The organism is Novosphingobium sp. PhB57, assembly GCF_004342985.1.
Classification (GTDB): Bacteria; Pseudomonadota; Alphaproteobacteria; order Sphingomonadales; family Sphingomonadaceae; genus Novosphingobium.
The window spans coordinates 1-57,671 of the sequence record NZ_SMBO01000004.1; the positions used below are offsets into that span (position 1 = coordinate 1).

General features: G+C 62.1%; 46 protein-coding genes (1 of these 46 running past the window's edge). 16 read left to right on the forward strand and 30 right to left on the reverse strand.

Going from position 1 to position 57,671, the window contains the following annotated elements; genetic code table 11:
- Positions 1 to 389 precede the first annotated feature (389 nt).
- From EDF58_RS13355 to EDF58_RS13360, 3 genes are all read right to left on the reverse strand, one after another.
- Positions 390 to 2,600 carry a P-loop NTPase fold protein gene (locus EDF58_RS13355; protein ID WP_243654282.1) on the reverse strand — a complete coding sequence of 737 codons (2,211 nt, stop codon included), beginning with the start codon at positions 2,598 to 2,600 and terminating at the stop codon, positions 390 to 392.
- Positions 2,488 to 3,858: a hypothetical protein gene (locus EDF58_RS26350; protein ID WP_243654245.1), complete on the reverse strand. Its 1,371-nt coding sequence runs from the start codon at positions 3,856 to 3,858 to the stop codon at positions 2,488 to 2,490. Before EDF58_RS26350 ends, EDF58_RS13355 begins: the two co-directional genes overlap by 113 nt.
- A gap of 392 nt (positions 3,859 to 4,250) precedes the next feature.
- Entirely contained in the window at positions 4,251 to 6,449 is a 2,199-nt protein-coding gene (locus EDF58_RS13360; protein ID WP_207912970.1) for a TonB-dependent siderophore receptor, read from the reverse strand.
- Between the two features lie 241 nt (positions 6,450 to 6,690).
- On the opposite strand from EDF58_RS13360, the gene EDF58_RS13365 reads away from it, so the two are divergent.
- Positions 6,691 to 7,527: a helix-turn-helix transcriptional regulator gene (locus tag EDF58_RS13365; protein WP_132266333.1), complete on the forward strand. Its 837-nt coding sequence runs from the start codon at positions 6,691 to 6,693 to the stop codon at positions 7,525 to 7,527.
- Between the two features lie 59 nt (positions 7,528 to 7,586).
- Here EDF58_RS13365 and asd read toward each other — a convergent pair whose 3' ends face one another.
- The 7 genes from asd to EDF58_RS13400 all read right to left on the reverse strand — a co-directional run bounded on the left by asd (position 7,587) and on the right by EDF58_RS13400 (position 15,365).
- Positions 7,587 to 8,294: an archaetidylserine decarboxylase gene (asd, locus tag EDF58_RS13370; protein ID WP_243654246.1), complete on the reverse strand. Its 708-nt coding sequence runs from the start codon at positions 8,292 to 8,294 to the stop codon at positions 7,587 to 7,589.
- Positions 8,295 to 8,947: 653 nt separating this feature from the next.
- The gene (locus tag EDF58_RS13375) at positions 8,948 to 10,525 is read right to left on the reverse strand and encodes a PepSY-associated TM helix domain-containing protein (protein ID WP_132266339.1); all 1,578 of its coding nucleotides are present in this window, start codon (positions 10,523 to 10,525) and stop codon (positions 8,948 to 8,950) included.
- Entirely contained in the window at positions 10,522 to 10,815 is a 294-nt protein-coding gene (locus tag EDF58_RS13380) for a hypothetical protein (protein ID WP_132266341.1), read from the reverse strand. The genes EDF58_RS13375 and EDF58_RS13380 overlap by 4 nt, the downstream gene beginning before the upstream one ends.
- A complete protein-coding gene (locus EDF58_RS13385) occupies positions 10,812 to 11,087 on the reverse strand; it encodes a hypothetical protein (protein ID WP_165921408.1) in 276 nt (91 codons plus the stop codon). The genes EDF58_RS13380 and EDF58_RS13385 overlap by 4 nt, the downstream gene beginning before the upstream one ends.
- Positions 11,081 to 13,291, reverse strand: coding sequence for a TonB-dependent siderophore receptor (locus tag EDF58_RS13390; RefSeq protein WP_132266347.1), 2,211 nt, complete (start codon positions 13,289 to 13,291; stop codon positions 11,081 to 11,083). Before EDF58_RS13390 ends, EDF58_RS13385 begins: the two co-directional genes overlap by 7 nt.
- A gap of 185 nt (positions 13,292 to 13,476) precedes the next feature.
- Positions 13,477 to 14,463: an AraC family transcriptional regulator gene (locus tag EDF58_RS13395; protein ID WP_132266350.1), complete on the reverse strand. Its 987-nt coding sequence runs from the start codon at positions 14,461 to 14,463 to the stop codon at positions 13,477 to 13,479.
- Between the two features lie 74 nt (positions 14,464 to 14,537).
- The gene (locus EDF58_RS13400) at positions 14,538 to 15,365 is read right to left on the reverse strand and encodes a siderophore-interacting protein (protein WP_132266354.1); all 828 of its coding nucleotides are present in this window, start codon (positions 15,363 to 15,365) and stop codon (positions 14,538 to 14,540) included.
- 113 nt (positions 15,366 to 15,478) lie between these two features.
- Here EDF58_RS13400 and EDF58_RS13405 point away from each other — a divergent pair, with 113 nt between their 5' ends.
- On the forward strand, positions 15,479 to 16,072 hold the full coding sequence (locus EDF58_RS13405; RefSeq protein ID WP_132266357.1) for a TetR/AcrR family transcriptional regulator: 594 nt from the start codon (positions 15,479 to 15,481) through the stop codon (positions 16,070 to 16,072).
- Positions 16,073 to 16,320: 248 nt separating this feature from the next.
- On the opposite strand, the gene EDF58_RS13410 is transcribed toward EDF58_RS13405, so the two are convergent.
- The 10 genes from EDF58_RS13410 to EDF58_RS13455 all read right to left on the reverse strand — a co-directional run bounded on the left by EDF58_RS13410 (position 16,321) and on the right by EDF58_RS13455 (position 29,746).
- Positions 16,321 to 16,686, reverse strand: a complete 366-nt coding sequence (locus EDF58_RS13410; protein WP_132266360.1) for a hypothetical protein — start codon at positions 16,684 to 16,686, stop codon at positions 16,321 to 16,323.
- Positions 16,687 to 16,691: 5 nt separating this feature from the next.
- A complete protein-coding gene (locus tag EDF58_RS13415) occupies positions 16,692 to 17,465 on the reverse strand; it encodes an energy transducer TonB (protein ID WP_243654247.1) in 774 nt (257 codons plus the stop codon).
- Positions 17,466 to 17,654: 189 nt separating this feature from the next.
- Complete coding sequence (locus EDF58_RS13420; RefSeq protein ID WP_165921409.1) at positions 17,655 to 20,087, reverse strand: TonB-dependent receptor; 2,433 nt, start codon at positions 20,085 to 20,087, stop codon at positions 17,655 to 17,657.
- 167 nt (positions 20,088 to 20,254) lie between these two features.
- Positions 20,255 to 21,286: a FecR domain-containing protein gene (locus EDF58_RS13425; protein ID WP_132266366.1), complete on the reverse strand. Its 1,032-nt coding sequence runs from the start codon at positions 21,284 to 21,286 to the stop codon at positions 20,255 to 20,257.
- Between the two features lie 78 nt (positions 21,287 to 21,364).
- On the reverse strand, positions 21,365 to 21,901 hold the full coding sequence (locus EDF58_RS13430) for a sigma-70 family RNA polymerase sigma factor (RefSeq protein WP_132266369.1): 537 nt from the start codon (positions 21,899 to 21,901) through the stop codon (positions 21,365 to 21,367).
- A 278-nt stretch (positions 21,902 to 22,179) separates the two neighbouring features.
- On the reverse strand, positions 22,180 to 23,469 hold the full coding sequence (locus EDF58_RS13435) for a hypothetical protein (protein ID WP_132266372.1): 1,290 nt from the start codon (positions 23,467 to 23,469) through the stop codon (positions 22,180 to 22,182).
- 40 nt (positions 23,470 to 23,509) lie between these two features.
- Positions 23,510 to 24,712 (reverse strand): mandelate racemase/muconate lactonizing enzyme family protein, encoded by a 1,203-nt coding sequence (locus EDF58_RS13440; RefSeq protein WP_132266375.1) that lies wholly within the window; start codon positions 24,710 to 24,712, stop codon positions 23,510 to 23,512.
- On the reverse strand, positions 24,712 to 25,638 hold the full coding sequence (locus EDF58_RS13445) for an alpha/beta hydrolase (RefSeq protein ID WP_132266378.1): 927 nt from the start codon (positions 25,636 to 25,638) through the stop codon (positions 24,712 to 24,714). The genes EDF58_RS13440 and EDF58_RS13445 overlap by 1 nt, the downstream gene beginning before the upstream one ends.
- Positions 25,639 to 25,656: 18 nt before the next feature.
- Positions 25,657 to 28,032, reverse strand: coding sequence for a TonB-dependent receptor (locus EDF58_RS13450; protein WP_132266380.1), 2,376 nt, complete (start codon positions 28,030 to 28,032; stop codon positions 25,657 to 25,659).
- A gap of 466 nt (positions 28,033 to 28,498) precedes the next feature.
- Entirely contained in the window at positions 28,499 to 29,746 is a 1,248-nt protein-coding gene (locus tag EDF58_RS13455) for a LysR family transcriptional regulator (protein WP_132266383.1), read from the reverse strand.
- Positions 29,747 to 29,874: 128 nt separating this feature from the next.
- Here EDF58_RS13455 and dctA point away from each other — a divergent pair, with 128 nt between their 5' ends.
- Together dctA and EDF58_RS13465 are read left to right on the forward strand one after the other, a co-directional pair.
- Positions 29,875 to 31,356 carry a C4-dicarboxylate transporter DctA gene (gene dctA / locus EDF58_RS13460; protein ID WP_243654248.1) on the forward strand — a complete coding sequence of 494 codons (1,482 nt, stop codon included), beginning with the start codon at positions 29,875 to 29,877 and terminating at the stop codon, positions 31,354 to 31,356.
- Between the two features lie 74 nt (positions 31,357 to 31,430).
- A complete protein-coding gene (locus tag EDF58_RS13465; RefSeq protein ID WP_132266385.1) occupies positions 31,431 to 32,846 on the forward strand; it encodes a carbohydrate porin in 1,416 nt (471 codons plus the stop codon).
- Between the two features lie 117 nt (positions 32,847 to 32,963).
- Here the strand turns inward: EDF58_RS13465 and EDF58_RS13470 are convergent, their stop codons facing one another.
- The 4 genes from EDF58_RS13470 to soxR all read right to left on the reverse strand — a co-directional run bounded on the left by EDF58_RS13470 (position 32,964) and on the right by soxR (position 35,966).
- Positions 32,964 to 33,770 carry a helix-turn-helix transcriptional regulator gene (locus EDF58_RS13470; protein ID WP_132266387.1) on the reverse strand — a complete coding sequence of 269 codons (807 nt, stop codon included), beginning with the start codon at positions 33,768 to 33,770 and terminating at the stop codon, positions 32,964 to 32,966.
- Positions 33,767 to 34,168, reverse strand: coding sequence for a hypothetical protein (locus tag EDF58_RS13475; protein ID WP_132266389.1), 402 nt, complete (start codon positions 34,166 to 34,168; stop codon positions 33,767 to 33,769). Before EDF58_RS13475 ends, EDF58_RS13470 begins: the two co-directional genes overlap by 4 nt.
- A gap of 30 nt (positions 34,169 to 34,198) precedes the next feature.
- On the reverse strand, positions 34,199 to 35,419 hold the full coding sequence (locus EDF58_RS13480; RefSeq protein ID WP_132266391.1) for an FAD-dependent monooxygenase: 1,221 nt from the start codon (positions 35,417 to 35,419) through the stop codon (positions 34,199 to 34,201).
- Positions 35,420 to 35,513: 94 nt separating this feature from the next.
- Complete coding sequence (gene soxR, locus EDF58_RS13485; RefSeq protein WP_132266394.1) at positions 35,514 to 35,966, reverse strand: redox-sensitive transcriptional activator SoxR; 453 nt, start codon at positions 35,964 to 35,966, stop codon at positions 35,514 to 35,516.
- Positions 35,967 to 36,158: 192 nt separating this feature from the next.
- On the opposite strand from soxR, the gene EDF58_RS25870 reads away from it, so the two are divergent.
- From EDF58_RS25870 to EDF58_RS13520, 9 genes are all read left to right on the forward strand, one after another.
- The gene (locus EDF58_RS25870) at positions 36,159 to 36,314 is read left to right on the forward strand and encodes a hypothetical protein (protein ID WP_165921410.1); all 156 of its coding nucleotides are present in this window, start codon (positions 36,159 to 36,161) and stop codon (positions 36,312 to 36,314) included.
- Positions 36,314 to 37,438: an efflux RND transporter periplasmic adaptor subunit gene (locus tag EDF58_RS13490; RefSeq protein ID WP_132266398.1), complete on the forward strand. Its 1,125-nt coding sequence runs from the start codon at positions 36,314 to 36,316 to the stop codon at positions 37,436 to 37,438. The genes EDF58_RS25870 and EDF58_RS13490 overlap by 1 nt, the downstream gene beginning before the upstream one ends.
- Before the next feature lies 1 nt (position 37,439).
- Positions 37,440 to 37,754, forward strand: a complete 315-nt coding sequence (locus EDF58_RS26695) for an efflux RND transporter permease subunit (RefSeq protein WP_347812892.1) — start codon at positions 37,440 to 37,442, stop codon at positions 37,752 to 37,754.
- A complete protein-coding gene (locus EDF58_RS26700; protein WP_347812893.1) occupies positions 37,751 to 37,909 on the forward strand; it encodes a hypothetical protein in 159 nt (52 codons plus the stop codon). Before EDF58_RS26695 ends, EDF58_RS26700 begins: the two co-directional genes overlap by 4 nt.
- The gene (locus EDF58_RS13495) at positions 37,906 to 40,521 is read left to right on the forward strand and encodes an efflux RND transporter permease subunit (RefSeq protein ID WP_347812894.1); all 2,616 of its coding nucleotides are present in this window, start codon (positions 37,906 to 37,908) and stop codon (positions 40,519 to 40,521) included. Before EDF58_RS26700 ends, EDF58_RS13495 begins: the two co-directional genes overlap by 4 nt.
- Positions 40,514 to 41,950, forward strand: a complete 1,437-nt coding sequence (locus EDF58_RS13500; RefSeq protein ID WP_132266401.1) for an efflux transporter outer membrane subunit — start codon at positions 40,514 to 40,516, stop codon at positions 41,948 to 41,950. The genes EDF58_RS13495 and EDF58_RS13500 overlap by 8 nt, the downstream gene beginning before the upstream one ends.
- Positions 41,951 to 42,007: 57 nt before the next feature.
- On the forward strand, positions 42,008 to 42,424 hold the full coding sequence (locus tag EDF58_RS13505) for a DoxX family protein (protein ID WP_132266404.1): 417 nt from the start codon (positions 42,008 to 42,010) through the stop codon (positions 42,422 to 42,424).
- A gap of 242 nt (positions 42,425 to 42,666) precedes the next feature.
- The gene (locus EDF58_RS26635; RefSeq protein ID WP_132266407.1) at positions 42,667 to 43,086 is read left to right on the forward strand and encodes a sigma factor-like helix-turn-helix DNA-binding protein; all 420 of its coding nucleotides are present in this window, start codon (positions 42,667 to 42,669) and stop codon (positions 43,084 to 43,086) included.
- An 8-nt stretch (positions 43,087 to 43,094) separates the two neighbouring features.
- Positions 43,095 to 43,967, forward strand: coding sequence for a DUF4880 domain-containing protein (locus EDF58_RS13520; protein WP_132266410.1), 873 nt, complete (start codon positions 43,095 to 43,097; stop codon positions 43,965 to 43,967).
- Here EDF58_RS13520 and EDF58_RS26115 read toward each other — a convergent pair.
- The 6 genes from EDF58_RS26115 to EDF58_RS13550 form a co-directional block, all read right to left on the reverse strand.
- Positions 43,933 to 47,007: a peptidoglycan-binding protein gene (locus EDF58_RS26115; RefSeq protein ID WP_132266412.1), complete on the reverse strand. Its 3,075-nt coding sequence runs from the start codon at positions 47,005 to 47,007 to the stop codon at positions 43,933 to 43,935. The two genes, EDF58_RS13520 and EDF58_RS26115, sit on opposite strands and share 35 nt — an antisense overlap.
- A gap of 28 nt (positions 47,008 to 47,035) precedes the next feature.
- Positions 47,036 to 48,175, reverse strand: coding sequence for a hypothetical protein (locus EDF58_RS13530; RefSeq protein WP_132266415.1), 1,140 nt, complete (start codon positions 48,173 to 48,175; stop codon positions 47,036 to 47,038).
- Positions 48,172 to 48,573, reverse strand: a complete 402-nt coding sequence (locus EDF58_RS13535; RefSeq protein ID WP_132266418.1) for a hypothetical protein — start codon at positions 48,571 to 48,573, stop codon at positions 48,172 to 48,174. The genes EDF58_RS13530 and EDF58_RS13535 overlap by 4 nt, the downstream gene beginning before the upstream one ends.
- 3 nt (positions 48,574 to 48,576) lie before the next feature.
- On the reverse strand, positions 48,577 to 49,860 hold the full coding sequence (locus EDF58_RS13540) for a hypothetical protein (RefSeq protein ID WP_132266421.1): 1,284 nt from the start codon (positions 49,858 to 49,860) through the stop codon (positions 48,577 to 48,579).
- Positions 49,857 to 52,190, reverse strand: a complete 2,334-nt coding sequence (locus EDF58_RS13545) for a hypothetical protein (protein WP_132266424.1) — start codon at positions 52,188 to 52,190, stop codon at positions 49,857 to 49,859. Before EDF58_RS13545 ends, EDF58_RS13540 begins: the two co-directional genes overlap by 4 nt.
- A 229-nt stretch (positions 52,191 to 52,419) precedes the next feature.
- On the reverse strand, positions 52,420 to 53,103 hold the full coding sequence (locus EDF58_RS13550; RefSeq protein WP_132266427.1) for a BTAD domain-containing putative transcriptional regulator: 684 nt from the start codon (positions 53,101 to 53,103) through the stop codon (positions 52,420 to 52,422).
- Positions 53,104 to 53,710: 607 nt separating this feature from the next.
- Between EDF58_RS13550 and EDF58_RS13555 the strand changes: the two genes are divergently transcribed.
- The 3 genes from EDF58_RS13555 to EDF58_RS13565 all read left to right on the forward strand — a co-directional run.
- The gene (locus tag EDF58_RS13555; protein ID WP_132266429.1) at positions 53,711 to 54,214 is read left to right on the forward strand and encodes an RNA polymerase sigma factor; all 504 of its coding nucleotides are present in this window, start codon (positions 53,711 to 53,713) and stop codon (positions 54,212 to 54,214) included.
- Complete coding sequence (locus EDF58_RS13560; protein WP_132266432.1) at positions 54,204 to 55,133, forward strand: FecR domain-containing protein; 930 nt, start codon at positions 54,204 to 54,206, stop codon at positions 55,131 to 55,133. Before EDF58_RS13555 ends, EDF58_RS13560 begins: the two co-directional genes overlap by 11 nt.
- Before the next feature lie 127 nt (positions 55,134 to 55,260).
- Positions 55,261 to 57,671 carry the 5' portion of a TonB-dependent receptor gene (locus EDF58_RS13565; RefSeq protein WP_207912971.1) on the forward strand. The gene runs 625 nt beyond the window's last position, so the window shows 2,411 of its 3,036 coding nt (coding positions 1-2,411); its start codon is at positions 55,261 to 55,263; the stop codon falls past the right edge of the window.

The following is a 57,671-nucleotide window of genomic DNA, read 5'->3' on the forward strand; positions in this document are numbered from 1 at the left end:
GGCTGGCCGTGTAATAGATCCGACGACGCTGCTTCATCGCGACACTCCATCTTCCTCAAAAGATTAAAGTGTTGCCGCCACCCGTTGAACCCACCGGACATTGCAGTCATTCCTGGTCCCGGCTCGGAAGGGCGACTTTCGGCTGTTCACCGGACGTTCCGAAGGTCGCGATGCGGTGGCACCGAACGGGAAAGGTTGGCTGTTTGTCGACAGGCCACTTCCAGGCAGGCAAACGCTGCAAGCCACCCCCCATGAGCTAGCCTGAGATGCGCCGATTTAGCTGCGGCGTGGGAGTTTGCCAGCGTAGAGCCGCCGGGCCGATCCCCCCTCGGGCGCCCCCTGATCTGAAGGATTATATGCTCTGCGGAAGTGGCGGCGCAACCGACACCTCAATCATAATCAGGATCCGCAGAATCGAACGCGGCAACGAGGGCATGCGCGCGCACCGCCAGCGGGCCTCCGCCAGCGCCGAGCGCCGCAGTCCGCTCGCGAGCCTTGTCAAAGTCCAGGAAACTTTCAAGGTGGTTACGCTTCAGGACCGAGTACCTTCCCCGATCGCTGCTCGTGACATAGGTGGTCAGCTTTTCCAGCGTATCGATCAGCCCTTCATCATCTGCAATGCAGCCTGAGATGAGTTTTTTCGGGCCGTTTGCATCACCGCCCTGTGACCATGCAAACAGGACGTTGAGCGGATCAATCAACGCAAACAGGTCATCTTTCTTGAGAGCTTGATAGCGACGGAGCATAATGGCCGTGACCTGATCCAATTCCGCGTCACTCAAAATCCAATCTTGTTCCGGTTTCCTGCGGTCGCCAAAGCGTCCGTGTCCGAAGGTCTCCCTGCGGAACAGCTTGGACAGCCAACTGATGGCCTTTCCTTGCTCGAACATCCCGGCGATCGTCGCCTGGCGTTGCTCGGGACTGAGCTTTCCGAAAAGTGTCGGAATTAGACGCTCTGCTCGATCCCATAGTGAACTCATCCACACGATGTCGAACGGACGGGCGCGATAGGCATCATCGAGAACGTTGGAAAATGCCAGTAGCAAGTGCTGGCTCTGGTTGGACGACAGCCCTTCATGTGCGGTTTTAAAGCGCTCAAGCAGAACGTCGGCCTGTCCCATGGCGCTCGTGCCGATGCGCTGCTTGTGCAGCTCGACAAGAATACGACCGATCTCGGCGCTACTCGCTTCGGCCGCCGCAGCAATTTCATCTGCACTGAAGCCGGTTACGGTATGGGCTGGGGCCGACAAAGCAAAATAGAGTCGGTAATAATCGGGGCTGGCGAGACGGCGGTGCCGGATGGCCGCTGCCCGGGCGTCCTCGCCGTCCCGCTGAAAAAGCTCGAACGTGCCATTCTCGTCAATGTCAGCCTCCATTCCCGGGAGATGCTCCGCGAAGTAGAAACGATAGGTGGAATCCGCGAAGAAACCGTCGTCAACCGAACCCAGCAACTTGGTGAGTTGCTGGGTCTTCTCACCATCGCTTATGGTCCCCGTACCAAGCGCAAGAGTGGTCGCCTCAGCCGAATAGTTTTCGATCCAGCGATAAAGCGCAGGCTTTCCGTCTTTGATGAGTTGCAGCCAAACCAGATCAGCAAGGTCGCCGCCCGCTTCGCGTAGGGGCGGCCAAAAGAAACGAATGGAATCAAGTACGCGCACCACGGCGCGGGGCGTCTTGAGCAGACGACCGCCTTCGTAGTCGATCACGGACCTCAGCCGTGAGAGCTCATCCTCGCTCTTAGGTGTTGCAATCGCATGCAGGTCATCCGTGAACCACTGGCGCAACTCGAACGCTTCGGGTGTCGGCACCATGACGGTGAGCTGGACGATCTTCTCCAGATAGGCCTGTCCGCGCTTAACTTTGGCCGCCTTCTTGATACTATGAGCGAGAATCCCGCTGTCATAGCAGAGCAGATAGATGACGTTCGGGAAGTCTGCGACGGAGCGGACGAGGCGCAACACCTCGATCACTTCAGACGGCTCAAGGCGATCCACGTCGTCAATCGTGATGATGAAGCGGTGACCGAGATCCTCTAGCGCCCGAACGAGTTTGTCCTTCAATTCCGACAACGGTCGAGCTTCGGATTTTTTGCCTATTCCTTTGACGGCTTTTAGCCCTTTGCCAGCCCACGTTGCCCAAACAAACCCACTTGCGTCACCGGCAAACTCGACAAAGGAGCCGACCCTGCTCAGCCCCTCAGTGAACATACGCAGGGCGTCGGCAGCGGCCTTTGCCTTCTCCAACGATTCGCCTGTCGCATTTCCAGCTTCGGCGGCGACTTTGTTGATCTGAGTGGAGAGTGTGCTGAACAAACTTGCCAGCAGGGTGTCGCGCTGACCCACAAGCCACGGACGGAAATTGATGACCGTAGGGCGTTGTTTAGCGTCGAGCTTGCTCAGCTCATCCTCAATGAGGAAGAGAAGGCTCGATTTTCCCGTGCCCCACGCACCGTCGATGCCGATGACGAGGCCGCCATCCGATGCGTGGTCAACCAGCGATGCGGCGATACGCGCCGCGATTTGCCTGAAACCCAGACGATCTTCGTCGCCCGCCTGTAGCGCGCGATCCCCTTTGATTCCACTGTGCTGGCTCTGACTCATATCGGAGTTGCCGAATGGATGGGCCGCCTTCGACATGACCCGGCACGTCGAAGGCCAGTACGGTCAGCTTGAGCTTGCGGCTCACGTCATCGGCGCGCGCAAACGTGAACGCAAACTCGGTTTCGCCGCGCGTCCCGTCGAAGCTGGTACACTGCGGATGTTTCTCCATGGTCGGGCGGATTTTCGCCAGCACATCCGAGAAGGAACGGTTGCGGTTGAATAGCAGGATCGCCGCCTTGGTATCCCGCCAGCTGAGGTAGCCAAGCACCTGATCGATGGCTTCGAACAAGGCTTTCTCGCCTTTCCAGATTTTGCATTCGCCGATGAAGATATTGCGCCCCTGCGAGGTAATCTGGATGTCGGTTTTGCCGCCATAATTGAAAGCCTCGCCGCGTGCCTCGCCCTCGAATTTCGCATTGAGAGGCACGAGGAACTGAAACCGCAGCGTTTCTTCATCCATGTCGGCATAGGCATGGGGACTACGTTCCATGACTTCCGCCATCTGCTGCAGAGTATCAAGGATATCGCGGTAGATAGCATTGCTCAGTGCAGGCTCAGGGGGCGCGGCCGGTTTTGCCGGCGGCAGTTGCGGGGCGATTTTCTTGCGGGCCGCAACCGGTGCTGCGAAGGTAGCAGCGCGGTCATTACGCTGCTTGAGGGCGAATTTGAGTCCGGACGCAACGGCCCCGGCCTGGTCGGCGCGCGCGCGCCGAGCCTGTACATGGCTATCGACGACCGCAGCGATGGACTCGTTCCAGCGCACCACGTCGGGACGCAACCAGCCCAGATGCTCGTCTAGGTCCTTCAGAAACCGCTCAAACGTGGCGTTGATCTGGTCAGCGGTGGGCTGGCGCTCCACCATTGTTGTTGCGATGACGCTGCCTCTAACAGTCCCACGCGGTGGGTTCATGTTGAAGGTGGAACCCCGGCAGACGAACAAGTCCTTGTCGCCGGTGAAAGGTACTTCGAGCGTGTAGCGCTGAGCGTCCACCGACACGGAGCCGCCGTCATCGTAGCCACTGCGAAAACCACCGTACCGTCCGACTTGCATTTTCGTGCGGCCTTCATCGACGCTCGGCTCGCCTAGCTCGATCATTTCCAGCTGATATTTCTGCTGCGTATAACTCTGAAGTGCGGCCAGATCGGTATTTAGCAAACGGCTGTCGGCCATGGCATCGAGCTCTTTCAGCAGCTCCGCCCGCTGGTTCTCGATCACCCGGGACAAGTCGTACTTATGAAACAGCAGTTCGTCGGCCATCACTTATTACCCCCTACCTGGGAAATATCAGAACATATGAAAAACACAAAATGGATGGACGGAGCTGGTGCCTATCCCAATGTAAGGGGCCGCATGCAACCGAACGGCGGGTTTTGGTTCAAGCGGACATATACGCCAGATACGCTGATTGGCGAGGGTTGGTCGCAAACTGCCAATACCGCCCTGCCCCGCCAAGGGCTTCCGCGGACTTTGCGAACATAGACCACCGCGTCGCGGTCCGATGATAGCTGCCCCTGGCTCGTCGATTTGCGAGTGAGCCTATCGTCCCAGTGCGGCTTCGAAATGGCCATTGGGCAAATTCCCGACAAACTGTTGCTTCCTCCTGGAGGCGGCACCTGCTCATCAACAATGGCTGATGAGCAGGTGAAGGCTTAAAAATGCCAGCGCAAGTTCGCAAGGATCCGGCGCGGCTGGCCATACCAACCCGAGTTGAAGAAGCCCACATTGCGGTAGTAGGACTTGTCGAGCACGTTGGTCGCGTTCACGCCCACGCTGACATTGGGTGAGAGATCATAGCGCAGTAGCAGGTCGAGCAAGAAATAGCTGCTCTGCGACACATTGCCCGTAGCGGTCACCGGGAGTCCGTTTGCCTGGAATGCACCGGTCGGGATCGGCATTGCGCGGTAGATCCGGCTCTGCCAGGCCCCACCACCACCCAGGGTTAGTGCACCGATCTTGTAGGTGGTGTTCAGCTTTACCAGATGTTGCGGCGTGTCGGGAGAGAAGCGGCTGCCGTCCGCGTTTTCGCTGTGCACGTAAGTATAGCCGCCAGCGACCCGCCAATTGCGCACGATCGTACCGGCAATCTCCAGTTCCGCACCCCAGGTCTTGACCCCGCTGACAGCCCTGTACGGCGTACCGCCATCAGGTAGCGGCGCAGCGCCGGTCAGGATTTCGGCGACATTGTCCTGCTCCATGTGAAATCCGCTGAGCGCGGCATAAAGCTTATTGTCGAAGAATTCGCCCTTGAAGCCGAATTCGTAGTTGGTGCCGGTCAGCGGCGCGAGTTGGTCGTTGTTGACATCGCGCTGGGTCTGGACCGTGAAGACTTGCGCGTAGCTTGCGAAGGCGGAGATCTCCGAGGTCAAATCCCAGACCACCCCTGCATAGGGCGAGAATTTGTTGTCTCCGCTTTTTGCCGTGCGGGTCAGAGCGCCTGGATCGGTTGTCGTGTTATAGGTGCGCGTAGTGGTGTCCACATCGGTATAGCGGCCACCGAGAATGACCTTCAGCCCATCGAAGGGGTTGAGGCGCACGGCGCCGTAGATGCTGGTCTGCCGCGTCCGATCGGTGCTCGATGCGAAACCGCGATCCGCAGTGACAGGGCGCGGAACGTCGCCGTCCCATGCGAAGATGCTGGGAAACGCCGTGTAAGTGGTGGTGCCGAACTTGAAGGTTGAAAGCCCGTAGGCGGGCGTCAGCGTGGTCGCGACCGTTTCCAGTTCGCGATCGTAATGATTGACGCCGAACACCAGTTCATGGTCGCGCCCAAGCAGGTGCAGTGGGCCGGTGGCATAGCCGTCGAAGGAATCCTCGCGCGTATGCGAAATGCCGTAGGTGTTGACGACATTGAGACCGAGGCCGGTTTCGCGATCCGGGAAAAACGTGCTGTTGGAACCGGCAAACAGCAGGCTTTCGGTATCGGTCCAGCGGTGATTGTACGCGGCGCGGGCGACCCAGCGGCCAATCTCCTGTTCGAGCACGCCAAAGGCGTTGGTGTTCTCACGTTCCCAGCGGTTCCAGCGCGCGGCAGCGCTGTAGGAACGCGGCAGGTCGGTGCGTGTGCCATCGCTGTAGAACAGCGGCACGCCGCTCCATGAACCACCCTCGCTATCGGTCTTGAGATAATCGACGCCGGCGCGCAGACGGGTCGTTTCGGTTATGTCGGCCTCGACGACGCCGTAGAGGCTGGGTGAGGTATCGTGCTGGAAATCGACGTAGCTGTCGCGGCTCGTATAGGCGGCAACCGCGCGAGCGCGAATCCTGCCACTGGCGATCAACGGACCACCCACGTCGGCCTCGGCGCGCACATAATCCCATGAGCCGTAGTTGAGGCTGACATTCGCCTTGAGGTCATTGGTCGGCCGCTTGCGCACGAGATTGATCGTGGCGGAGGGATCGCCCGTACCGGTAACGAGCCCGGCGGCACCGCGCACGACCTCGATGCGCTCGAAGATCGAAGTATCGGGCATGACGCTGTTGCCGCTGGCGCCGACGTTGAAGTTCGACGGAACGCCGTCGAGCTGGAAATTCGTGATGGTGAAGCCGCGCGCCTGGAAGCGGGTGCGGTTGCTGTCATAGGACTGGACGGAAACGCCGGGCGTCTGTTCCAGCACGTCCTGCACCGTGATGAGGTTGAAGTCCTCGATGCGCTGCCGCGTGATCACCGTGACCGATTGCGGCGTTTCGCGGAGCGACAGCGGCAGCTTCGTGGCCGTGTTGGTTTCCCCCGTCTGGTAGCCATCGCTCTGTCCGGTGACAAGGATCTCGTCGATACGGCTGTCCGCGGATCGATTGGTCTGGTCGCCGGAATCCTTGCCCGCCTGCGCATAAGCGCTGGATGCAGTCATGCCCGCTGCTGCAAGAGCAATCCACGCCGCTCCCGGCGCGATGACGCGCCTCATCGTTGTGAACATCGTTCCTCCTGTTTGAAAATCGTGCTGTCGCCCGCGCGCCACTTCGCACCGGCGGGGTGACGCGCCTTTATTTATCTTGCGAGGCATTCGCAATAATGCGAATGGCGGTTTGGCCCGATCGGCATTTCTTTGGCCCGATTGGCTATTGCCGCCTTACTGAAGCCTGCTGACTGCCATGAACCGAGCGACATCCAGAACCGATCAACTGCCCGCAGTGGAGATTGAAAGTGCCAGCCTGCAATACGGCAGCGCGATCGTCGCGTTTCGGGGGCGCCAGTCTGACGGTTACTATGATCCCCCACACACGCACGATCGCGGTCAGTTTTCCTATCGGATAGAGGGGTTTTCGGTCGTTCAGACGCCGGGTCGAAGCATTTTCCTGCCACCCGGTAGAGGCGTGTGGATTCCCGCCGATGTGGTTCACGAAGTGACTTGTCGCGGCCCGGCGGCCTATAACGCGTTCTACGTGGACCCGTTCGCCGCGTCGCAACCGGAAACGGTGCGCGTCATCACCGTTTCGCCTTTGCTACATGCACTGGTGGAATGCCTGCTGGACGAAAAGCCTTCAGCCCAGAGCGAACGACACGCCCTTGTGGTGCAGCTCATTCTCGATGAAATCGGGCAGGCGGAAGACATTGGTGCTACCGCGCCAGTCATGCCAAAATCCCCTCGCCTGCGGACCATCAGCGACCGCCTCTACATGGATCCCGCCTGTCAGTTGGATCTCGATGCCTGGGCGGCGGACGCGGGTATGAGCCGCAGAAGCTTTACGCGTGCCTTTCGCGAGGAAACCGGATTGTCGCCCGGTAAATGGCATTTACAGTTACGTATGCATCATGTCGACGGAATGCTGGCACAAGGACTTACCTTGCAACAAGCCGCGTTCCAACTCGGGTACGGCAGCGTTGCCAGCCTCGGGCGGGCCTATAGCCGCACGTTTGCCGGATCACGTCTTTCCTCTGATGTTACCGGCCCCGCCAGGAATTCGGGTCCGCCCGACTTGCGCCGCTGATAGCTGGCTGCAAGCCGAAGGAAAGCCACGATTTCGGCTTGAGGCCACTGATCGATGCCTCAAGCCTCGCGGTTACCCATCACCTCGCCAAGCCGCACGGGCCGTGCCGGGCTCCACGCTTCGTTGAAGACAAGGCTACCTTGACCGAAGAGCATGACGATGGTGGAGCCGAGCAGGAAACGGCCCATCTCGTCACCTTGTTTCAGGCAGATGCGCTGGTCAGGATAGGTCCATTCGGATGGCTTTTTGGTGCGCTTCGGATTGACCACGCCGTGCCATGTCGTTGCGATACTGCCAACAATGGTCGCCCCCACCAGCACCATTACGAAGGGTCCGTGTTCCGGCGATTCAAAGACGCATACCACCCGCTCATTGCGCGCAAACAGGTTGGGGATACCCTTCGCGGTGACAGGATTGACCGAGAATAGCGTCCCCGGCACATAGATCATGCGCGTCAAAACGCCGTCACAGGGCATGTGCAGACGATGGTAGTCCCTTGGCGACAGATATAGGTTGGCGAAGGCGCCGTGGCGGAACTTGGCCGCCAGCTCGCCATCTCCGCCGACCAACTCCCTAATGGTAAAGCTGTGTCCTTTGGCCTGCAGGATGTGATGGTCGTCGATGACCCCGAACTGGCTGATCGCGCCGTCCACCGGGCAGATGAAATCCGCCAGGGCCGATGGACGGGCGCCGGGCCGGAGCGCCCGCGTGAAAAAGTCATTGAAACTTCTGTAGCTGGCGATGTCCGCGTTTGCGGCTTCGGTCATGTCCACACGGTATCTTTTGACAAACCACCGGATCAAGCGGGTCGTCACGGGACCTGCGCTAGCGCCCGCGATGCAGCCGGCGAGCCTGGTCAAGGCCAGCTTGGGCAGAAGATATTGCAGCAGTATGTTCAGACGTTCGGACAAGGTCAGCCTCGAAATTATTCCGGCACTTTGCGGTGGACCGGCGATACCCACTACGACCTAAGCGGAACGGCGTCACTTGGCGACGGCAATTTGGCCTCTGCCCCTCATGGAAAGTCCGATCAGGACACTATCGAAACGTCGCTATGCCCTGATGGCATGCGAATAGAAAGTGAGCGGATAGAGACGTAGGTTCAGCCGGACAAGTGCAGCACCGCATTGAGAAATCACCGCGGAGAACTCGGGCGGGCTTGGCGATCGACACCCCGGCGCGAACGTCCGTTGGCTCATGGCTATCCATGCCAGCAAAACACGCTCGCCGGCACCCAGAAACTGGACTTCAGGCGCCAGCACAGCATAACCTTCCCGTGCTGCGAGGATTCGTAGTTTCCGAAAGTGGTGAACCACACTGCGATCCTGCGGTACAGCCCCGCGGCCGCCGCGAAGCAGCGCCAAAACCTGACGCTCCACGCGGGGACGGCGATTGAGCAAAAGAGCCGATGACCCTGCCATCAGACGGACTGTGCCCGGGCCGACCAGACGCTGTCCGCCGCGCCCGACCCGGCACGCCGCTGCGCGGAATGCGCGATGACCAGCAGGCCCAGCGCGAGAATCCCGGCGATGAAGTCCACCATGAGCAACGCACCGCTATCGTAGAGGCCGTGACCGCCCAGCAAGCTCGCCGCAGGGATGGTCAGCATGGATAGGGCGCCGACGATGGCCAGTTCGGCGCCAGCCTTCGCGGCCCCTCGCATGAGTGCCCACAGGGTGAAGACGACGAAGACCGCGTAGTAGATGGCGCTGTGCATGCCGTAGCTGGCCGATTGGCCCAGCACTTTTGCGGCCGCCAGCGTGACGGATATGCCGGCGACGCAGCCCAGCGGAACACCCACGGTCAATGCGCTGAGAATGCGTGTGGCGCGGGTCTGCTGCACGGCGCCCGCCTTCCGCTCTCGCTTGCGACGCGACTCCACCCAGAGCAGATTGCCGGTGTAGAACAGGAACGCGCCCGTCAGCCCCAGCAGGAAGTAGGCCCAGCGGATCGGGTAGCCGCCGAAGCTGCCGAAATGGAGCGTGAAGAAGCCCGTCGTCGTGGCCGACCAGCCATCCTGCATGCCCGGCATGAAACTGCGATCGACGATCTCACCGGTCCTGGGATCGAGCCCGGCGATGCCGTAAGTCGGGCCGCGCTGGCCATAGCGCGGATCGTTGCCCTGCACGCGCAAGGCAGGCAGGATGCCGCCGCCCTGACCGTAGACGATCTGATGCGGGGTAAAGCCCGGGGCCTGCTGCTTCAGCCGCTGAACGATCTGAACCGGGGTGAGCGTGGGCGTATCGGCAATCGCCGCTTCCGCGCGCATCATCGGCCGGGCCCGGCTGGCGGCATCCGAAAAGGCCAGCCGCTGGGCGCCGTAGAACTCGTCATGGAAAGCGAAGACCACGGCGGTCAGCGCGATGATGATGTGAAACGGCAGGCTGAAGAAGCCGAGCACGTTATGCACGTCCAGCCACATCCGCTTCGCATTCCTGCCGATGCGCAGCGCGAACAGGTCCTTGACCAGACTGGGCAGCAGCACCGCCAGCCCGGAGACCATGGCGATCACATAGAGCAGCGAGATGCCGCCCATGATCGGCATGGCGATCGCATGCGAAAATGGCAGCCCCACCTGCTGGTGCAGCACATCGATGAAGTTCGCCACTTGCGAGCGCTGCTGCTTTTCCACCTGGAGCGCACCGTCGGGCGCCAGTGAGGCGAAGTAGGTAGCGCCGCCGCCATGCTCGCCGCGCCGGCCGCCCGGCGCGCGCCAGCTGACCCGGCCCGGATGCGCGGCATCGATCACGAGGTTGACCTCATGCCCGCGCGCTGCCTCCGGGTATTGCGCCCGGACTTTGGCGAGCAGTTCGGGCGTACGCTCCAGCGAGGGCGCTGACGCCAGTGTCGATGGCTGCGAGGCCCAGCGTTGCAGCGGCTCCTCGAACATGGTGAGCGCGCCGGCATAGAAGGCGACGAACAGGGCAAGGCCGGCAATGATGCCGACCCAGCCGTGAACTTCCTTGTACATCCGCACGACGTCGGTCGGCAGTTTCATGATTGCAGTTCTCCCAAGGCCACCAGTGGTGCCCAGGCCATCAGGTTGGCCAGAGCCAGCCAGAGCCATGCGCGCGAGGCGGAACGGAACAGAAAGGCGAAGCTCAGGATCAGCGGCCAGGTCAGCGCCATGATCCACATGCCAAGCTGGCCCTTGCTGGAGAAATAGGCATCGCCATAGTCGGTCGCCCAACGGAACAAGCCCGAAAGCGCGAGGGCCAGCGTGAAGCCCAGGATGAAGGCCGCACTGATCTTGCCGAACCAGTCGCGGCTGGAAAGCGGCTTGCTCATGCGCGATCCTCCCCACTACGCCGCCACCAGGCCACGGCGATGGGCACGATCGACCATGTCGTCATCAACACGGTCGCGGCGATGAAGAAGGCGGTGGCGATACCGGCCCAGTTCAGCAGCAGGGCAAGACCGGCCGCCAGCATGGCCGTGCCGCTCCAGCCCATCGCCCGCGGCGAGAGGGGCAATGCCCCCCACGCCTGATGCGGAGCGGCAAGGTAGAGCGCCACGCCGGACAGCACGATCAGCACACCCGCGACAACCGCCATCACCACCGGAACTGCAACCTGGCCGTCAGCGTGCGCCCCTCACCGTAGTAACAGGCCGAAGCGGCGATACAGGTGGCGACGTAGCGCTTGTTGGCGATGTTGCGGCCATTCAGCGAGATCGACGCGCCTTCCAGCGCCGGCGCCACCTTGCCAAGGTCATAGCGCACGAACAGGTCGAACAGCGTGTAGTCCGGAATCGCCAGGTTCGCGGCATTGGTATTGTCGCCGAAGCTCTTGCCGGTATAGCGCGCGCCGCCACCGAAATTCAGCCCATTTTCCAGTTTCTGGCTGATGAAAAGCGAGGCCATCCAGTCCGGCACGGCCGCCAGCTTCTTGCCAAGCTGGCTGGCCGTATTGGTATCGGTGATCTTGCTTTCGCTGCGCGTCACGCTGCCGACGATGGCCGTGCCGGTGGGCAACGTGGCCTTGGCTTCGAACTCGATGCCGCGAATGCGGACCTCGCCGGTCTGAACGATGCAGCTGGCATCGTCGCAGGCGTGATCGGGATAGGCCGCCAGTTCCTCGCTGCTGGCCGAAGTCGTCAGGTTCTGCTGGGTGATCTGGTAGGCGCCCAGCGTCAGATAGATGCTGTTGCCGTACTGATAGCGCAGGCCGCCTTCGAACTGCTGCCCGGTGGTGGGCTTGAACACCGCGCCGGTCAGGTTCGTCGCCGGATCGCTGACTTGCGGCTGGAAGCTCTCGGCATAGCTGAAGTACGGTGCCAACCCGTTGTCGAACAAGTAGACCGCGCCCGCGCGCCAGGTGAAGGCATCGCTCTTGGAGACGAAGCCGGTTGCCGTGCGCGGGTTGTATTGGTCATCCTTGTACCAGTCCTGACGGCCACTGAGCGTGACCCGCAGGCGACCCAGCTTGACCTGATCCTGAAGATAGAGGCCCGCCTGCTGGCTGACCGTTTCCACGAAGCTCTGCGGCGCCAGATTGGCCGCAATTGTCGCAGCGCCGTTCGGCTGCGGATCGAAGATGTCGAGCAGCGGCGTGGTGGCGGTGAAGTAGCGATAGTGCTCCCACTTAGTGTGGAAGTAATCGAAGCCGCCCAGCACCACATGCTCCAGCGCGCCCGTATTGAAGCGCCCTTCGACTTGCGTATCCGTGGAGATGCCGTCACTCTTGCCGTTGCCCTGCACGGCGCGGCGGGAAATTGTCTGGCCGGCGATGCAGCCCGGGATCGCGGCAGTGCAGTTGGTGATCGTGTCGCCCGTCAGCACCACCACTTTGTACAGGCTGTCGAGGTGGGTGTAGCGGGTGTTGTTGCGCACCGTCAGCGCATCGCTGAACTTGTGCTCGAAGAAAGATGCGGCGAGGTACTGGTTGCGATCGTAGGTGTTCCAGTCCGGCTCACCCAGATTGTCGCCCAGCTTGACGTACTGCCCATTGCTCTTGCGCAGGGCGCCGCTGGCGGGGAGATACTGGAACGTGGCGCCGCCCTCATCGCGCTGGTACTGGCCCAGCAGCGTCCAACTCGTGCGGTCGTCCGGCCGCCAGGTCAGGCTGGGGGAGATGTACTTGCGGCCGATCTTCACATCGTCCACCTGCGTATCGCCATAGCGCGACAGCGCGACGAGCCGGGCCGAGAGCGTGGACGTCACCGGCCCGCTCACATCGGCGGCGGCCTGATAGTTCCACTTGCCAAGGTCGGTCATGCCCACGGCCTGAAGCATGAATTCGGCGTGGAACTGGTCGGTCGGCCGCTTGGTGACGATATTGACCATGCCGCCCGGCGCGCTCTGCCCGTAGAGTGTGCCCGATGGCCCCTTGAGCACTTCCACTTGCTGGATCGCGAAGGAATCGAACGACGTGCGCGTCCATTGCCCACCGGTCGGCAGGCGAATGCCGTCCACGAAGTTGTTGTTCGACGAGAACCCGCCCGCCGCGAAACCGCGCACCGTCACTTCGTCCACGCGGCTATCGAGCCCGGACGGCGCGGCCTGCACCCCCGCCGTATAAGCCAGCGCATCCGAGATCGTCGGAGAGGCGCGCAAGTCCATTTCCTCGCGGCTGACGATGGAAATGCTCTGCGGCGATTCTATGATCGGCGTGTTGGTCTTCGTGGTCGATGTGGCCGACGATTGTCCCGTGGCCGTCACCACGATCACGCGGTCGGAACTTTCGCCCTCCTCGGCCGACTGGGCGTGGGCAATACCGGACGTCCCCGCGAGCAAGGCCGCGGAGAGCAAGCAGATTCTGGTCATGAAATCCCTGTTCGTATCGTGCCCGAAGGAGGATTTCGGCCAAGCTCCGGCAAGAAATGCCGTCAGCCGCTGCCCTCAAACGGGAAGAGGATCGCGTCGCCCCAAATGCGACCCGTTCTCATTAGGCAGGGACTCCGCGCTGGCCAATCGCCATGACTGTCGCGCCAGGCACGAATGCTGTCGCGTCAGGCCACGGCGGCGCGCTGTAGGCTCATCGGGGCGCGGCCGAACTTGCGGCGATAGGCGGCGGAGAAAGCGGAAGGGCTGGCGAAGCCCACCTTGTAGCCCGCCTCCGCCGCGCCGAAACCCTGTTCCTCGATCATGATGCGCGCCATCGCCATGCGCTTGTCGCGCACATAGCCGAACAGGGTGGTACCGAACCGGGCCTTGAACCCGGCTTGCAGCACATTGCGGTTCAGCCCCACCTGCCGCGCAAGCTCGATCGTGCCGGGCGGTGCCAGCAGCGTGCCGTCCAGAATGTGCCGCGCCTCCATCACCGCATCGTAGCAACGCGCGCCCAGCGCCGCGCGATATTCGCCGCCCTCGCGGAATTGCCGCAGGGTTTGCAGCATCAGTTGCACGGCCACGGATTCGCGGAACAGGCGGCCGAGCGATCCGTGATAGCGCTCCTCCGTCAGCATCGCGGCCATCTGCGTCATCGCCTCACTACGCGGCAGGTGATAGCTGCGAAAGCCCGGCGCCATCAGGTAATCCAGAGCCTTCAGATCGACGTCGGACAAGGCATCCGCATTGGCTTCGAGGAACTGCGTACGGGCGCCGATCTCCACGCGGCGACACCCCTGCCCCGCCTCCAGCACCCGGGTGCAGAGGCGCTGCTCTCCCAGCCCGACCACATGCACGCGGTCCGCCCGGCTCGCTACCGGTTCGGCCCCTTCCGGCGCGAACTGGCCGTTCTCGCCATCCAGCAGGAAGGTCATCATCACCGAGCGTTCCACCGGCTGGGAAATCGCCGCACCCGATGGCGACGCAAGTTGACAGGCCGATGCGAACAGACCCGGGCCGACATCCTCCACCCAGAACCATCCCTCGAACGAACCGGCCATTTGCTGGCGGAGCCGCTGCGGTGCCTCGGCAGCAGCAAGAGCCTGATGCACCGCCTCACAAACAAGCGCGTCCGCATCGAAGTCACCCTCGACGAAATGTGCGTTCATCAAATTCGCTCCATCATTCTTCGATCTGGCTCAATATGCTATTACGTCGCATTCGCAACTAACTCGCGAAAAATTCAGACTTCGACGGCAAGGTCGTCATAATCCGCTAAGGTACCGCCACGCGCCAGAACGCGTTCGTAATCCTCCTTGCGGCGGGCATCGATTTCGGTGGTGCTGACGCCCCGCCGCCAGTAACCGGCGATGGCGATATCCTGCTTGGCCAGCCCCAAGGCGGCAAAATGCTGACGGATCGCCCGCATCTCGCCCCGCTCACCGGCGCCCCACACCGCCCAACCCGTGGCATCGCCGATCCGCTGAGCATAAGCCAGCAGCATCTCGGGCTCATCACCCTCGGCCCGCACCAGTTCCAGCCCATCCACATGCGGCAATCCGGCAAAGACCTGCGCATCCTTCGTGGCGATCCAGCCCTTGCCGGCAACGCCTGCCGGCCATTGGCGGAGCAGCGAAAAGAGCGCGGGTATCCCCGTCTCGTCCACGAACAGCGCAACCTTGCGCCCGGCCGCTTCAGGAATGCCGATGTGCGGCCGCGGACCCGTCAGTTCGAACGAATCCCCAAGGCGCAACGCAGCCGTCCAGCGCATCATCGGGCTAGCGCCTTCATGCAGCACGACATCGAACGTGAAACCGCCCGCGCCATCGTAGTCGCGCACGGTGTAGATCCGCGAGACGTCCCCATAATCGCCGCCCAGATGGATGCGAAACGCAACATTGGGCTGGGCCCAGTTCGGATCTTCGGCAGAGGAGGCAAGCCGCGTGCGGATGCGGACGATCGAAAAACTCGGCCGCTCTATCGCTTCCACCACGGCGCGGACTTCGTGGAGCCCGCGATCATGGTCTTCGCCGCGCAATTTCGTCTCCGCACCGCGAATTTCATCGGCCATCGTCCAATCTCCTGCTGCGTTCGCTCGATTTAGTTTCATGCCTATAAACTAAATTTCGATCCCGAGGCAATCACCCTCTCGCCAACCCCGTCGCTTTGCGCGATAGGAGCGGCATGACCACCGCGCCCGAACAGCCCCGGCGAGGCCGCCCGGCCACCATCACGCGCGAGCGGATCGTCGATGCGGGCATTGCCATGGGGCTGCCCGACCTGACTTTCGTGGGCCTGGCGGCGCGGATCGGGGTGAGCCACATGGCGCTCTACAAACATGTGCCGAATCTGGAGGCGCTGAAGCTCCTGGTTGCCGATGCGATCTTCCTGCGCTGGGATATGCCGGCGCCGCAGGGGGAGACGCTGGAGAATTATCTCGTCGCGTTCAGCGCGTCGCTACGTGACCTTGTCGGCCGTCATCCTGGGCTGGCGCTCTACATGATACGCCGCAAGGCCCAGATGCCAGCGATGATCGAGCGCATTCGCGCACATCATGCCGCAACAGCGAACGCTTTCGGGATTACGCCCGAAACGGCAGGACGGTTGCTCTCGACCGTGGCTTTCCACTGCATTGCACTGGCGGACACCGTCTATTCACGCACGGAAGATGGGGAACGGCCTATCGATGGGAAGTACGCCGCGGATATCGAAGCAGAATTCGCCTATGGCATGCATGCCCTCATTCTCGGCTTGCTTAGCACACGACCGTCCGCCTGAGCAGGCTGGCTGCGACGCGGACCCTCATGATCCGCTTTAGAGTGCTGCCTGGGCGTGTTCCCGCAAAAGGCTCAAGCCTTGTCGAAGGACCTCCCGCGACCAGCACCTCATGCTCTGTGGCAGCAAGCCGCCAGGCGATGCTCGCCCGGTCGTAACGCTGAGCAAGGGCATGGGAAGACCCCACCGATCGAAACTTTCTCCGGGAAATGGTCGACCCGACCAGATGGCATTGAGAGAGCCAAGCCACCTTACGTGCCCCTCTGCAATCGGTACTGGTAGAGTGTGAGCGGATACAGCATTAGCCCGGCCTGCTGCAGAGCAACGCCACAACACGTAATGATAGCAGCGAGACAGCGATCCGCTGGTCGCAGATGTGTTGCAGCAATGCGCTGCGACGCGGCGAGCCATGACAGCAGAGTCAGTTCGTCGTCTCCGAGGTAGGGCACTTCCGCTTCATGAATGACCAGTCCTTTGCGCCGGGCCAGATGACGCAGGCGGACAAACGCGTTGACGTCGTGACCATCCAGCAACGGATTAGTCTCGCCGCGTAAAAGCGCCAACACGCGGCGCTCGATGCGCGGCCGGCGGCGAAGCAGACGATTGCTGTAAGCCATCGGCCTCACTGCATGAAGAATTCGACAGGCACGACGAGTTCGATCGCGTCGCCTTTGACGTCCTCAGGCGGCTTGGGCAGCGGCTGTGCGCGCTTCGGCAGCGCCAGCGCTTCCCGGTCGAGCGAGCGGAAGCCAGAGGGACGCTCCAGCGATACCGAGAGCACTTTACCCTGCCGGTCCATCGTGAAGCGGATATAGGGCACGCCCTGTTGGCGCGCGAAGTGAGCGTCGCGCGGGTAGCGCTTCACTTTATCCAGCGCTCCAAGGACGAGACCCTGCCAGGTTGGCTTGCCGCTCGATACCTGGGGCGCGGGCGGAGCCGGCTTGCTGATAGGCGCGGTCGTTTCCTTTATCGGCGGGCCTGGATCAACCGGCACCGGCTTGGCGGGAGGCGCGACCGACAGGGCATTGGTGTTCGGAATCGCGATCTTCGGCATCTCGACTTCCAGCTTTTCGGGCCTGGGCTTCTGCTGCTCCCTTTTGACTTGCTCTGGGCCGGGCGGGACCTCGCGCACGGGTTCCGGCGGCGCGGCAGGAGGAGCGACATTGAAAGCGGCAATGTTCGCCGGCGGCGGGGGGGCTGTATATGTACGCCACGTCAGCAGCAGCCCTGCAAGGATCGCAAGGCAGATCGCGCTCGTGCCGCCGAAGCCGGCCAAACGCGTCCGCAGCGATACAGGCTGATCGGAATAGCGGACACGCGGCGGTGAGACAGGCTCGCGCGCGCCTTCCACGGGGATTGCGACAGAAAGCCGGCGCATGGCGAGAGAAGTGGTCATGAAGCGGATCCAGAGCGCAAAATGAGAATGCCTGCCGAACAGGCGAGAGACGACGCCAGCAAAGCAGGCAGAATTCGGCCGAGACTGCAGGTGTGAAATACGGCCAACGACTGGCGCAGCGACAGAGGACGGACGACAAGCCTGCCGTCCGTTCCTTGCGCCAAGGCTGATTGCCGCGACACAGTCCTCTCAGAAGCCGTAGCGCACCGTTCCCATCACATTGCGAGGCTGTCCGTAGACGCTCAGCGTATACATGCTGACGTAGTAGGTCTTGTCGAACAGGTTGTTGAGGTTGACCGAGGCGGACAGGCTGTCGTTGAACTCGTAGCGCGCCATCAGGTTCGCCACCGCATAGTCACCTTGTGCGATGCGGAAGGTCTTGAACGGATAATAGGTTGCGCTGGTCCAGTTCACGCCGCCGCCCAGCGTAAGCGGCCGTTCGGCCACGTCGAAGCGGTAAGTGGTCCAGAACTTGACAGTATCCTTGGGAATCTGCGTGAGCGAACGCACGCCTTCGGCATCGCGGGTCACCACATGGGTGTAGCTTGCCGAAAGGTTCCAGCCGGGCAGCACTTCGCCGTTGATTTCCGCCTCGATGCCGCGCGTCTTGGCGCCCTTCACCGGCCGATAGGCCTGCGTATCGGTCGTTCCGGGCACAAGATAGCCATCATCCAGTTCGCCCACGTTATCGCGAATGACCTGATAGAGCGCGACGCTGGCGTTGAGAGTGTCGTCCCGGAACGCGCCCTTCCAGCCAATCTCATAGTTCGAGCCGATCACCGGCGGCAGGATATTGCCGTTACGGTCGAGGCTGCTCTGCGGCTGGAAGATGTCGGCATAGCTGGCATAGAGCGAATGATGCCGGTTCAGATCCACCACTACCCCCGCATAGGGTGTGAACTTGCCGCGCGCCTTCGTATCACCATAACTGAACCCGGTGCCGGTTGCGGGATAGCTGAGGTAATTCTCGTAATCGAAGTTGGTCAGTCGCCCACCGAGAATGACATTCACGTTCGCCAAGGGCTTCAGGCGCGCAGAGGCGTTGATGCCCTGTTGCTTGTAATAGAAGTATTGCGTCAGCGCCGGTGCATACCCCGAAGGCTGCGGGAACTGGTTGTTCCACGTATAATAGTTAAACGCCTTGCTGTCCGTCGATGTCGAGGCAGCATAGTCATTGAAGTAACGGTTATAATTGTAGCTGAAGTATAGCTCATGTTCCTGACCGAAGAGATGAAGCGGCCCCGATAACGCCACTAGCACGCCTTGCTGATCCTGCCTCGCAAAGCCTTCGGATACGTCGGCATTGGCCTGTCCTGTCTCCTGGTCGAGAGATGCGGCAACCGAACTGGGCTGGTATCGGGCGGTGTTGAAGTGACGGTCCACCGTCATGAAGTTCGCATTGGCCTTCAGCATCCAATCGTACGGCAGTCGCTGCTCAAGGGCTAATGCGTAGTTATAGGTGTCGAAATCGTCGCCGCCCCAATTGGCACCGCTGCTGGTGGAGCGCGAAAAATGGGTCTGCTGGCCATTGCTGAATACGCCAGCGACGCCCGGCGAACCTTCGGGACGATAACGCTGGTAATCGATGCTGGCACGCACGAGTGTGGTCGCACCCAGATCGGCCTCAATCACGCCGTAGAGCAGATTGCTCTTCTGACTATAGGCATCCATGAACGTGTCATTGTCCTGCGCCATCGCGACCGCCCGGGCACGAAGCGCGCCCCCCTTGATCAGAGGTCCGGAGATATCCGCTTCGGCGCGATAGAAATTCCAGGAACCCACATTGGTCTGGAGATACCCTTGCAATTCCCGGGTAGGCCGCTTGCGGATCAGGTTGACGAGGCCACCCGGATCACCGGCGCCCGTCATCAGGCCAGTGGCGCCGCGCAACACCTCGATCCGATCGTAAAGCGCAGTGTCCAAGGCGGTCTGCGGCACGGTGCGGGTCGTGTTCTGCACTTGGGTGAGCACGCCGTCGTACTGAAAGCTGTTGACTGCACCGCCGCGCGCGGAAATGCCGAAGCGCTCGCCACCATCGCGCGTCAGATTGATGCCCGGCGTCTGTTGGAGGACGTCGGTGATCGATATAAGACGCTGATCGTCCATGCGCTCACGGGTGATGACGCTGATCGACTGCGGGGTTTCGCGCAAGGTCAAATTCAACCCGGTGGACGTGCTGCTGGGCGCCCTGGTGGTGTAGGAGCGCGTACCTTCCGTTGCGGAGGCATCACTGCTCAGGATCGTCCCGCCATCGCCCCCTTCCCCGGCACCCGAGACCTTGACCGGCCCCAACTGGATCGCGTCGCCCTGTGCGCTTTCCGGTGCCCGCACAAGCGCGACCGAGCGTCCATCGATCTGGCGCCAGGTGACGCCCGTTCCGGCGAGGAGGCGGCTGAGAGCCTCGAACGATCCGAGATTGCCCGAAACCCCGGGGCTCTGTCGTCCAGCCAGAACACCCTGGTCTGCCGTTACCCGCATTCCGGACTGGAGGCCGAATGCCATGATGGCTGATTCAAGCGACTGCGGCGCAATGTTGAACTGCGTGGCCCGCGATGCGGCGGTGGTCTGGGCAGTGGCAGGCAAGCTCGGAACCATGGCCGCCGCGCTGGCACCGATCAGCAAAGCCTTGATGACAGCACTTGCTCGCCGAGTATGCGGCGAGGACGAAACTTCAATCATGAAACCCCCGGGTTCGTTAGTTCAGGACGGCATGTTGCGCGTGCTTCGCAATAGCCATTCATGGACACGACGAAGCCCAGGTCTGGTTTGTCTCACACTGCGAGAAAAATTTATGGATGGGGATCGGGCGCGGAGACAAGGATGAGCCACGGCGTGATATGGGTCATGTTCGCGCCGCTGGAATTAAGCAGGATCTGCAGCGAACCGACCGGATCGCCGAGGTCGTAGACGCCGGTAACGCGGGCCATCCTTAGCGCATCGCCGCGCAAAATTATCCGCCCCGAAAAATGCCTCTGAAGCACTTCGACAACTTCCGACACGCTGGCATTGCGTACGGCCAGTCGACCGCCGCGCCATGCGCCAATTTCTAGGGAACTGACGGCAAGGCTTGCTGCCTTGCCCGTTTGCCGATCGACCGTCAGGCGTTGTCCGGGCTTAAGAGCAGCAACAACCGGCCTTCTACCCGCACGCTCGACCCGCACGGAACCCCGGGCAACGCTGACACTCAAGGTCTCGTCCGTCATCCCCACGTCGAAAGCCGTGCCGGTGACCGTCACGGTCATGTCCTCGGCTTGCACCGTAAATGGGCGCGACGGATCGTGCGCGACATCGAACCATGCTTCGCCCTCCAGCAGACCGATCCTGCGACCCCCATGGCTGAAGTCTTGGGTGATCGCGCTGCGGGCGCTCAATATGACCTTCGAACCGTCCTGCAGCGCAAGAGGCTCGATCTCACCGGTTCCGCTTGCATAATCCGAGCGAAGCTGGAGCAGGATTTGAGGACCCGTGACCACGGCAACGAGCGCGGCCGCGACCGCCCCCAACGCCGCGCGCCTTGCCGCGCGAGAATGGGAACGTCGAGACTGTGTCGATTTTCGTGCCGGCGGAGCACCCAACGCCGGCAGTTCATCCCGGCGCGCCTGCCAATCGGCGCGGTGAACAGGTTCGGTCTGCCGCGAGGCACGTAAAGAGCGCTCCAATAGCGCCCATGCTGCCTGATGTGACGCCTCGCTTTCCAGCCAGGCCTCGAACGCGCTGCGAAGTTGCAGATCGTCGGGCTCGTCCTGGAGACGCAAATGCCAGTCCGATGCATCGAGCAGCACCTGATCCGGCAAGCCCATTCTATCGTCGGATACAGTCATCGCTGAGGCTTTACCTCGCCGGGCGACCAAGTGCGGCAGCCAGCTTCATCCATATGACGAGCGCCAAGGATATCTGTCTCAGGCCGCATGGTCATCGTCCTTCATGCCGATCCGTTCCACGGCGCGCATGACGTGAAGCATCGCCTCCTGAACCAGGCGATGCGCGGTGGCGCGCGAAACCTCAAGCTGCTGGGCAATCGCTGCCGAGGACAACTCACCGAAAACGCTCATCTCGTAGGCGCGGCGTTTCTTTTCAGGCAGTTCGGCCAGCGCGGCAAGGACGATCCGCGCCTCGTCATTGCAGATCAGTTCGTCTTCCGCGGAGGGGGCAAGCGGAAGCGGATCGCGTGTAAGGGCATAGGCCGCATCGCGCCGTTTTTCGGCCGCGTCACGCCGGGTCCAGTCGATAGCGATGTTGCGCACGATGCGATAGAGATAGCCGACCGGCGTGCGCAGCCCGAGCAAAAGCGGCGGCCGCGTCGGCACGAAGCGGAAGTAAGCCTCCTGCACGACATCCTCGGCATTGTCGCGCGATCCCACGATCGGCGCCGCGTAGTCTACGAGCGCAGGCCGATGCTCGGCATAGATGCGCAAGCGGGCCTGTACGCTGTTCAAATCGCGTGCCTTCTCGGATGGTTGCTTCGCAGATATGCCTGCCACGCCCCACTAGCTTATTGCGAGAGATTTGCAATATCGCTGGTGGAGCGATTTTCCGCAGGTCGATCGGGCGTGCGGACTCAGGGCAAATGTTGGGCCATGACTCTCTTGGAAAAGCGGGCCATGCCAATGTGTTGGGAGAATGATCGAGGAGCGCGCAGGCCTAACCTCGCACCACCATTCATCGTGCCAGTGAACGGCAGTCGTCCGTTAGGAGGTCGAAGGTATAAGCTTTGTCAAATTCGCCTTAGCAGTTCTCTACTCGCCAGGGCGACGGCCTTGATTTGAGCGCTGTCGACATTCCCGCCTGTATCACCAGCCACATGATGATAGGGATTGGAACCAATGAACCCGATGACATTAGGATAGCCGGCCCGGATAGCAGTCCCAGCTTCACCTGCTCCGCCATCAGTCACAAAAGCGGGATCGGCCCATCCTTCCCACCCCGCAAGAACGGAACGCGCGAGACTGTCTGTTCCGGCGGTGACGATGCAACTGCGTGGCGCGGTTCCATCAGGAAGGACGCTCAGTCGCCCTTCGTATTCCTGGGTTGCCTTGGTAACGACGCTGGCGCCGAAGAGCAGAAACAGCGCCGTATCCCGAGGCTGGGGGAGCAATTGTCCAATCTGGTGCGACGCTCCCAAATTCTCGTATTCGTGCCCGCTATTGCTGCTGAAGATCACGTTGAGCGCCAATCCGCTGGTCGGCAGCCACCGCATGAGATCGAGCCAGATCGCAATGCCCGGCCCCCGTTCGGCCGCGCAGGTCATCCATCCCGATCGCGGCGTGGTGACAATGACCGTCTTCGCCCAGCCGGGTGCCGACCATCGCCCTGCAATATTGAATGCGCCCCGCCTCCCTGCCCGCCCCACTATGAAGAGCCGTGCAGTCTCCTTCTTTCCGGCAGCTTCGAAGAAAGGCCCAGCATCGCGGGGAGCCAGGCATGCGGTGGGAAGCGAAAACAGCGGCTCGTCGCCCGGTGCATTGAGTGCGATGGCCTCGCCGGTCGGACCGTTGGTGACCAGGATCGCTCCATTGGCACCCGCATCCTCGCACGCCTTCACGGCCTTGCGGATGATCGGCGCAGTGGCTGTCGACCAGCCTTGCCGTGGCAGGTCGACAAGCACCAGCGCGCCGCCCGGGATCTGTTCGGGCTTGAGCGGGTCAAAGCGGAACAGGCGCCCTTCGACGCCTTCACGCGGCGTCTGCTTCACGATGGCTTGTGCAATCAGGCGTGCCGACGATCCCCCAGCACGCAGTTCGACCACATCGGGTTCAAAGAAGGGAGCCTCGAATATCGAGCGCTCGACTTTGTAACCCGCTCTGGCGAGTTCCCCGGCAATCCATTCGCCAGAGGCATTATCGCCGGCACCGCCCGACGCCTTCGAACCAAACGCGATATAGCGGCGCAGGTCTTCCTCGATCATATCCGGGCTTGCGAGCGATCCGTCCCTCGCCAGCGCGGAGGCGGCATCAAACAGAAAAGGCGTTGCGGCAATCGATGCCAGAACCTCGCGGCGGTTCATTGCAAACCTCTTTTTACGGGACGATCGAAGGCCAACGCCGTCATGCGGCATATCGCGCAACCGTTTTCATGTTCAATTCGACGCCGAGACCCGGCTTCTTTGAAAGTGCCAAGTTGCCTCCGGTAACGTCCTCGGGCGTATCCAGCAGATCGGCGCGCCATGGGACTTCGCCATAAGCGAACTCCAGGATGTTGAAGTTGGGAACCGTTGCCATCACTTGCGCCGCCGCCACCGTACCGACCGGGCTTGCCGGTCCATGCGGTGAGACGGGAACTCCTGCCGCTTCGGCGATGGCGGCAATCTTCTTCAACTCCAGCATGCCGCCGCAAAGCTTCACGTCGGGCATGACGATATCGACGGCACCAGACCGGATGTAGCGATAGAAGGCAGCGATGCCATGAAGCGCCTCGCCGCCGGCAGTCGTCATCGGGGCCGCTTTGTTGATGGCGGCGAGATCGTCAAAACCGTCTTCTGCCGTAACTTCCTCCAGCCAGAAGAGATTGAGCGGTTCGAAACGCCGTAAAAGCTTGAGCCCCTGTGCGAGCGTGAAGCGGCTATGCACGTCTATCAACAGGCGGCGGTTCGGCCCGATTACCTGCCGTACCGCTTCGGCACAGGCGATGCCGTGATGAGTGCCGGCCGCAACATCTGCGTCATCCGACGGAATTTTCGGCATCTCATCAAAAGGCGCGAGTTTGACAGCATCGAAACCCGCATCGACCGCGCGCTGCGCCATGGCAGCGAAGCCTTCCGGCGTGCGGGGATCGGCTGAGCGGTTGATATTGGCATAGAGCGGAATGCGGTCATGCAGTCTGCCTCCGAAGAGCTGGTGAACCGGCTGTCCCGTCGTCTTGCCGATGAGATCCCACATGCACTGTTCCAACGCGCTCGCCGCTGACCGCGCCTTGCCCGCCGATCCAGCCACGATCTGGTTCGCGGCCTGCCGAAACCATTCCACATCGAAGACCTGTCGGCCACGCAGCAAATCGGTCAGCTGCTTGAGATAGGCCACCGTCTGCCGATCATCGCCGCCGTGCGACGCATCGCCGATCCCGGTCAGACCATTGGCGGTCTTTAGCCTTGCCAGCACCCAGTTTCCACGCCTGTTCACATGAACCTCGAACACGTCGAGGTCAGCGATTGTGGTCTCCGCCGTTTGGCGCGGCAGGGCCAACGCCGTTGTCGGAGCCAAGGCCGCAAAAGGTGCCACGACAAGGCCCTGCAATAGGTTCCTGCGTTCCATCAGCGTTCCACCCGGGCATCGGTGCCCTCTTGCAGAACCGTCTCGTCCCGTTCGCCCGCAAAGTAGCGGGCCAGTAGCCAGGCAACCGCCCCCGGCTGTTCGGGAAGAATCGCATGGCTTGCCCGGCGAAGGGTAACCGTGCGCAACCGGTCGCCGATATCGGCTTTCAACTGGTCGGCATTGCCACTCGGCGCGACGGGATCCTCGTCGGCCTGCACAAGCAGAATCGGGGCGCTGCCACCGCTCCACCATTGGTCGACCGACGATCCCTTCATGGCCGCCCCCTGAAAGGCCAGCGCCTGCCCGTACCATCCGGTCAGCCAAACTCTAGGATCATGACCCGGCGCGAAAAACGCCGTCTGGAGAGCCTTCAGCCGCGCCGCGTCCGAAAAGCCGCTTTCGGACGCAGAAACGGTTATGGAATCGCCCACTTGCGGAAGAGGCTTCGCCTTGCCGCCGCCAGCCAGCAGCACGACATCACGGACGGTCCCCGGACTGGAGGTCGCCAGTGCGCGGGCGACCCGGTTGCCGAATGCATGGCCGACGACATGAACCGGTCCATTGCAAAGCCTGGCCGCTGCCACTTCAGCGTCATGTGCCAGATCGAACAGGCTAGCCGGTGCAGGCCCCTGGGTACGGCCGGTTCCACGCGGATCGGGAAGAATCGACATATACCCCTCCCGGGCCAGCAACGAGGCCACCTCGTCGAAATCGGCAACGCCGCGCGCCAGGGAGGGAATGAACAGTATCGGTGTTCCCTTGCCGATTGTGCGGATATGGATGTGCACGCCCTCTCCGGCATCGACCTCAATGCCGCCGGGAGCCTGTTCGCATTGACCGGGTGCCGCGTTTGGCGCGGCCTGGACCGATACCGGCAGCATCGCGAAGGGCAGCACGAGCGGTAACAAGCGATTGATGAACGACAAGACCGTTCTCCCTCTTTCTTAGAAGTTGACGCGCAAGGTTCCGCCGACCTGACGTGGATTGCCGATCTGGGCGGTAATCAGCCCTGTTGCTGCGGTCGTCAGAGTAGTGAGGTAGTTCTTGTCGAGCAGATTGCGGGCCCAGATGGAAAGGTCCCAGCGGCCGTCTTCCAGACGCACGCCCAGGCGGGCATTAAGCACCCCGTAACCCGGAATCTTCGAATAGCGCGAATTGGTTTCATCGGTCTTGTAGGAAGACCGATGATTGAAGTCCGCCCGCAAGTAGAGTTCATCGTCGCTGACGATCCGGACCGGATGCGTCCAGTCGGCCGAGAGCGCGTAAGTGAACTTCGATATGTTCGGCAGTTGCACACCGCTCAGGTCCTGGGTCTGGCTGAGATTCCGGTTTTCCGCAGCCGCCTGCGCGTTGGGGTACTCCTTGTAGGTTGCATCGGTATAGGCGCCGGAAGCCGTCAGTCTGAGCTGTCGGGTAGGCGCGAACGAAAGATCCGCCTCCACCCCGCGCGAACGAACGCCGGGAATGTTGGAGATGTAACGCCGGTAGGAGGTCGTCGTGCCGATCTGCTCGGCAATGGCGGCCTGATAGTCCTGCACTTCGGTCCAGAAGCCTGCAAGATTTGCCGTGATCCTGCGATCCCAGAACTGGGACTTGAGGCCCACTTCGTAGGCATTTACCTTTTCCGGATCGACAATGCCGGAGACTCCAGCAGGAAGCTGGCCAACATTGACCCCGCCGGACTTCACGCCGCGTGCATAGCTGGCGAACGCAAGAATGTCGGGCGCAATCTTGTAGGCGATATTGATCTGGCCGGTAAGCGCGTTGTCGCTGACCTTCCGGAAATAACTGGTGGCCGGATAGAGGGCGTCTCGAAGAGCTTGCGCCGTCGCCTGATCCGCCGCGCTCAGCACGGACAAGTCGTTGCCGGCGACGGCATACTGGTCATAACTGGCCTGCCTGTCCTCGTGTGTGAAGCGCAGGCCCGCCGTCAGGCTCAGCGCGTCGGAGACATGCCATGTCGTTTGCCCGAAAGCGGCATAGCTGTCGGTCTTCGGTTGCGCCGCCGAGTCCGCCTCGAACCCTGCATAGGCATAATTAGCGAGATCCCGCCTCGCGGTGGGATTGTTCCAGGCCGCATAGTCCGATCCCAGCGCATACTGGCTCAGCGCGTGAATGATCTGATGGAAGTAGTAAAGCCCCACGACATAGTCGAGCTTACGCTCTCCTTGCGATGCCAGACGGACTTCCTGGCTGAACTGGCGCTGCCGATTGCCGGTCCCGCCGATCGGATTGATATCGAGCGCGGTGCCGTCCGTGTCATTCTGCGGATACCAGTTCCACTGGCGGTAGGCGGTAATCGAAGTCAGCGTCGCCCAGTCCAGATCGACATCGACTTTGCCCGATGCACCGCCGCTGTTCATATGCGACGTCGTCGGAGCATTGAGGGCAGTAACGCGCGCGTAAGGATCGCCAAACGCGCCAGGCTGGGCGTAACCGAGCCGGCTCAGGCGATCGATGATGTTGTTGCTGATGGTCGCGCCGTTGTCGTACTTGGTGAAGTACCCGATCCAGGAACTGCCGAAACCCGAGGCCGCCTGCCTGGAATAGTCCCCGATCAGCCTGATCTTCACCCGTTCCGAAGGCAGGAACAGCAATTGCCCGCGAAGCGCGGTGTTCCGGCTGTCGCCTACGCGGCCGCCATTGTAGGCGTTGTCGAAATATCCGTTCTCAAGGGTGCGCGATGCCGTCAACCGCAGCGCCAGCCTGTCGGGCACAAGCGCGGTGCTGCCGCTGGCCCTGAATTGCCGATAGCCGTTCTCTCCGAGCGACACCTCACCGCGAAATTCAGGTTCGAAACTTGGCTCGCGCGTTGCGATGCTGATCGCACCCGCCGTTGTGTTCTTGCCAAACAGAGTGCCCTGAGGCCCTCGCAGTACTTCGACATGGTCGAGGTCGATGAGGTCGAATTGGGAAGACCCGACGCGCCCGTAATAGACGTCGTCGACATAAACGCCGACGCCGATCTCAAGACCATCGTTCTGGGTGGAATTCGAACCGAGCCCACGAATATTGATGTAAGTGTTTCTTGCATTGGTCCCGCGAATGGCAAGGCTGGGCGTGAGTGTCGAAATCTGGGTGAGGTTGCTAAAACCGGTCGCCACAAGCGCCCGGTCGTCGACAGTGCTGAGAGAGATCGGCACATCCTGCGCACGTTCCTGCCGGCGGCGCGCCGTAACCAGGATTTCGCCATCATCGTGCAGGGCAGCCTCTGCGGCAGGCGACGATGGCGCTTCTTCAGCCGACGCAGGGTCGGTACCAAGCAGCGCAATCGTGGATGCTCCCAGAAGGAACGACGGCAGAATTCGGGCGAGCGACATTACATCCCCTTGAACACTTTGAGGTCGGTGGACGAAACATGCGCGCGTCAAGTCCACCGGGCAGTCTGCCCGGGCGGCTGTCAGGCCAAAACTGGAAGCGCATGTTTGCGATACAACCTGGCGTCGTCGCCTCGGTCATTGCAGAGCAGCGATAATCAGCCGCCCCGCAATGTCCACCTAAATAGTTGACAATATGCGCGCAACCCAAGTGTTGGTTTTCAGGCCTAAAGCCAGGGTATGGGCCGTGGCCGACACGGCGGTTGCAGGCCAGCTCATCGAAGTCGTTGATCGCCGCCATCGGTTCACCAAGTTGCGGATGAACCTGATGACGATGCCAATCCCCACGCATTGCGACTGCGCGCCCACCACACGGCCGCCGCCTATGCCACGAGCGCCAAGCCGCGTCGCACATATAGCTCGGCACTGTGCCCGCGCAGCACCAGCAGTAATGGCATGCCGAGCGCCCTCAGGCGTAACGGAACGGATGGCGGCTCGTGGCCCTGCCCTCGCTCCAGTCGCCACATACCTGGCGGAACGTCTCAATGAAGGCGGCCTGCAAGCGCGTCGGGCGCCAATCGGAGCGGGTTGTTATGCCGATCTCGCGACGAAGCGCTGTCCCTGCGTCTGCGATCCGTGTCAGCAGACCTGCCCTGGCTTCTATGAGCATCTGATCGGGCGAAAGGAGCGTGAGCCAGTCACCCTCAAGCAGAAGACCGCGGATAACCGCCAGCGATCCGCTTTCGACTCTCAGCTTGGGTGGCTCGATCCCGTGGCTCGCGAACATCCGTTCCCAGCGCAGGCGTCCCGGAGTTCCTGTCTCTGTAACAATCCATGGAAAGTCCTGGAGACGCGCGAAAGAGAACTCCTCGTGTGCGAGCGGATGGTTGGTTCGTCCCACGATGATGGGGCCATCAAGGTACATTCCCTCTTGAACGACGTCGGCAATGGGGAGTGGATCGCGCAGCGCGCCGAGCAATACGTCGAGTTCCCCGTGGCGAAGGTTGTTGAGCAGGTCAGGGTAAGACCCTTCGACAACGCGCACTTGCGCATCGACGTTCGCGACCGTGAAACGTGCCAAGGCCTGCGGAAGAAGGACGGCGCGGGAGACGGGCATCGTCCCGATCCGAATGCGGCCGCCTCCCCGCGAACTGAGCCCGTTCAATTCATCGATTCCGGCCTCGAGTTCAGCGCGGACCAGCCTGACGAACCGAAGGAAACGCCGCGCGGCAGGTGTTGGAACCACCGTTCGCCCTTGCCGCGTCAGAAGCGATACGCCAACGACATCTTCCAGCTCACGCGCCGATCGATGCAGCGCAGCCTGAGAATGCCGGGAACGGCTTGCGGCCAAGGCGAAGCTCCCCGCCTCGTCAACAGCCATCAGCGTCTGCAACTGGCCGAGCGTGATGCGCCTCTCGATATTGGGGATGGCCGCCAGCCGGGCGCTGCGCCGCAAGCGGAGGCCTCCGCGTTCAAGCAGGGACAATGCGCGCTCGATGCGCACGATCAACAGTTGTCCCGCCTCCGTTGGCTCGATGCCGGATGGCTGACGATCGAGCAAACGGTGGCCAAGCTGCTTCTCGATATTCACGATCGCTTGCGTGGCCGCAGGCTGCGAAACGTGAAGTGCCTTGGACGCGGCGCTGATCGTGCCGAGCCGGGCCGCGGCAGCCACCGTTTCCAAATGGCGAAGGTTCAGGCGCATCGGGTCAGTCATCAGAACCTCAGCTTTTCTTATACTACGTTCGAAAATCGACGTTGCCGGGAAGCGCAATATCCCGTGTACATGGCGCAACACAAGGGTTGAGGACGTGAACGAATGAATGCCTAACCTTATGGTTAGAAGTGGATAAAGGGCGAAAGATCTCCGCTGGGATTGATCCCAACGATCATTCGATTCTCGCTCCAGCCACTCCAAACGGGTGTTCAGACGCTTCCTGCGAACGCCATTCTTCGCGAATGGCCGAGCCTCAAGCCAGTGGGTCGCCAAACGACAAAGATAAAAGCTGGATGATGAAAACTTTGGAAGAGAAGAAGCCTGCCGGGCGTTTCGGCATATTCGGTCAACTGTGGTTCCAGGTTCTCGCCGGCACCGTTATCGGGATCCTGCTGGGTCACTTCGTGCCGGACGTGGCCGTCGCCATGAAGCCACTCGGCGATGCGTTCATCAAACTGATCAAGATGATGATCGGGCCGATCGTCTTCGTGACCGTGGTGCACGGCATCGGCAGCATGAACGACATGAAGAGCGTCGGCCGCGTCGCTCTGAAATCAATCATCTACTTCGAGGTCGTGACGATCCTCGCGCTGATCATCGGCCTCATCGGAGTTGACCTTTGGCAGCCGGGCGCTGGCATGAACGTGGATGCCGCTTCGATCGACACCGCCTCGATCCAGGGTTATGTCGCCAGCGCGCATGATCAGTCGATTTCCGGTTACCTGATGGCGATCATCCCGGACTCCTTCGCAGGTGCCCTTACGGAAGGCCACGTCCTGCAGGTCCTGCTGATTGCAGTGCTGTTCGGCCTTGCCATGGCAGCCGGAGGCGAACGCTCGAAGCCGATGATGACGGTGATCGACAGTGCCTCGCAAGGCCTGTTCCGCATCATTGGCTATGTCATGTACTTCGCGCCCCTCGGTGCCTTCGGAGCGATCGCCTTTACGGTCGGACAGTTCGGTACGGCATCGCTGCTGTCGCTCGGAGAACTGATCCTGGAGTTCTTCGTGGTCTGCGCCGCTTTCACCGGTATCGTGATGGGCACTATCGCCTGGTGGTGCGGCGTCAGCCTTATGCGCCTGCTCGGCTACATCTGGGACGAAATCGTGATCGTCGCGGCCACCACGTCCACCGAAACGGTTCTGCCGCGCCTGATCGAGAAGCTGAGGGCGCTTGGCTGCGAGGAAAGCGTGGTCGGCTTCGTGGTGCCGGCCGGTTATTCCTTCAACCTCGACGGAACCTGCCTCTATCTCACCACCGTCGCCGTGTTCCTCGCTCAGGCTACCAACACGCATCTTACCTTCTGGCATGAGCTTGGGCTGATCGCGGTCTTGCTGCTGACCTCGAAGGGTGCTGCGGGTGTCGCGGGGGCGGCATTCGTCGTACTTGCCGCCACTTTGAACACCACAGGGACGATCCCGGTCGCCTCGATCGCGCTGATCCTCGGCATCCACCGCATCCTTGCGGAGGGACTGACCTTCGTGAACCTGGTGGGCAATACGATCGCCACGATCTTCATTGCGAAGTGGGAAGGCAAGCTCGACGAGCACACTCTGGCCACCGCCGTGGGGACCAACGCCGCCCGGCGCCGGTTGGGCATCGCCGCCTAACCGCCCTTCCCACCCGAAGAACACCAAAGACGAATAACCGGCCGCGCAGCGACGCGGCCGGAGAGGAGAGCCTTATGTCCGTTACCCGCGTTCTCGCCATGCTCATGGCAGCGCAAATTCTCCCCGCTGCGGCCCATGCGCAGGACGAGGCTCCCACTGCCCCGGCGGAAGACGCAGCGCCGTCGGCACCGGCCCAGCCTGACAATTCCTATCCGGCAAAAGCTCTCACCGGTTTCGCACGTTTCCAGCACGACAACCCCATCGGCGAGACGCTGCGTGACCTCAAGAAGGACGGCGTAGACCTGTCGCTGGACTTCGTGGGAAACATCGCCGGCAATCCGATCGGCGGCAACGATAAGGGATTTGCCGAATCCCACTGGGTGAGCGGGGCAGCCAATGTAGATCTCGAGAAGGTGCTGGGCTGGTCCGACACCAGACTGCACATTCAAGGCGCCTGGTTCAGCGGCGACAGCCTCGGCCGCGAATATATCGGAAACTCGATCAGCTTCCAGCAGACCTGGCGCCCCGTCTCCGGTCCGCGGCTGACCCAGTTCAACATCGAGCACGACTTCGGCCGCTTGAACGTGATGGCAGGTCGCGCTGCCGTGAACAGCTACTTCAACAATTCCCCGCTCAACTGCGTTTTCATGAGCAATACCTCCTGTCTGACGGCCTACGGCGGCATCAGCGACATTGGCATTACCGCCTTTCCCAACTCGTCCTGGGCGGCAAAGGCAAAATATTCCTTCCGCAACGGACCTTACGTTCAACTCGGTGTCTTCGACTACGACAACGCGCTGAATGCCAAGGGCAAGGGCGGCCTTGATCTCTCGCTGGGCAAAGGTACGGGTGCGCTGGTGGCCGGCGAAATCGGTTATGAAAGCGATCCTGCCAAGACGCGGCTTCCGGGGCGCTACAAGCTCGGCTTTTACCTCAACACGGACGGGGGACAGAGCCCATACTACGACGCCAACAGCAACTCGGCCGCGCTAACCGGCCTCGCCCGCACCAGGTTGAGCGGCAACCGCCTTGGTCTCTACGCCATGGTCGACCAGACTGTTGCTCGCGCTCCGGGCAAGAGCAAACGCAACCTCGCCGTGTTCGGCCGCCTCTTCGTGAACACGGGCAATGTCCAGCAGCTCGACTGGTTCGCTTCGGCCGGCCTGGTCAAGACCGGCACGTTCAAGGGCCGCGACAGCGATACGATCGGCTTTATCGTCTCCAACACGCACTTCAGCGACCAGCAGATCGCCTACTTGCGCGATTTGCGTGCGAAGGCCGGCGGGCTTGGATCGCCCAGCGCCAACGAGATCATCGCCGAGCTGAATTACGCCATTGCGGCCCTGCCCGGCTTGAGGATCATGCCGAACGTGCAATATGCCATCAACCCGGACCCGATCTACGCAACCAGTCGCAAGACCGACATTCCGGATGCTGTAGTCCTTGGCGTGCGGGTCGATCTGAAATTGGCACAGTTTTTCGGGAAATGACACGTAAGTTCGGAATAATCGTCCACTTATCGATGATCGATAACTCCACCAGATCGGCAGCGACTTCGGTCCCACGTCGCACTAAGGTCCATACCATATTTGGCATCGATCACTTGGTCAGCCGATCATGCCAAAGTAGCGTGTCGGAGAGCAGCCGAACGCCCGGCGGAACATGGCGATGAAATTGCTCGGCGTGGCATAGCCAAGGGCGTCGGATACGGCGCCTACCTGCTGCCCTTGTGCCAGCAATTCGAATGCCAGGGACAGGCGCGCCTGCTGCCGCCATTGCTGGAAAGTCATCCCGGTCTCGGCCTGAAAGCACCGACGCGCCGTGCGTTCGGACATTCCCAGTTCGGATACGAGCTGCGCGAAGGGCCTTTCTTCTCCAGGTTGAGCCAGAAGGTGCATCGTCAGCCGCAGCAGCCGAGCATCACTGGGCATGGGCAAATGCAGCGGCTCCAGCGGCGCTGCGCGAATTTCGTCCAGCAGCACTGCGGTCAGGCGCTCCTGCTCGGGCGAGAGTACCTCTGCCTCGGCAAACCCCATCGCCTTGTGAACCAGACTGCGCAGAAGATCGTTGGCTGCCATGACGCAGACACGCTCAGGCAATCCACTGCTTGCGGCGGGAGAGATCATCGCCCCCCAACCGCTGAGCGAACCACTGATACTCACCTCATGCAGTTCGCCAGCAGGAACCCAACCGATGCGGCGGGGCGGAAGCAGCCATGATCCGTCATGCGTTCTGATGCGGACCAGCCCGGACTCCACGCTGAAAAGCTGCCCGCGTGCATGTCCGTGCCAACCGAATTCGCGCAACTGGATCGCGCTGCCGTCTCCGGGGCGTTCGCTGCCCCAGAAGGCAATGACGGGCGGCCCTTCGATCCGATCGGCCAGTTCCGGCAATTGCTTGACGATGTCGGTCATGGGACCGGAGATAACCCGATCTGTTCGAAACGGGTAGCAATCCAGTCCAGCCCCTGATCGAGATCACTGCACGTCAGCGCCGGCACTCCAAACAACTTTTCCGCATCCATGAGGCTGGCGGCCTCCAGGCATTCGGGAGGGACCACGGTGACGAGGCCCACCACTTGCGATCGGATGCGGGCGCCATTGTCCTGCAACCATTTCTTCGCCTCCTTCGCGCTCCCCTGCGGATGAACCAGTGAGGCGGCATCGGTAAAGCGGCGCAAGGAAGCAAAGCGCTCTCCGCGATCCAGCCATGTCCCCCAGGCGGCCAGAAAATCGAGGTATTCCTGATTGGTGACGGCGCCGCTCATCGTTGAAATTACAAGCGGCCAACGGCAGAGATCGTGGATGACCATGGTGATGCTCCTTCGAAGCTGGCGGTGGATTCAAGCTGCCGCGGCAAGACGGCTGCCGTCCGCAGAAACAGCGCGTACAGCGTCGATTGCCCGCTCCCGCATCGTGACGGCATAGGCCTCCAGCATCGCGACGCGGCCTTCGCCCCTGCCCGCTCTTGCCAGACACCCGGACAGATCCGCAGCATCGCACAGCGCCGTGACCATCCCCGAGCCGTTCGCCGGGCTCATGGCATGGATCGCATCGCCCAGCAGCGTCACCCGCTGCGATTGCCATGCTCGATCGGGCCACAGACTGCAGACGGGATGGACGGCCCATTCGGCGGGATCGCCCCGCAGGAACACGGCCTGCAGGGCCGGATCCCAATCCCGAACCAGTTGGCGAACGATCCCGTCCAGCTCGCGCGGCGTTCCCGGCAGGGTCTCCACTCCCAGACACGCACGCGTTCCCGTAAGGGCCCAATGGAAGTATTCCGGCACGTCCGTGATCCGGCAGTCCGGCACGATTTGGGCCGCCAGCCTGGGCATCGGATCGCGGAAGAACATCAGATCGATGACCCCCAGGAAACCATCGGCGACGACGGCGGCACTGCCGGCGCAGATTTCCGGACCGATCGCGCGGCAATTGGCAATCGTGGCCGTAGTGCGCCCGTTGATGCAGGCCAGACCGGTATCCTCAGGGACGACGCCGGGAAGTAGCTGGCGGCGCACGGCCGATCCAATGCCATCCGCGCCGACCAGCAGCGTACCGCGCTCTCCATGCCCATTTGCGAACCGCGCGGTTACGCCTTCGGCACTCTCCTCATATTCGATCAGCGCGTGGTCGAAGCGGATGTGCTCCTCCAGCCCGGACGCGAGGATTTCACGCATGGTCTGCCCATGCACGCAGATATCCGCAACCGCATTCCCACGCGTAGTCCAACCGCCGGAAATCGGCCATTGAACTGGCCGCAATCGAGAATCGACAAACCAGGGGCCGGGTTCGGCAAGGCTGGCGGTTCTGTGCACAAGATACAGCAGATCGACCGGCACGCAGCGCGCCAGCGCATCCTGCCCTGCCGCGTCGATCCTCAGGCGATGCCCCCGATCGCGCGCGCCAAGTGTTGCATCCTGTTCGAATAGCACAAAGGGCACGCCAGTCCGCTTCAGGGCTTGCGCAAGGCAAAGTCCGCCGATGCCGCCACCGACAAGATAACCTTCTGCGTCTCCATAGCCGGTGCTCCCCGAAATCTGCGATGCGGTTTCGATAACCATTCGCAAAAATGAGCGGTAACGCTATAAAGCCAAAATGTAATGATTTTCGGCCAAAATCGGCCAGCCCGTACCTAACCGATCGCTTTGCGGCCGATCATCGATCCGCCCCGCTCAGCAACCTCGCCCCCGGGCCTTGGAAGCCGAGACTGTCGCCAGGATTTCGAAGCGGGCAGTCCACCAGTGAGAGGCAACCGCAGCCGATACAACTGTCAAGTTGATTGCGCAGTTGGATGAGACCGGTGATCCGCTCATCCAGCATGGCCCGCCAATCCGCGGTCAGCGTGCCCCATTGCGCCGAAGTAATGGGTGTCTTGGCGAAGCGGTCGAGGTGTTCCTTGATCAGCGAGAGCGGCAGCCCCGCACGCTGGGCAATGCGGATGATCGCCACGCGCCGCAGGATGCGCCGTTCGTAACGCCGCTGGTTTCCCTCGGTACGCCACCCCTCGATAAGGCCCTTTCTCTCGTAGAAATGGATCGTGGAAACCGGGACGCCGCTGCGCTGCGCCACTTCGCCCACGGTAAGCGCCTGACTGCCTTCAAGAGTCATCTTTACCTCAACAAACGTTCAGGATTTCTAACCCGCCCGCCCAGCGAAGCAACCCAAGAAAAATCGCAATCCCTTATTTTATCGATCGGAAAATTCGATCTTGACCTGAACTATGGTTGAGGTCGTAAGAGACCAGTCGGCTTGCTTCACCGCAAGCTCCCCAATGATGGAAGATCCATCCGAGGAGCCGACATGATCCTGTTCTACGAGCCTTTGAATCCTGCGATCCGGCCGACGCCGGGAAAGCATGCAGCAACCCCGTCGCCGGATGATCGGCTCGATCCGCACTTCAGCAGTTCGCCTTCGCATTGGGTCCGTTTCCCGCCTGGCACCGGCATCGCGCGGTAATGGTGATGGAGGGAGAAACCAAAGCCAGGTCGCGCCCGGCCCAGCTGCGCACGATCGCCGTCACCACAGTGGCACTGGGGGCTCTGCTCGGCGCTCTTTTCCTCTGGCGCGCCGAGCGAAACGGCGGAGGCCAGGAATGGCCGCAGCAAGCCGTGCCGGTCGCCGCCGTCGTCGCCACGCCGCGCGATGTGCCGCAGGCGATCGATGCAGTCGGCACCCTGACGGCCGTGCGCGAAGTGACGCTCTCGCCCGAGGTGGCGGGCCGCGTTTCCGCGATCCGGTTCGAGGCAGGGCGCCGGGTTTCCGCAGGAGACCTGCTCGTGCAATTGTTCGACGGTCCAGAACAGGCCGACCGCCAGGCCGCGACGGCCAAGGCGCGGTTCTCCCAGCTTCAGTTGGCGCGGTCCAAACAGCTTGCGCCCACCGGCGCGGAACCGCGCGAGTTACTCGAACAGCGCCGCGCCGAATTCGACCAGGGACTTGCCGCCGTCCGGCAGATCGATGCGCGGCTGGTGCAGAAGCAAGTCCGCGCGCCGTTTGCAGGCCAACTGGGCATTCGCCGCGTCAACCTGGGACAGTATCTCAACCCCGGCGATCCGATCGTTACTCTGACAGCGCTCGACCAGCTCTATGTCGAATTCACGGTGCCACAACAGCAATTGGCGCGCCTTGTGCCGGGTTCCAGCGTAGCCGTCTCCAGCGATGCCTTTCCCGGGCGCTCTTTCACCGCCAGGGTCAACGCGGTGGAACCGCAGATCGGCAAGGACACCCGCAACGTCACGGTGCAGGCCCTGCTCGCCAATCCGGACCGCGCCCTGCGTCCCGGAATGTACGTGAACGCCGCGCTGGCGCTGCCACCCCGTGCCAACGCACTGGTGCTGCCGGCGACCGCGATCCAGACTTCGGCGCAAGGCGACAGCGTGATCGTGGTGCGCGGCAAGGATGCCCGCAAGCGCGGCACGGCCGAGGTCGTGCCGGTCCGCACCGGCGCACGCGTCGGCGATGCCGTGGTGGTGACGGACGGCATTCGCCCCGGCGACGTGATCGTCGCAGATGGCCAGCTTCGCGTGCAGCCCGGCGCGCAGGTCACAATCGCGACGCTCGTTTCGCAGGAGGGGCGCTGACATGGGCTTCACCGACATCTTCATACGCCGTCCGATCCTGGCGATCGTCGTCAGCCTGCTGATCCTGCTTGTCGGCCTAAGCGCCGTCTTCGCCCTCCAGATCCGCCAATACCCGCGCATGGAAAGCGCGACGATCACCATCGACACTTCCCTTCCCGGCGCCACGCAGGACGTCATGCAGGGGTTCGTGACGACGCCGATCGCCCAGTCCATCGCCACTGCCAGCGGCATCGAATACCTTACCTCCACGTCGACGCAGGGCCAGATCACATTGCCGCCAAGCTGGTGCTCAACGCCGATGCCGATCGCGCGATGACCGAGGTTCTGGCCAAAGTGCAGCAGGTGAAATACCGGCTGCCCGAAGGCGTGACCGATCCCGCGATCGCCAAGATCACCGATGGCGCTTCCGCCATCCAATATATCGCGTTCACAGCGACCGGCTCTCTGCCTCGCAAATCGCGGACTTCGTGAACCGCGTGGCGCGGCCGCTGATTACCTCCGTGCCGGGCGTTGCCTCGGCAGAGATCAGCGGCGGCGCCCCACCGGCAATGCGCATCTGGGTCGATCCCGCCAAGCTCAGCGGGCGCGGTCTTACCGCAAGCGACATCGCGGCGGCTCTGCGCGCCAACAATGTGCAGGCCGCCCCCGGCCAGCTCAAGGGCGCCAGCACTGCCATCAACATCACCGCCGGAACCGACCTGCGCGATGTCGAATCCTTCCGGCAAATGGTCATCAAGGGCGGCGATGCCGGGGGCCTCGTGCGCCTGGGCGACATCGCCACCGTGGAGCTGGGCGCCCAGAACTATGATGCGCGGGCGCTTTCCGCCGGGCACAAGTCCGTCACCGTCGCGATCGCCCCGACGCCGGATGGCAACCCGCTGGACATCGTTTCAGGGGTCAAGGCCCTGCTCCCGCAGATGCAACGCGTCGCCCCGCCGGGGCTGGAAGTGCGCAACCAGTTCGACACCGCCCACTTCGTGGAAGCCTCGATCGACGAAGTGGCGCACACCCTCATCGAAGCGGTGGCCATCGTCATCGTCGTGATCTTCCTGTTCCTGGGCACCTTCCGCGCGGTGATCATTCCCGTCGTCACCATTCCGCTGTCCCTGCTGGGCACCGCGGGACTGATGCTGGCCTTCGGGTTCTCGCTCAATCTGCTGACGCTGCTGGCCATGGTCCTCGCCATCGGCCTGGTCGTGGATGACGCCATCGTCGTGGTCGAAAACATCCATCGCCATATCGAGGAAGGGGCCAGCCCCATCGAGGCGGCCTTGCTCGGCGCGCGGGAGATCGTCGGCCCGGTCATCGCCATGACCATCACGCTGGCCGCCGTCTACGCCCCGATCGGCCTGATGGGGGGCCTGACCGGTGCGCTGTTCCGCGAATTCGCCTTTACCCTGGCGGGTTCGGTCATCGTCTCGGGCGTGATCGCCTTGACGCTCTCGCCGATGATGAGCAGCCGGCTGCTCCATGCCCGGATGGGCGAAGGCCGTCTGGAAAAGGCCCTGGAACGCGTGATGCACGGGTTGACCGGGCGTTATGTACGCTTGCTTGGCCGCACCTTGACCACGAGGGGCGCGGTGCTGATGGCCGGAGTGCTGATCCTGGGCGCCAGCGTGGTCTTCTTCCTGGGTGCCAAGCGCGAACTCGCGCCGCAGGAGGACATGGGCTACGTCTTCGTCCAGACCAAGGCACCGCAATATGCCAATGTCGACTATACCGCGCGGTACAGTGCGCAAGTCGAAGCGCTGTTCCACAAAGTGCCCGAATATGCCGACAGCTGGTTCGACGTCGGTGGCACTGGCGGCGCCAATATCGGCTTCGGCGGCATCATCATGAAGGAATGGGCAGACCGTACCCGCAATGCCGACCAGATCCAGGCAGAGATCGCCGGATCGACTTCCGCCGTGACGGGCGTCTATGCCACAGCCTTCCAGGACAGTCCGCTCCCGGCCGGCAGCGGGGGATTGCCGGTGCAGATGGTCATCCGCTCGGCGGACGATTTTCCCGAAATCTACCGCACGCTGGAGGCCATCAAGGGCGCCGCCTGGGGCAGCAAGCTCTTCGCCTTCGTCGATGCCGATCTCGCCTTCGACAGCCAGGAGGCCCACGTGTCCATCGACCGCGCCAAAGCAGGCGAACTGGGCGTGAGCATGGCCGAGATCGCAGACACCCTCGCGCTCATGGTGGGCGAGAACTATGTGAACCGCTTCAACTGGCACGACCGCTCCTACGACGTGATCACCCAGGTCCCGCAGGATCGGCGCCTGACGCCCGACAACCTCGGCGCCTTTTACGTGAAGACCGGATCGGGCAGCCTCGTGCCGCTTTCCACCGTCGCCAGCATCACCATCAATCCGCAGCCCAACAAGCTGCCCCAGTTCAACCAGATGAACTCCGCAACGATCTCCGCCGTGCTCATGCCGGGGGTGACGATGGGGCAGGCGGTGGACTTCCTGAAAGCACAGCCGCTGCCACCGGGCACCACGGTCGATTGGCTCTCGAACAGCCGCCAATACGTGCACGAGGGCAACCAGCTCACGGTCTCCTTCGCCTTCGCCCTCGTCGTGATCTTCCTGGTGCTGGCTGCCCAGTTCGAAAGCTTCCGCGATCCGCTGGTGATCCTCGTCACCGTACCGCTCGCGGTCTCCGGCGCGCTGGTGCCGCTCTATCTCGGGTTCACGACGCTCAACATCTACACGCAGATTGGCCTCGTCACTCTGATCGGGCTGATTTCCAAGCACGGTATCCTGATGGTTTCCTTCGCCAACGAGATGCAGCACACCCATGGGTGGAACCGGGCAGAGGCGATCGCCCACGCCGCCGCCGTGCGCATGCGGCCGATCTTGATGACCACGGCGGCGATGGTCGCCGGGCTCGTACCCCTGCTCTTCGCGGGTGGTGCAGGCGCGGCCAGTCGCTTCGCCATCGGCATCGTGGTGGTCATGGGCATGCTGATCGGCACCCTGTTCACCCTCTTCGTGCTGCCGACAATCTACACCCTCCTCGCCGGCGACCATCGCGCCAAGGCGCAGGCCACATCGCACCACGCGCCTTCAGACGGAGAACCGGCCCATGCGTAAGCGACAGATCGCCAGCGCCCTTGGCGCCCTCTTCACCGCCGCCTGCGCCGCAGGGCCGGACTATCATCGGCCCGCTTCCTCCGCCTCGGCAGAACAGGCATTCGTCACCCGTGCCCAGGGCATAGACCCGGCATCGCCGCTACCGAATGATTGGTGGCATCTCTACAACGACCCCGCGCTGGACGACCTCGTCGCCCGCGCTTTCGCCGCGAACACCGACCTTCGCGTGGCCTCTGCGAACCTGGCGAAAGCGCGCGCGGTACTCTCCGAAGCGCGCGCCGGGCGCCTGCCCTCCACTTCGCTCTCAGCGGGCGGCGGCTATGGGAACTCCGTCCAGGTCGGCGGCAGTCAGGGTGGCTCCGCCCAGTTCGCCGACGCCCAATGGTCGGGCAATGCCTCGGCATCGATAAGCTGGGAGGCCGACTTGTTCGGCCGCGTCAGCCGCTCCATCGAAGCCGCGCGCGCCGATGCGGAAGCGGTCGAGGCGGCACGCGACGGCGTTCGCGTGCTGGTGGCCGCCGAAACGACCCGCGCCTACCTCGATGCCTGCGCCAATGCTTATGCAGTGGACGTAGCGCGCGATTCCGCCTCCGTCGCGGCCCGCAACCTCGCTCTCGTCACCGCGCAGGAGAAAGCCGGATCGGCGGCGCGTTTCGATGTCGAACGCGCCGCCAGCGCGGCGGCCACTGCCCGCGCAGCTATCCCGGAACGCGAAGCCGCGCGGCAAGTGGCCCTGTTCGAACTGGCGGCATTGCTGGGGTCCACACCCGATTCCATCCCGCAGTCAGCGCAAGCCTGCTCCCGCCCGCCATCCCCGCTCCAGGCGCTGCCGATCGGAGACGGCGCCGCACTTCTGCGGCGACGTCCAGACTTGCGCGAGGCGGAACGCCGGCTCGCCGCCGACACGGCCCGCATCGGCGTGGCGACGGCGGACCTCTATCCGAAAATCAGTCTCGGCGGTTTTGGCGGCTTCCTGCGTAGCGAGACGGTGAAGGGCAGCGATTCCCTGTCGTTTTCGCTCGGCCCGCTCGTCACCTGGAGCTTCCCGAACATCGCGGTCGCCCGCACGCGCGTGCGACAAGCGAAAGCGCAGGGCGATGTCGCTCTCGCCACGTTCGACGGCCGAGTGCTCACCGCGCTCAAGGAAGTAGAGCAGGCCCTCACGCGCGTTGCCCAGGGCCAGCGCCGCCTGGAAGCGCTGGCCGACGCGGAAACCAGCGCCGAAAGGGCCTGGATCCTTGCCGATCAACGCTACCGCGCAGGTTCGATATCGCTGCTCGACATGCTCGTGACGCAGACCGCCCTTCTCGACGTCCGATCCGCCCATGTGGCAGCCCTTACCCAAGTGTCTTCCGACCGTGTGGATCTGTTCAAGGTTTTGGGCGGCGGATGGCGGCAAGGCTCCGAACCCGCACAACCCGCGTCGTAAGCGCGCCCCCACGCATCACTGCCGGGGCACGCTGCCCACCTACTGAAAGAAATTCGTATGCCTCATGCAATCATTGCGCTGGTGCAGAAACGCTGGTTCGGCCTTTTCGCGCGGCTTGTCCTGACGTTCGTGTTCTGGAGTGCCGGCCTTGCCGGACTGTTCGACTTCCCGGCAAAGGTGGCGGAAATGCGCGCAGTGGGCCTCATGCCCGCTGAAGCATTCGCCTTCGCCGTGACCGCCGTGCAACTGGGAGGGTCCCTGCTTGTCCTGAGCGACCGCTGGACCTGGCTTGGCGCCGGCATACTGGGCGTTTTCCTGGCTCTGACAATCCCGATCGCGCGCCCGTTCTGGACGATGGACGACCCGCTGCGGACGCAGGAGTTCTACATCGTGCTTGAACACGTCTCCCTCATTGGCGGACTCATGACCGCCGCATGGGGCGGCAGAGAGGGATCATTTCGAAGGGTTCGGTGAAACGAAGAGGGCGCTTCGCGGTCGCGGGTAGTAATATCTATTATTGCGTATGATTGCCATTAGCATTAGGCGTCGCGAGTGCGCTCCAATTCCGTTTCCCTGTTTCGCCTGCTGGTCGCGGAGCGCTCGGCACTGCTGAGATATCTGCGATCCCTGGTCGGCAGTGACGAGGCGGAAGATGTTGCCCAAGCGCTTTATCTGAAGATCCGGGCGGTCGACGATCACCCCCCGATCGCCAACAAGTGCGCGTTTCTCTACCGCATGGCGCACAATGTAGCGGTAGACGCCTTCCGGTCGGCCAAAAGCCGGGCAAGCCGCTTTTCCTCGGACGAAGACGTTCTGGCGCAAGCGCCCCCCCTGCGCCTTCGGCCGAGACCGTCCTGCTGGATCGAGAAGCCCTCGCCCGCCTTACTGCCGCCTTGTCCGAGCTATCGCATCGCTGCCAGGAGATCGTTCGGATGCACAGGGTCGAAGGTATCCCGATGGGAGACGTGGCCGAAAAACTCGGCATCAGTCGGCAGATGGTCGGGCGTTACGTCGCGCAGGCGATGGCGCACTGCCATGCGCGGATGGACGACGAAAACTGGATACCCCCGGTTTCGGATCGCAAGGACAATCCGTCAGACAATGGGCACAATGCAGACCGGGGGGCAGAAAAGTGACATCGCCGATGGATCCCACGCCTCCGGCGGAATCGATCATCACTCCCGCCATTCGGGAAGAAGCCGCACGCCTGTTTGGAGAGCGCTCGGCCGGGGCGATGACCGGGAAGGATGAGGGAGACCTTTCCGTCTGGCTGAACCAGGATTCCCGGCACGCGCAGGCCTACGCCGACATGGAACGCATCTGGACGGTGATTGATTGCTCAACCATGCCGCCGGCGCCTGCGGCGGATGATCCGGCGCCGCTGCCGAAGATGCGCCCGAGTACAACAGGCGGCATCCGCGAAGGGAAACAAAAGCCGGCTTCCACGCACCATCGGCGGGGGCGAAAGTCTCTGGGGCGGACTGCGTTGGCGGCCTGCCTTTTGATCGCCGTGTTTGCGCAATCCGGCGCGATCTTCACGCGCCTGCGCGCAGATGCCGTCACCGGAGTGGGCGTGCAGCGCAATGTCACCCTGCCGGACGGGTCCAGGCATTTCTCAATACCGACAGCGCCATCGCCATCGACTATGACGCTGGGCGGCAGGTCCGTCTGCTGCGGGGAGAAGCTGCTTTCACTGTGGCCCCGGCCGCCGGCAAACCTTTCGTCGTCGCCGTGGGAGACGGCACGGTTACGGCGCTCGGTACCCGCTTCGTCGTCCGCATGGCAAGCGAGGGTTGCCGTTACCGAGCACAGTGTGCGCGTCCATGACACTGAAACGCCCGGGACCACGGCAGCCTGCGTCGCGACAATGGGTTTGGACTGGATAAAACCATTCAAAGCGTTGCTGGCATTAGAGCGCGAACTGCCACAACTCCGGAGAGCGTCTGATCACGTCGGAGGCATTGCTGGCATCTTGTACAAAATCAGGAAATTCCGATTTTCTCTATCATCCGCATGACGGCATGGACCGTCGAAGTGTAGCTCGGGCTGGTCGCGTAGCCAGCCCGGGCCACCTCGGCAACAAATGCGAACGGATCGTTGAGATGTTCGAAAGCGCCGGCATAGCGCTTCGCCGTTGAGAGGAGGCGGCCGTGGTCATCGAACGAGGCTTCGGCATTCGAATATGCCCGGAACCAATCGCGCACGACGTATTTGAACTGGCCGTTCGGAAGCTCGGTGATGGAAATCACTTCTGGAAACACCGCGTTACGGTGGGGAAGATATTCCACGGTGCGGAGCAATTGACGGGTTTCCTCCGGATCCGATGCATGAGCCTTGATACCGAAGAAATTATAACGAGGTGCCCGCTCGGCCCATCCCGATTCCAGCGCTGCCTGACCCAGCGTCACGAGCGAAGGCACGCGGTGAATAGCCTCCGACGCACGGGCGGCAGGCGCAAACATGGTGACGAACTGCTGGGGCGACAGCTTGTAAGTCCCCACATTGGGCGGCACCGGCCCCGGTGTGGGCGACGGAGGAAGCGGAAGTGATTGCGGGCTTTCTCCCAAGGCTTTTGCCAGTGCCGCCTTGGTCGCAGATCCGACGATACCATCCACCGTCAACCTCGCGCGCTCCTGGAAACTGCGCACCGCTCGATCTGTATTTGGCCCGAAGGCACCGTCTATGGCCAAGTCGTGGCCAAGCTTCACCAGCGCGCGTTGAAGTGTTGCCACTGCCAGTCCGGCACTGCCTGGGCGCAATGGCGCGCCAAGAAGGAACTCGGCAGTTCCCTTGAGGCGATCGCTTACAGCCGAATTGCCGTCGGCCTCGTTGTCGATCATCGTCCGGAAGGCCGGGAGCAAGGTGCTCTCGAAAGCGCCACTCATGCTTTCGTGCGCGTGCCAGCTCGGTTCGATCAGTCCTTCGCCGGCGCTCTCGAATTCGGTGTCGTTTTCCCACTCTGAATCGATCCCGGCCGCAACCGCAAGGTCGATGTGGACATGAAGGATCAGCGGATTCGGCCCATGCCAGTTAAGGTTGGTGACCCGCCCTTTGCTCCTTGAAGGGCTGCCGACAAAAATGACATGCCGCCGACCAAACTCCCGGTTGATCGTATCAGCGACGCCAAAGTCATTGTAGATCGCCCGCCAGTTCGCACCCGCTGCCTTGGCGGCGACGTCTACAGCGCGAAGCAGGGCTAGAGCGTCGTCCGCCCGGTAGAAGCCCCGGCCGTCGCGACCGGGAATGAACAAGTCCACCGAATAGCCCCGGTCAACGAAGCCCTGGCTGCCGTGGCGGCGATAGGTCGAGACCGATACGCGCGGTATTCGCCTCTTCAATTCGGCAACGAAGCGCGAAGTAGTAGGCGCGACGGGCGCTAGATTGCTGCCGCCAATCGCGGGATCGGCCGCAAGGGCCATCATGGCCGCCGGAGGCGCGAAAGGTCCGAGCGCAGCAATCCCGCTCGCGCCCCGTGTTTCGAAGCGCATCTGTTGATCCCTGCTGATCTTCCACGCCTGAGTGACCGCAGATTCGGTTACCTTGGCCCCGTACCGTGCTCGCGCGCCTTCAAGAGTGGCAGCATGGTCTGCAATCAACGCAAGTCGTTTGGTCTCTGCATCGACACGGCCACCGCTGCTCCGGCTCCATTCCGTCGCGAGCGCCCGCGAAAAGTCATCGATCGTCGACGAATCCTGCGGGATCGGTGGCACTGGCGACGGGCCAGGTGGTACCGGCACTGGGCCGTTTGGGATGCTGCCGCCAAGCGCCGCGGCGATCGCCGCTTTGGTCTGAGGTCCGACCATTCCGTCGGGAGTAAGCCTGGCGGTCGTTTGAAATCGCCGCACGGCAGCTTCGGTTTGCGGGCCGAAGCGACCGTCAATGTCAATAGGATGGCCCAATGAGCGAAGTGCACGCTGAAGCGCGCTGACGCCCTCTCCCTGATCGCCATGGCGCAATGCGGGACCGAGAAGGAATGCGGCAGCGTCACGCAATCGATCGGTCACGCCGCTGCCTTCGTGGTCAATCAGCTCCAGTGTCTCGAACAACTCGGGGTCGCTAAATTCCTCACCCATCAATTCGGTCGCATGTCGTGAGCCGCAGTGGCAGGGGCCGGCGCGCTCCTCTTCCCATTCGCTCTCATCGGCAGCCAGGCTGCCGGCCTCATCGGCGAATTGTTCGTCCCTGACGCCCTTGAAGTCCAGCCAATCGAGTTCCTCGGTTTCGTTCTCATTCTTTGGAGCGATGAATGGCTCTTGCTCCCCGAGCGCTGCCTCGGTCCATTCGGTCGACGTGCCACCCGCCGGGTGCCAGGCGCGTTCGAAAATTTCCGGAGCCTCGGACAATGTCGCCCGCGCCTCGGTCGCGAAGAAGGCATAGCTATCGGCATTGTCGAGCGCTTTGGCCGGAGAGAGGCGAGCATAGGCGGCCTCGTGATGATAGGCCTGATCGCCTATTCCGACGTACCGATGCGCCACCTCGTGAATGACAATCTGCTCCTGCGCATCGCTTGATCGCATGGGGAAGTTGCAATGGTTCGTTCGTGCGTCGAAGCACACGTTGACGTAGCCTCGCCCCCCGAACAGCTGCGTGTCGTACGCGAAGCCGCATACCATGCCATGGGCGTCCGCCTTGCATGCGCGGGCCGCGTTGAAGCGTATGCCCCCGACGAATGCCTTGGCGATACGCATAAGGTTCGTCAGTATCTTGCGCAGGTCATCTCGACGGACCGTATGGAAATGATCGAGGAGGAGGTGCCGCGTTGCCGGCGACATGCGGTCGGGCCTGCCATAGGCACTGCCGACGAACGAGGCGGCGTGGCGCAGGGAAGTCAACGAGCGCTCGGCTGCATCGGTCAGCAGAGTCCTTTCTTGCGCGGAGCAATTGTTGAACGAATGGGGCGTGCCGGTCTCATTGTCCAAAAGCGCTTCATCGAAATTGTAAGGCCCCATCTCCGCCCCGGAGAAGGCGTTCTCGCCAGCTTGCCATTTGCCCGCAGGGACCGGCGCGAATGGCAGCTCGAGGCCGATCGGATCGTAATCGTGCATGACCTTGCTCATCGCCCACCTCCACTGTGGGGCGCCGAATTCAGGAGGCGCCAACCAATTTCCGCACCGGGGCCGTCGTAACAGCCCGCGCGCGTGCCTTCAGATCCTTGCCCGTGGCCGCACTCCACTCCGTGATCACGCGGCGCGCCTGGGTTCCGTAGACTGTCGTTGGTCCCACCGGCTGATCGCGGTAGAGAATGTAGGACAACGTGGGGTCCACGATCACGCCGGACTCGATAACGCGCATGACCTTCGACATGCTTTCGGCCATCTCGAACAGCGCTGTCGACTTGCTGTGCGCGGCAAGTCCGACTTTGGCGCCCAGATTGGTCAACCGTCCTGCCGCGCTGGTCGATTGCGCCGCTGTATCGAGTATCACCGGCGAATCGAAGCTGAAGGTGAGATCCACCCATCCGAGCACCGTGGCGGCTGCGAGTTCCTCCCGCGCCAGCAAGCTGCCTTCGCCCTCCCCTTTGCGGCGGGCGCGAAGCATGTACATCAGCGCCTCGGTCAGCCGGAATATGCGATCATCGTCCGACGCATTGACGCCCGAGAAGTTCTTGAGATTGGTGATCGCCTGCCACAGTTCGAACAGCAGCTCCTCGAACAGCCCCACAAAGCCCGTGTTCGCGGCAGTGGCGCGATCGAAGACCGGCGGGCGATTGTCGTCGGCGCCAAATGCCAGATCGAGACCGAACAACCGCCAGTAGGCCCTTCGGCGCGCACTTTCGCCATCGCTCGATGCCGGCGCGGTCGAAAGCCAGGCGGCAAAAGGATTTTCCGCCCCGAACAGCAGCGCCTCGGTGACATCGAGCCAGCGAAGCGTTTCCCGGCTCGGGATACCCAGTGCCTCGCCCGAGCGGTACTCTCGCACGACCCGTTTCAGAATTTGCACGGCGCGACTGTTCTCGAGCGCGAAACTGTAGCCCAGGTGATCCCAGGCCTGATCGCCGGCAGGCGGAGCGAAAATGCCAAACTGGCCCTGTGCCGCCAGATTACGCCGAGCCGACGGTGGGAATGTCGGGAACAGGACGGACGTATCCCATGCTGTCCAGACCTGCTCGAAATGAAGCACCAGATCGAGTGGATCGGCCGTCAGAACTGCGGTGCGCACGGAATCGAGCGGCAGCGCCGAGAAGGATGGGTCGGTGTGGATACGCTCCACCAGCTGCGGGATCATGAGCGGCTCCTCCTCTGCTCTAGGGAACTGGGCGGAAAGGTTGGGTGGGTCGCGCGGAACAGGTCGGTGTTGGGCGGACGGCTGAGTTCGCGCGCTATCTTCGCAAGCAGCATGTTGCTTGCATCACTGGCCGGTTTGGGCCGGCCGGTAAGATCTCCAAGCCGGTCGAATACGTCTCCGATGCCGTTTTCGATCACGCGCTGAAGAACGGCGGTGCCCGCCACTTGCTCGACGAGTCCGCGCAGGCTTTCGATCTCTCTTTGCAAGTGGGCATCGCGCCGGTTCATGGTGTCTATAATCAGCGCGTCGACCAACGCTTCCTCGCTCGGCGCGCCTTGTTCCGCCTCGCCCGGATCGCTGCCGCGCCCGCCGGTCCTGGACTTTCGGGGTGCTTGCATGTCTCAACTCCTTGGGTTTGCAATTCCGGTAGCAGGTTCGGCAGTCAGCCAAGCGCGGGCCCGGCTGATCCAGTGTTCGGCACTCGATGGTTTTTCTGCTTCGCGCAGCCCGGCGAGTGCGAGGATGCGGATGCCATCCGAACGCCGCCAGTGAGGTGAGCTCCACAGCGCTGGACCGGCCGTCCGCTCGAGTTCGGCAAGCGCATCGGGACTGACGCGCGCCGGATCGAGCACGCTCGTCATCGGCCGTCCGGACAAAGCCGGGATCGGGGCTGTCAGGCAAGCGCGCGCAATCTTGCCGATGGCACCGAGCGAACGCGCCAGCAGCGGCCGCAACGTATCGTCGGCACGCGAGAGCGGGTGATGAACACGCATGGCCCGCATCAGCGTCGACCATGGCCCGGTCTGGCCGAATGCTTCGGCAGACATCGCACAGCCGAGCGCGGTGCGCAGCCAGCCGATCGGGTGCGGATCGCCGACCGGCCAGCGAAGGATCGTGCGCGCGTCGCCGACGACGTCGTAGAGAGCCGCTACCGACGCATAGCCCGTGTGAAGAAAAGCAAAGACATCCGCAGCGATCTCGGAGCTCCACGGAACCCACATGTGCTGCAGCTCTGCATCCCCGGCAAGTGCCTCTGCAATCGCAGAGCGCATCTTCGGCACCCAGCCCGTCAAATGCGCAACCTGGTGCCCGCTTTCATGGAACAGGGACGTAGGACGATAGAGGTTGTGCCGGACAATCTTTATCGCAGCGACCGGCATGACTGCACCAGGAACCCAAAGACGGATACCGGCGCGTAAAATCGACGCTCCGGTACCTTTGTCCTGGTAGACCAGAACGGGCGGAACCGACTTGCCTGCGGCAGTCAGCACTGCCGACATGCTCTCCGCCGCCAGCCGATCCAGTTCCGAAAGCGCGGAGCGCAGTTTTGGGCTGGTACGCGTATTGACTGCGTCGCCGAAGAAATCGAGTGTCGTGTCGACCTGCACGTATCGGTGCCGGAAATCCTGCAATTTCGATTGTACTTCCGGCACCCGCGCGGGATCGCTCCGCGCCGCCCCGATCATCTTGAAGCAGGCCTCGCCGTGGCGGATGAGGTCCTGGACAATTTCGTGCAGTTGTTGGCGCAGCGGAATGCCCACGCTGCGTTCGACCGATCGCCAGGCATCGAGAGAGGCAAATTCCTCGGCGTCACGAAACGTCCGCGCAGCCGCAAGCCAGTGCGCCAGTTGGCGCTCCAGGTCCTCGACGAGGATGTGATGGTCGATTGGAATTGCAGCGTTCATGACCTTTTGGTCCCAGGGTTGACGCTGATGTCGATCGCCGGTTTGGCGCGAACGCCTTTGAGCAGCTTGGCAACGGCGCCAAGCCCACCGCTCTGCGCGAGCTTCCCGATTTCCTTGAGAAACGGGGCCTGCACATGCACGCGAACGGTAACCCCCTCATCGGGATGACCTGCCGCGCGTGCAAAGCTCTCGCCGCCCGTCCTGGCCCATTGTCCCAGTGCCGGCAGAATCCAGGCCGCCAGTCGGCGCCTGATCTTGTGGCGGATTGCCGAGGGCATCAATTTCCCAAGGTGGGGGGCGAAGTCCTCGTGATCTTCCTGATCCTCATTGTCTTCGCGGCGAACAGCTTTGGCAGGAAGGCGCAGCCCGATCTGGCTGCTTGCCGCCACGAGCGCGCGCAGCAGCGGCGCCGCCCCTTCGCCTTTGCGGATCGATTGGACGATCTGCTGCGCCTCGGCTTCCGAAAAGAACAGGCTGATCGTAACGAGACCCTTCAAGTAGTCGGATCGAATATGGGCTTTTGTTGGTCTCGCCCGAGTTGTCAGGGGAGCGCCTACGGGCTGCAGCACATAGACGCGCTGACCGGCCGCTATCCGACCCGGCGAGCGCATGAAGCGCGAAGGAACAGCGCCGCCGAGACGCGGCTCGCGCAGCAACATCCCGGCGGCGGCGGCTGTCAGCGGATGAAAGCTGGCCTTGCCACCGCGGGCTGCCCGATCGAAGCGTCCTATTGCAGCAAGGCTGGTGCCCGGCGCGGCCTGGTAAATATGCATCCGCGCTTTCATGGGAAAGGCGGTGCCCGAAGCACGCAGGACTTCTCCCAGGGTGCTGCCGCCAAACGTAGGGATGGAGTCGGCGATCTGTGCCGTCAGATCGACGTCGGGCACGCGGCTGTATTTGCGGTAGGTACGCGTATGCCTGGGGCGGCGCGCCACGAACGTCCCACCGAGCGACGGTGCGCGTTGTAAGTCGACCCGCACCAGGTCTTGAGGGAAATGCGTTGCGATCGCCTCACCGAACGCCTCCGCCGTCGCAAGCTGCAACAGTTCTTCGCTCTCGAAAACAAACTCCTCGTGCTCGGAGAGGCGGCGAACGGTATCCTCGATCACCGCAGCGAGCGCGACAGGGGCCGCACGGCTTTCGCTTTCGCCAGCGGTGCCATCCTCAGCCTCGAGCGTCATCAGCTTGAGACCCGTGTCAACAATGGCATTAGAAAGCGCCTTTGCCATTTCCGGCGAAACCCAGCGGCGGATAACCTTACCGAGATAGCCAGCCAGAAAACCAACCACCTTGGGCCTGCCGACCAGATTGATCCCGAGGCGAACCGCGCCAAGGAGCGCAGGCACGAACTGTTCAACTGCCGGCGTCAGGTCCTCGCCATCGCGCGCCTCCGCCAATCGGTCGATCAGTGCACCTCTTGCACGGGCCAGTTCGATGAGACGGCCTTCCTCATATTCGCCTTCATGATCCTCGCTCTCTTCGTTTTCGAAACTTTCGGCGCCTGGCGAGACGATCGCTTCGGCCAGCGCAACGTCGAACTCCGCAGCCAGCGTCTGGGGATCTGCAAGATTGGTCGGCGAAACCCCGTCGCTCTCGTCCTCTTCCTCACTCGCCTCGAGCTTGATCTTGCTGGCAAGCTGGCGCGCGGCGGGTCTTAAAGGCGCAGGCAGCCTACCGACGGCGAAGGACAGCACACGCTTCAAGAGGGGATTGATCAGGCTCTTGAGCTTGTTGAACACCGGTGCGAGCAGAGGACTTACAAGTGAGCCGACCTTCTTGGCGACGCTGACGACTTTGCCGACGACATTTTTAGCCTTGCGGATAAGGGAGCCGATGAACTCCTCCCCGACAGGACCGAGTTCGGTCGACTGCGGGTCGAAGCGATCAAGCAATTCCGCCAGAGTGTCTTCACCAAGCGCGCCAAGATCCATCCCGGCGAGCCCTTCGCTCAGGGAATCGAGATAGCGTTCCGCCTCGTATCGCACTTCAGACAACCGGGCCTCACCGTATCGTTGTCGCTCGGGTCCGTAGGCACCGTCCTCGCCGGCGAAGCGCTCGGATATGTCGCGCTCCAGATCTTCGGCGAGCGCAGCAAGGGATTCGTCGAAATTTTCATCCCGGAGTTCGGCCAGGGCTTCGGCAACGCGCTGGGCGGTGTCGTCTCCAGCGAAGTGATCTTCCCAGGATTCGGCGAATGGAGAGCTTTCCGTATTCCAGCCGGCAGTCGGCGAGCTGGGCGCTTCCGGTTCGGAAAACGCCTCGGCGAAGGGGCTTTCCAGGGTCTCACCGGACGTCCAGCGAGTTCCGACTACATCTTGGGCATCTGACATCGCGCAGCTCCATCGGCTGAAGGGCTATGCGATTAGACAGCATCGACCGTCCCAGATCGTCTCTCCGCGCTCCACCTTGTGTCCACGCGCCGAACCGCGACTGTCGAAGCGACGTCCCCGTCCCCGTCGCGATGGTTCTTCAAATGCGTCTCGATTACGTCCGTCCAGCGTCAAGTCGCCGGCAAGCCTTGCGATGGTGGGCTTCGCAGAATATCGAAGATGGAGAGGACTAGAGTGCCAAGTCGGCGAGACGGGCCCGCAACTTAGGATCTGGCGCGACCCCCAGTTCGCTTCCCAGACGCTTTTCAAGCTCACGGAAACATCGCACGGCCAGAAAACGATTATGCTGCGCCAGGAATGCATCGATGAGCGCCTCTGCGGCAGATTCGCAGAGTGGTTCGGCAGCGAGTGCAGCGGCTCCTGCCTGTGAGGCAATCGTGGACATTCCGCTCGCCACCATCGTTCGGCAAGCAGCCTCGAGCGCTTGGACCCGCAGCAGGCGAAAGGAATCCTGAACTCCGATCGTCCAGTCCTCATGCCAACCCGGCAAGATGTCTTCGGAAAGGAGCCTAATCTCCTCGATCGATAGCGCGCCGCCGCTGAGCGCGCGGTTTACTGCCAAATTCGCCGCACTGAGATCTGTTGCCGCATCGAGTGCGACGTCGTCGTTGCAGGCTTGAATCCAGCTTCGCGGGACATGCCACAAGGCCCGACGCAAATTCGCGCGGCCTGCCTCATCGGGAAGCTCCGGCCACATTTCCGCGGCCATATGGGCGCGCGACACCGTGCGGCATTTGATGGCAAGATAAGCGAGTATACGTTTGCTGGAAGATGACAGCCGCTCAGCCGGCAGTGTGCTGAAACCGCCGATCACATTGATTCTGACTCCCCCAAAACCCTCTACCTCTTCCACCCCCCGACTCCGCTTAGGCAACCCCCTTAAGTGGGTTGCGAGGTTTCGGCCGTAATTCCGGTCTGATCGGATTGTAAAATAAGCCTTTTTCAAAACTATATATTATAAAAAAGTGCGTTCTCTGGCCCACCGACAATCGTCAGATTCATCATAACGATTTAATCATATCATCGCGGCAAAATAATCCCCAAATCCTATCTGGGCGCATTTAACAAACGCCTCATCCAATACGGAGGATCAGATTTCATCAACGAAGAACACTTACGCGGACAACCATTGCAAGTATCTACGATCCGGCGCCTTCGTTCGGCAGCCAGGTTAATCCCCACCAGTTCGAACGCCAGCCCCGACGGCCCCCGCACTTGCACAATGCCTTCCGCAGCTGCGGCATAGCTCAACCTTTCAGGCATCCTCTCCCAAACTATCAGGCCGGCTCATTCAGCGTTTTTTTTGGATGGACTAAGCATTGTTCTCCATTAGGTCCGGCAACATCTGATCAGTGCGGCTTCATCCGCGGGTCCCATCAAACCAGCGTTCTTGATGGTTTGTGATCTGCTGACCGATCAGGCAGCATTACTGTCACAAAGGGTCCTTAAGGCGCCGCGACATGGGTGCCACCACGTCCCTCTTGCGCGCGCAACGAGCAAATCTCCTGCAATACGTGGGACGGCAGGTTCGTGACTCCATGCTGAGCGAGGATATTGTCCAGGAGGCGTACCTGCGCTTGCTCAGCTTTGAGTCGAAGCCCGGCGGCGTGGTGAACGATCCCCCGGCTTTCCTTCGCCGGATCTCGCTGAACCTGGTTCGCGATCATTTTCGCCGGACGAAGACCGCCCCTCATGTCGAACTGTCAGTGACGATCGCTTGCCCGATACCGACCGCCGACGTGCAACTGGAGCGCAAGCAACTCGTCGACCTGGTTTTCGAGATCCTCAAGGCTATGCCGAAGCTGCGCCGGGACGTCTTCATCCGCCGCCGGGTCAACGGAGAATCCGCAGGTGAAGTTGCTGAGGCTCTCGGTCTGTCTCCCAGCGCCGTGAGCAACCACGTTGCCCGCGCCGTACTGGATCTCGACGCCGCCATCGAAAAGATCGAACAGCGTGCCTGCTAATCACGTCGATCCGATCAAGTGGACAGCCGCTCAGTGGGTGGAACGCCGGATGGACAATGATCCGTTCGAAGAGGACGCATTTGACACCTGGATTGACCAGGACCCCCGCCATCAGACCGCGTTCGACGGGATGTGGCGTCGCATCATGGGTCCCGATATGGGAGCTGCCCTGCACGATTACGAGCTGCGCAGGAAGGCGCGCCGCAAAGCTGTTGCCAGTGCGGCAGCGATCCTTCTCATCGCAGTTGGCGGCTACAAGGCCATGCCGCTGATCGAGATGCGGATGGCGGATGCCCATCAGTTTGCAGCGGCCGACGGCACGGTGCGTGAGGTCGTCCTGGAAGATGGCACCCGTTTGACGCTGGGCGGAGGCACGAATGTGACTGTCCGCTATACCCGCCATGACCGTGTGATCGAGCTCGGTCAGGGCGCGCTGTTCGCCAATGTCCACCATGACGAAGACCGACCGTTCCGGATCGAGACCGGTGACGCCGAGATCGTCGATATCGGCACCAGTTTTGAAGTGGTCAGCAAGGCGGCACATGTCAGGGTGACGGTCGCCGCTGGTATCGTGGACGTGGCAAAGCGGGGCTGGTTCCAGAAGCCGACGAGGCTTGCTGCCAATCAGGCTGCCGTCCTCGATCGGAACGGCGTGAACCGCAGCGCCGATGTAGAGCCCGGTGATGTTGCGCCGTGGCGCGGTGAATGGGTCGAGTACAAAGCGAAGCCGCTGAAGGATGTCGTCGACGACTTGCGAAGCCTGTCATCAGTACCGATTGAATTCGCGCGCGAACAATTGGGCGCGCAGTCCGTGAGCGGCCGGATCCGGCTAACTGATCCGATGGGTCAGCTTGAAAATCTGTCCGTTGTCCAAGGATTCAATATCCGAAAGACAGACGACAGGATCATCATATACTGACCTATTCTCATTTCATGAAATTGAAATAAAAATGCCTTCAAAACGTAAAAACAAAAATTGTGAAATTCTTGGTGAAACCCCGTCTTTGGTCTGAACTCGTTTATCGAAACGCAGGGGGAACACCAAAGTGACAGCTTTCAAGACCGCGCTCCGTACGAGCGTTACTGCCTTCGCACTGACCATCGGCGCCGTATGCGCAGCCTCGCCCGCCATCGCACAGAGCAGGATTTCCCTGCCATCGGCCAGCCTTGAGGATTCCATCAACACGCTGTCGCGCCAGGCAGGCGTCCAGATCCTCGTCAATCACACGCTGGTGCAGGGCAGGAAGGCGCCCGCGATCAAGGGGGCGGCGTCGGCCGATGCGGCGCTGAACGAACTGCTGCGAGGGTCGGGCCTGACTTACGAGAAGCGGGAAGGCACTTATCTCGTCGTCCGTGGCTCTGTTCCCGCTCCCGCGCGTGCCGTTTCTGCGGTTCCGGCGCGCAAGGTATCCGTAGCCGCGCAGACCACGCCGGCCCTGACCGCCGACAACAGCGCCGTTGCCGAGGATATCGTCGTCTCCGGCTACCGCCGCAGTCTCGATGAAGCGATCGACATGAAGCGCGCTACAGTGGGCTTCTCGGATTCGATCGTCGCTACCGACATCGCCGATTTCCCCGAGCAGAACCTCTCCGAAGCGCTGCAGCGCATTCCCGGCGTGACCATCGAGCGCAACAAGGGCCTCGGCACGCGCGTCAACGTGCGCGGTCTGCCAACCGAATTCACGTTCGTCTCGATCAACAAGCTCGCCACCGCTACGGGGTCCGGCGGGCGCGCCGTCGAGTTCGACATGTTCGCGTCCGAACTGATGCAATCGGTCACTGTCCAGAAGTCGCCCACCGCGGCGGACGAAGAAGGTGGCATCGCCGGGTCGGTCTACATTCGCACCGCCCGCCCGTTCGACACGCCCGGTCGGCGCCTTGTTGGCAGCGCAGAAGGCGCCTACAATTCCATCTCCGAGAAGATCGACCCGAGCGCTTCCTTCCTCGCCAGCGATACCTTCGGCGATTTCGGCGTACTCGTCTCGGTCGCCAAGCAGCAACGCACCAATCGTACGGATTCAAACTCGGGCATCAACTTCCGCCCGATAGCGCGCTGGACCGATCGTACGGGAACGACCTATCGCAACCAGGCGATCTCCGTGCTTCAGCGCGACGCGGACATTACCTTCTCGAATGCCGACAAGAACCGCATCGTGTTCCTCGATAAGGTTGGCGACAGGGTCTATCGGAACGATCAGGATCGCCTTGGCCTTTCCGGTTCGGTGCAGTACCAGCCCAGCAAGAATTTCAACCTCGTGTTCGATGCGTTCGTGGGTTCCTACAAGACGCACGAAGACGAATATGACGCCGCAGGCTATTCTGCGTCCAGCAACTCCACGCTCGATACGATCCACGAATTCGACGCCACGACGCTGTCCGACGCGGGCATCGTGGTGCTGAAGGACGTCTCCTACACCAACACCCAGCATGAATTCCTGAGCAAGGAATATATCAACAAGACCGACTATCGCCAGTTCGGCGGCGAGATGAACTGGACGCTCGGCCAGCTGTCGATAAATGCGCTGGCCGGCTACTCCGGCGCGACCAAGACGCTCGACTTTGCCAACCTCAAGCATGTCGCCTATGCCCCCTCCCGCACGCGCTACACCGAGACCGGCGGCGAGACGATCCCCAGCGCCGCGGCGGGCACGATCGACATGTACGATGCGCCGAACTCCTATCTTTTCGAAGCCTATGAGACGACGCGCGAGCGGATCAAGGACGACAAATATGCAGCGCAGCTCGATCTGAGCTACGAGTTCGGCCCCTCCATCTTCAAGCGCTTCAGCTTCGGCGGCCGGTACACGAACAAGACCAACGAACGTGAATATGGCGAAGAGAAGATCCAGGGCCCCACGCGCGGCAGCACCGCCTATGTGAACCTGCGCAGGCTTTCTGACAGTCCGCTCACCAGCGTGACGGACATCGTCGGCGGCAAGTCCTATCAGGCGCGGGACATCGACTGGGCGCAGGTCTCGAACGAATATGCCCGCGAATTCTTCCGCCCTGACGGCTTCGTGACGCCTTTCAGCAACGCGAACTATTACAAGGTGAAGGAAGAAGTGCTGGCGGGATATGCGATGCTCGATCTCGAATTCGACGCGCCTGTCCCCATCTTCGTCAATCTGGGCGGTCGCTACCTGCACACCGCGATCCATTCAGAGGGCTTCCACCAGGTCCAGAACGCAAACGGCAGCACCGGACTGACCCCCGAGCCGGTCTCCAGCAAGGGGAGCTACTCGAAGTTCCTGCCCTCGTTCAACGCACACGCCGAACTGACGGACAGCCTCATCCTGCGCGCGGCCGCGTCGCAAACGCTGATCCGTCCTGCCCTCACCGATCTCGCCTACAAGCGGACCGCGAGCTATAGCAGCTATCGCTACACCGACGGCAATCCGGGCCTGAAGCCGACTTTGGCCGACCAGTGGGAAGTGGGCGCCGAGAAGTATTTCGACCG

Bases quoted from the DNA above. Each gene is read 5' to 3' on its own strand.
- EDF58_RS13465 (WP_132266385.1), top strand. From the start codon at position 31,431: ATGTCCGTTACCCGCGTTCTCGCCATGCTCATGGCAGCGCAAATTCTC.
- EDF58_RS13480 (WP_132266391.1), bottom strand. From the start codon at position 35,419: ATGGTTATCGAAACCGCATCGCAGATTTCGGGGAGCACCGGCTATGGA.
- soxR (WP_132266394.1), bottom strand. From the start codon at position 35,966: ATGACTCTTGAAGGCAGTCAGGCGCTTACCGTGGGCGAAGTGGCGCAG.
- EDF58_RS13390 (WP_132266347.1), bottom strand. From the start codon at position 13,291: ATGACCAGAATCTGCTTGCTCTCCGCGGCCTTGCTCGCGGGGACGTCC.
- EDF58_RS13405 (WP_132266357.1), top strand. From the start codon at position 15,479: ATGACCACCGCGCCCGAACAGCCCCGGCGAGGCCGCCCGGCCACCATC.
- EDF58_RS13540 (WP_132266421.1), bottom strand. From the start codon at position 49,860: ATGAACGCTGCAATTCCAATCGACCATCACATCCTCGTCGAGGACCTG.
- EDF58_RS13530 (WP_132266415.1), bottom strand. From the start codon at position 48,175: ATGATCCCGCAGCTGGTGGAGCGTATCCACACCGACCCATCCTTCTCG.
- EDF58_RS13410 (WP_132266360.1), bottom strand. From the start codon at position 16,686: ATGGCTTACAGCAATCGTCTGCTTCGCCGCCGGCCGCGCATCGAGCGC.
- EDF58_RS13365 (WP_132266333.1), top strand. From the start codon at position 6,691: ATGAACCGAGCGACATCCAGAACCGATCAACTGCCCGCAGTGGAGATT.
- EDF58_RS13450 (WP_132266380.1), bottom strand. From the start codon at position 28,032: ATGTCGCTCGCCCGAATTCTGCCGTCGTTCCTTCTGGGAGCATCCACG.
- EDF58_RS26115 (WP_132266412.1), bottom strand. From the start codon at position 47,007: ATGAGCAAGGTCATGCACGATTACGATCCGATCGGCCTCGAGCTGCCA.
- EDF58_RS13500 (WP_132266401.1), top strand. From the start codon at position 40,514: ATGCGTAAGCGACAGATCGCCAGCGCCCTTGGCGCCCTCTTCACCGCC.
- asd (WP_243654246.1), bottom strand. From the start codon at position 8,294: ATGACCGAAGCCGCAAACGCGGACATCGCCAGCTACAGAAGTTTCAAT.
- EDF58_RS13360 (WP_207912970.1), bottom strand. From the start codon at position 6,449: ATGACTGCATCCAGCGCTTATGCGCAGGCGGGCAAGGATTCCGGCGAC.
- EDF58_RS13455 (WP_132266383.1), bottom strand. From the start codon at position 29,746: ATGACTGACCCGATGCGCCTGAACCTTCGCCATTTGGAAACGGTGGCT.
- EDF58_RS13555 (WP_132266429.1), top strand. From the start codon at position 53,711: ATGGGTGCCACCACGTCCCTCTTGCGCGCGCAACGAGCAAATCTCCTG.
- EDF58_RS25870 (WP_165921410.1), top strand. From the start codon at position 36,159: ATGATCCTGTTCTACGAGCCTTTGAATCCTGCGATCCGGCCGACGCCG.
- EDF58_RS13505 (WP_132266404.1), top strand. From the start codon at position 42,008: ATGCCTCATGCAATCATTGCGCTGGTGCAGAAACGCTGGTTCGGCCTT.
- EDF58_RS13395 (WP_132266350.1), bottom strand. From the start codon at position 14,463: ATGAACGCACATTTCGTCGAGGGTGACTTCGATGCGGACGCGCTTGTT.
- EDF58_RS26350 (WP_243654245.1), bottom strand. From the start codon at position 3,858: ATGGCCGACGAACTGCTGTTTCATAAGTACGACTTGTCCCGGGTGATC.
- EDF58_RS26695 (WP_347812892.1), top strand. From the start codon at position 37,440: ATGGGCTTCACCGACATCTTCATACGCCGTCCGATCCTGGCGATCGTC.
- EDF58_RS13425 (WP_132266366.1), bottom strand. From the start codon at position 21,286: ATGACTGTATCCGACGATAGAATGGGCTTGCCGGATCAGGTGCTGCTC.
- EDF58_RS13375 (WP_132266339.1), bottom strand. From the start codon at position 10,525: ATGAAACTGCCGACCGACGTCGTGCGGATGTACAAGGAAGTTCACGGC.
- EDF58_RS13400 (WP_132266354.1), bottom strand. From the start codon at position 15,365: ATGGCCGATGAAATTCGCGGTGCGGAGACGAAATTGCGCGGCGAAGAC.
- EDF58_RS13435 (WP_132266372.1), bottom strand. From the start codon at position 23,469: ATGAACCGCCGCGAGGTTCTGGCATCGATTGCCGCAACGCCTTTTCTG.
- EDF58_RS13470 (WP_132266387.1), bottom strand. From the start codon at position 33,770: ATGACCGACATCGTCAAGCAATTGCCGGAACTGGCCGATCGGATCGAA.
- EDF58_RS13355 (WP_243654282.1), bottom strand. From the start codon at position 2,600: ATGAGTCAGAGCCAGCACAGTGGAATCAAAGGGGATCGCGCGCTACAG.
- EDF58_RS13520 (WP_132266410.1), top strand. From the start codon at position 43,095: ATGGATCCCACGCCTCCGGCGGAATCGATCATCACTCCCGCCATTCGG.
- EDF58_RS13490 (WP_132266398.1), top strand. From the start codon at position 36,314: ATGGTGATGGAGGGAGAAACCAAAGCCAGGTCGCGCCCGGCCCAGCTG.
- EDF58_RS13475 (WP_132266389.1), bottom strand. From the start codon at position 34,168: ATGGTCATCCACGATCTCTGCCGTTGGCCGCTTGTAATTTCAACGATG.
- EDF58_RS13380 (WP_132266341.1), bottom strand. From the start codon at position 10,815: ATGAGCAAGCCGCTTTCCAGCCGCGACTGGTTCGGCAAGATCAGTGCG.
- EDF58_RS13440 (WP_132266375.1), bottom strand. From the start codon at position 24,712: ATGGAACGCAGGAACCTATTGCAGGGCCTTGTCGTGGCACCTTTTGCG.
- EDF58_RS26700 (WP_347812893.1), top strand. From the start codon at position 37,751: ATGACCGAGGTTCTGGCCAAAGTGCAGCAGGTGAAATACCGGCTGCCC.
- EDF58_RS13415 (WP_243654247.1), bottom strand. From the start codon at position 17,465: ATGACCACTTCTCTCGCCATGCGCCGGCTTTCTGTCGCAATCCCCGTG.
- EDF58_RS13535 (WP_132266418.1), bottom strand. From the start codon at position 48,573: ATGCAAGCACCCCGAAAGTCCAGGACCGGCGGGCGCGGCAGCGATCCG.
- EDF58_RS13545 (WP_132266424.1), bottom strand. From the start codon at position 52,190: ATGTCAGATGCCCAAGATGTAGTCGGAACTCGCTGGACGTCCGGTGAG.